This window comes from Qipengyuania atrilutea (assembly GCF_013370205.1).
Taxonomy (GTDB): Bacteria; Pseudomonadota; Alphaproteobacteria; order Sphingomonadales; family Sphingomonadaceae; genus Actirhodobacter; species Actirhodobacter atriluteus.
Genome location: NZ_JABWGV010000004.1, coordinates 110,037 through 163,673, shown reverse-complemented (window position 1 = coordinate 163,673; position 53,637 = coordinate 110,037). Strand labels below are relative to the sequence as shown.

Annotated in this window: 59 protein-coding genes (2 of these 59 running past the window's edge); 28 read left to right on the top strand and 31 right to left on the bottom strand. The window is 64.4% G+C overall.

Going from position 1 to position 53,637, the window contains the following annotated elements; all coding sequences use genetic code 11:
• From HUV48_RS11920 to fmt, 3 genes are all read right to left on the bottom strand, one after another.
• A protein-coding gene (locus HUV48_RS11920) for a zinc-binding dehydrogenase (RefSeq protein ID WP_176268011.1) crosses the window boundary here: on the bottom strand, window positions 1-223 show its 5' end (the start). 890 nt of this gene lie to the left of the window's left edge; 223 of the gene's 1,113 nt are visible here — the first part of the coding sequence; its start codon is at window positions 221-223; its stop codon lies beyond the left edge, outside the window.
• A gap of 110 nt (window positions 224-333) precedes the next feature.
• Window positions 334-1,077 (bottom strand): tRNA pseudouridine(38-40) synthase TruA, encoded by a 744-nt coding sequence (truA, locus tag HUV48_RS11915; protein ID WP_176268010.1) that lies wholly within the window; start codon window positions 1,075-1,077, stop codon window positions 334-336.
• Window positions 1,074-1,979, bottom strand: coding sequence for a methionyl-tRNA formyltransferase (fmt, locus tag HUV48_RS11910; protein WP_176268042.1), 906 nt, complete (start codon window positions 1,977-1,979; stop codon window positions 1,074-1,076). Before fmt ends, truA begins: the two co-directional genes overlap by 4 nt.
• Window positions 1,980-2,031: 52 nt before the next feature.
• On the opposite strand from fmt, the gene recR reads away from it, so the two are divergent.
• Together recR and def are read left to right on the top strand one after the other, a co-directional pair.
• A complete protein-coding gene (gene recR / locus HUV48_RS11905; protein ID WP_176268009.1) occupies window positions 2,032-2,628 on the top strand; it encodes a recombination mediator RecR in 597 nt (198 codons plus the stop codon).
• 45 nt (window positions 2,629-2,673) lie between these two features.
• Window positions 2,674-3,240: a peptide deformylase gene (def, locus tag HUV48_RS11900; protein WP_176268008.1), complete on the top strand. Its 567-nt coding sequence runs from the start codon at window positions 2,674-2,676 to the stop codon at window positions 3,238-3,240.
• A gap of 93 nt (window positions 3,241-3,333) precedes the next feature.
• Here def and HUV48_RS11895 read toward each other — a convergent pair whose 3' ends face one another.
• Window positions 3,334-3,732: a four-helix bundle copper-binding protein gene (locus HUV48_RS11895; protein ID WP_176268007.1), complete on the bottom strand. Its 399-nt coding sequence runs from the start codon at window positions 3,730-3,732 to the stop codon at window positions 3,334-3,336.
• A gap of 108 nt (window positions 3,733-3,840) precedes the next feature.
• Here HUV48_RS11895 and HUV48_RS11890 point away from each other — a divergent pair, with 108 nt between their 5' ends.
• Window positions 3,841-5,340, top strand: a complete 1,500-nt coding sequence (locus HUV48_RS11890) for a DNA recombination protein RmuC (RefSeq protein WP_176268006.1) — start codon at window positions 3,841-3,843, stop codon at window positions 5,338-5,340.
• Window positions 5,341-5,357: 17 nt separating this feature from the next.
• Here HUV48_RS11890 and HUV48_RS11885 read toward each other — a convergent pair whose 3' ends face one another.
• The 7 genes from HUV48_RS11885 to HUV48_RS11855 form a co-directional block, all read right to left on the bottom strand.
• The gene (locus HUV48_RS11885) at window positions 5,358-6,167 is read right to left on the bottom strand and encodes a TrmH family RNA methyltransferase (RefSeq protein ID WP_225871671.1); all 810 of its coding nucleotides are present in this window, start codon (window positions 6,165-6,167) and stop codon (window positions 5,358-5,360) included.
• On the bottom strand, window positions 6,164-6,457 hold the full coding sequence (locus HUV48_RS11880; protein WP_176268005.1) for an HPr family phosphocarrier protein: 294 nt from the start codon (window positions 6,455-6,457) through the stop codon (window positions 6,164-6,166). Before HUV48_RS11880 ends, HUV48_RS11885 begins: the two co-directional genes overlap by 4 nt.
• Window positions 6,454-6,885: a PTS sugar transporter subunit IIA gene (locus tag HUV48_RS11875; protein WP_176268004.1), complete on the bottom strand. Its 432-nt coding sequence runs from the start codon at window positions 6,883-6,885 to the stop codon at window positions 6,454-6,456. Before HUV48_RS11875 ends, HUV48_RS11880 begins: the two co-directional genes overlap by 4 nt.
• Window positions 6,886-7,002: 117 nt before the next feature.
• Window positions 7,003-7,938: an RNase adapter RapZ gene (rapZ, locus tag HUV48_RS11870; RefSeq protein ID WP_176268003.1), complete on the bottom strand. Its 936-nt coding sequence runs from the start codon at window positions 7,936-7,938 to the stop codon at window positions 7,003-7,005.
• A 65-nt stretch (window positions 7,939-8,003) separates the two neighbouring features.
• Window positions 8,004-8,447: an HPr kinase/phosphorylase gene (locus tag HUV48_RS11865; protein ID WP_318656097.1), complete on the bottom strand. Its 444-nt coding sequence runs from the start codon at window positions 8,445-8,447 to the stop codon at window positions 8,004-8,006.
• Window positions 8,440-10,023: a sensor histidine kinase gene (locus HUV48_RS11860; protein ID WP_225871670.1), complete on the bottom strand. Its 1,584-nt coding sequence runs from the start codon at window positions 10,021-10,023 to the stop codon at window positions 8,440-8,442. The genes HUV48_RS11865 and HUV48_RS11860 overlap by 8 nt, the downstream gene beginning before the upstream one ends.
• Window positions 10,024-10,025: 2 nt before the next feature.
• Window positions 10,026-10,823, bottom strand: a complete 798-nt coding sequence (locus HUV48_RS11855) for a response regulator transcription factor (RefSeq protein ID WP_176268002.1) — start codon at window positions 10,821-10,823, stop codon at window positions 10,026-10,028.
• Window positions 10,824-11,087: 264 nt separating this feature from the next.
• Here HUV48_RS11855 and HUV48_RS11850 point away from each other — a divergent pair, with 264 nt between their 5' ends.
• Window positions 11,088-12,677 (top strand): phosphoenolpyruvate carboxykinase, encoded by a 1,590-nt coding sequence (locus tag HUV48_RS11850; protein WP_176268001.1) that lies wholly within the window; start codon window positions 11,088-11,090, stop codon window positions 12,675-12,677.
• A gap of 64 nt (window positions 12,678-12,741) precedes the next feature.
• Here HUV48_RS11850 and HUV48_RS11845 read toward each other — a convergent pair whose 3' ends face one another.
• From HUV48_RS11845 to HUV48_RS11835, 3 genes are read right to left on the bottom strand one after another with little or no spacing between them, the layout of a single operon-like run.
• Complete coding sequence (locus tag HUV48_RS11845; protein ID WP_318656096.1) at window positions 12,742-14,052, bottom strand: cation:proton antiporter; 1,311 nt, start codon at window positions 14,050-14,052, stop codon at window positions 12,742-12,744.
• Window positions 14,045-15,892 (bottom strand): DUF885 domain-containing protein, encoded by a 1,848-nt coding sequence (locus HUV48_RS11840; RefSeq protein ID WP_176268000.1) that lies wholly within the window; start codon window positions 15,890-15,892, stop codon window positions 14,045-14,047. The genes HUV48_RS11845 and HUV48_RS11840 overlap by 8 nt, the downstream gene beginning before the upstream one ends.
• A 55-nt stretch (window positions 15,893-15,947) precedes the next feature.
• Entirely contained in the window at window positions 15,948-16,355 is a 408-nt protein-coding gene (locus tag HUV48_RS11835; protein ID WP_176267999.1) for a DUF3597 domain-containing protein, read from the bottom strand.
• Between the two features lie 110 nt (window positions 16,356-16,465).
• Here HUV48_RS11835 and HUV48_RS11830 point away from each other — a divergent pair, with 110 nt between their 5' ends.
• Window positions 16,466-16,672 (top strand): hypothetical protein, encoded by a 207-nt coding sequence (locus HUV48_RS11830; RefSeq protein WP_176267998.1) that lies wholly within the window; start codon window positions 16,466-16,468, stop codon window positions 16,670-16,672.
• An 18-nt stretch (window positions 16,673-16,690) separates the two neighbouring features.
• Here HUV48_RS11830 and HUV48_RS14550 read toward each other — a convergent pair whose 3' ends face one another.
• Complete coding sequence (locus HUV48_RS14550; RefSeq protein WP_176267997.1) at window positions 16,691-17,380, bottom strand: energy transducer TonB; 690 nt, start codon at window positions 17,378-17,380, stop codon at window positions 16,691-16,693.
• A gap of 146 nt (window positions 17,381-17,526) precedes the next feature.
• Entirely contained in the window at window positions 17,527-18,183 is a 657-nt protein-coding gene (locus tag HUV48_RS11820) for an alpha/beta hydrolase (protein WP_176267996.1), read from the bottom strand.
• Between the two features lie 108 nt (window positions 18,184-18,291).
• On the opposite strand from HUV48_RS11820, the gene HUV48_RS11815 reads away from it, so the two are divergent.
• Genes HUV48_RS11815 through HUV48_RS11805 form a run of 3 tightly spaced genes read left to right on the top strand, consistent with a single transcriptional unit; the run spans window position 18,292 to window position 20,764 of the window.
• Window positions 18,292-19,350, top strand: a complete 1,059-nt coding sequence (locus HUV48_RS11815; RefSeq protein ID WP_176268037.1) for a cysteine desulfurase family protein — start codon at window positions 18,292-18,294, stop codon at window positions 19,348-19,350.
• Entirely contained in the window at window positions 19,347-20,432 is a 1,086-nt protein-coding gene (locus HUV48_RS11810) for a cysteine desulfurase family protein (protein WP_176267995.1), read from the top strand. The genes HUV48_RS11815 and HUV48_RS11810 overlap by 4 nt, the downstream gene beginning before the upstream one ends.
• On the top strand, window positions 20,429-20,764 hold the full coding sequence (locus tag HUV48_RS11805; protein WP_176267994.1) for a 2Fe-2S iron-sulfur cluster-binding protein: 336 nt from the start codon (window positions 20,429-20,431) through the stop codon (window positions 20,762-20,764). Before HUV48_RS11810 ends, HUV48_RS11805 begins: the two co-directional genes overlap by 4 nt.
• Here the strand turns inward: HUV48_RS11805 and HUV48_RS11800 are convergent.
• Complete coding sequence (locus HUV48_RS11800; protein ID WP_318656095.1) at window positions 20,761-22,392, bottom strand: mechanosensitive ion channel family protein; 1,632 nt, start codon at window positions 22,390-22,392, stop codon at window positions 20,761-20,763. The two genes, HUV48_RS11805 and HUV48_RS11800, sit on opposite strands and share 4 nt — an antisense overlap.
• 264 nt (window positions 22,393-22,656) lie before the next feature.
• On the opposite strand from HUV48_RS11800, the gene HUV48_RS11795 reads away from it, so the two are divergent.
• Complete coding sequence (locus HUV48_RS11795; RefSeq protein ID WP_176267992.1) at window positions 22,657-23,280, top strand: outer membrane protein; 624 nt, start codon at window positions 22,657-22,659, stop codon at window positions 23,278-23,280.
• A 72-nt stretch (window positions 23,281-23,352) separates the two neighbouring features.
• Here HUV48_RS11795 and HUV48_RS11790 read toward each other — a convergent pair whose 3' ends face one another.
• Complete coding sequence (locus tag HUV48_RS11790) at window positions 23,353-23,901, bottom strand: type 1 glutamine amidotransferase domain-containing protein (protein ID WP_176267991.1); 549 nt, start codon at window positions 23,899-23,901, stop codon at window positions 23,353-23,355.
• Between the two features lie 102 nt (window positions 23,902-24,003).
• Here HUV48_RS11790 and parC point away from each other — a divergent pair, with 102 nt between their 5' ends.
• Together parC and HUV48_RS11780 are read left to right on the top strand one after the other, a co-directional pair.
• Window positions 24,004-26,301: a DNA topoisomerase IV subunit A gene (gene parC, locus HUV48_RS11785; protein WP_176267990.1), complete on the top strand. Its 2,298-nt coding sequence runs from the start codon at window positions 24,004-24,006 to the stop codon at window positions 26,299-26,301.
• Window positions 26,302-26,349: 48 nt separating this feature from the next.
• A complete protein-coding gene (locus HUV48_RS11780; protein WP_176267989.1) occupies window positions 26,350-27,144 on the top strand; it encodes a hypothetical protein in 795 nt (264 codons plus the stop codon).
• An 84-nt stretch (window positions 27,145-27,228) separates the two neighbouring features.
• Here the strand turns inward: HUV48_RS11780 and HUV48_RS11775 are convergent, their stop codons facing one another.
• The 6 genes from HUV48_RS11775 to HUV48_RS11750 form a co-directional block, all read right to left on the bottom strand.
• On the bottom strand, window positions 27,229-27,810 hold the full coding sequence (locus HUV48_RS11775; RefSeq protein ID WP_176267988.1) for a hypothetical protein: 582 nt from the start codon (window positions 27,808-27,810) through the stop codon (window positions 27,229-27,231).
• A gap of 221 nt (window positions 27,811-28,031) precedes the next feature.
• Window positions 28,032-29,222 carry a CCA tRNA nucleotidyltransferase gene (locus HUV48_RS11770; protein WP_176267987.1) on the bottom strand — a complete coding sequence of 397 codons (1,191 nt, stop codon included), beginning with the start codon at window positions 29,220-29,222 and terminating at the stop codon, window positions 28,032-28,034.
• Window positions 29,219-29,818, bottom strand: a complete 600-nt coding sequence (locus HUV48_RS11765; RefSeq protein ID WP_176267986.1) for a CoA pyrophosphatase — start codon at window positions 29,816-29,818, stop codon at window positions 29,219-29,221. Before HUV48_RS11765 ends, HUV48_RS11770 begins: the two co-directional genes overlap by 4 nt.
• Window positions 29,815-30,369: a DUF1285 domain-containing protein gene (locus HUV48_RS11760; RefSeq protein WP_176267985.1), complete on the bottom strand. Its 555-nt coding sequence runs from the start codon at window positions 30,367-30,369 to the stop codon at window positions 29,815-29,817. Before HUV48_RS11760 ends, HUV48_RS11765 begins: the two co-directional genes overlap by 4 nt.
• Window positions 30,370-30,419: 50 nt before the next feature.
• The gene (locus HUV48_RS11755; protein WP_176267984.1) at window positions 30,420-30,941 is read right to left on the bottom strand and encodes a GNAT family N-acetyltransferase; all 522 of its coding nucleotides are present in this window, start codon (window positions 30,939-30,941) and stop codon (window positions 30,420-30,422) included.
• A 64-nt stretch (window positions 30,942-31,005) separates the two neighbouring features.
• Entirely contained in the window at window positions 31,006-32,211 is a 1,206-nt protein-coding gene (locus HUV48_RS11750; protein WP_176267983.1) for a PQQ-dependent sugar dehydrogenase, read from the bottom strand.
• On the opposite strand from HUV48_RS11750, the gene rnhB reads away from it, so the two are divergent.
• The 3 genes from rnhB (at window position 32,210) to folP (ending at window position 35,477) form a co-directional block, all read left to right on the top strand.
• On the top strand, window positions 32,210-32,863 hold the full coding sequence (gene rnhB, locus HUV48_RS11745; protein WP_176267982.1) for a ribonuclease HII: 654 nt from the start codon (window positions 32,210-32,212) through the stop codon (window positions 32,861-32,863). The two genes, HUV48_RS11750 and rnhB, sit on opposite strands and share 2 nt — an antisense overlap.
• Before the next feature lie 247 nt (window positions 32,864-33,110).
• Complete coding sequence (locus HUV48_RS11740; RefSeq protein ID WP_318656099.1) at window positions 33,111-34,229, top strand: site-specific DNA-methyltransferase; 1,119 nt, start codon at window positions 33,111-33,113, stop codon at window positions 34,227-34,229.
• Between the two features lie 135 nt (window positions 34,230-34,364).
• Window positions 34,365-35,477: a dihydropteroate synthase gene (folP, locus tag HUV48_RS11735; RefSeq protein WP_176267980.1), complete on the top strand. Its 1,113-nt coding sequence runs from the start codon at window positions 34,365-34,367 to the stop codon at window positions 35,475-35,477.
• A 7-nt stretch (window positions 35,478-35,484) separates the two neighbouring features.
• Here folP and HUV48_RS11730 read toward each other — a convergent pair whose 3' ends face one another.
• Window positions 35,485-36,246: an SDR family NAD(P)-dependent oxidoreductase gene (locus HUV48_RS11730; RefSeq protein ID WP_176267979.1), complete on the bottom strand. Its 762-nt coding sequence runs from the start codon at window positions 36,244-36,246 to the stop codon at window positions 35,485-35,487.
• 128 nt (window positions 36,247-36,374) lie between these two features.
• Here HUV48_RS11730 and HUV48_RS11725 point away from each other — a divergent pair, with 128 nt between their 5' ends.
• Window positions 36,375-37,559 carry an alkaline phosphatase D family protein gene (locus HUV48_RS11725; protein WP_176267978.1) on the top strand — a complete coding sequence of 395 codons (1,185 nt, stop codon included), beginning with the start codon at window positions 36,375-36,377 and terminating at the stop codon, window positions 37,557-37,559.
• Here the strand turns inward: HUV48_RS11725 and HUV48_RS11720 are convergent.
• Window positions 37,556-38,974: a sigma-54-dependent transcriptional regulator gene (locus HUV48_RS11720; RefSeq protein WP_176267977.1), complete on the bottom strand. Its 1,419-nt coding sequence runs from the start codon at window positions 38,972-38,974 to the stop codon at window positions 37,556-37,558. The genes HUV48_RS11725 and HUV48_RS11720 overlap by 4 nt on opposite strands.
• Before the next feature lie 205 nt (window positions 38,975-39,179).
• Between HUV48_RS11720 and HUV48_RS14545 the strand changes: the two genes are divergently transcribed.
• The 4 genes from HUV48_RS14545 (at window position 39,180) to HUV48_RS11705 (ending at window position 42,378) form a co-directional block, all read left to right on the top strand.
• Window positions 39,180-39,305, top strand: a complete 126-nt coding sequence (locus HUV48_RS14545; protein ID WP_263970503.1) for a hypothetical protein — start codon at window positions 39,180-39,182, stop codon at window positions 39,303-39,305.
• A gap of 9 nt (window positions 39,306-39,314) precedes the next feature.
• Window positions 39,315-40,442: an NAD(P) transhydrogenase subunit alpha gene (locus HUV48_RS11715; protein WP_176267976.1), complete on the top strand. Its 1,128-nt coding sequence runs from the start codon at window positions 39,315-39,317 to the stop codon at window positions 40,440-40,442.
• A gap of 23 nt (window positions 40,443-40,465) precedes the next feature.
• Window positions 40,466-40,750 carry an NAD(P) transhydrogenase subunit alpha part 2 gene (locus HUV48_RS11710; protein ID WP_176267975.1) on the top strand — a complete coding sequence of 95 codons (285 nt, stop codon included), beginning with the start codon at window positions 40,466-40,468 and terminating at the stop codon, window positions 40,748-40,750.
• 89 nt (window positions 40,751-40,839) lie between these two features.
• On the top strand, window positions 40,840-42,378 hold the full coding sequence (locus HUV48_RS11705) for an NAD(P)(+) transhydrogenase (Re/Si-specific) subunit beta (RefSeq protein WP_176268036.1): 1,539 nt from the start codon (window positions 40,840-40,842) through the stop codon (window positions 42,376-42,378).
• 10 nt (window positions 42,379-42,388) lie between these two features.
• Here HUV48_RS11705 and HUV48_RS11700 read toward each other — a convergent pair whose 3' ends face one another.
• Window positions 42,389-42,826, bottom strand: coding sequence for a DUF2147 domain-containing protein (locus HUV48_RS11700; protein ID WP_176267974.1), 438 nt, complete (start codon window positions 42,824-42,826; stop codon window positions 42,389-42,391).
• Between the two features lie 208 nt (window positions 42,827-43,034).
• Here HUV48_RS11700 and HUV48_RS11695 point away from each other — a divergent pair, with 208 nt between their 5' ends.
• From HUV48_RS11695 to HUV48_RS11675, 5 genes are all read left to right on the top strand, one after another.
• Window positions 43,035-43,730 carry an aspartate/glutamate racemase family protein gene (locus tag HUV48_RS11695; protein WP_176267973.1) on the top strand — a complete coding sequence of 232 codons (696 nt, stop codon included), beginning with the start codon at window positions 43,035-43,037 and terminating at the stop codon, window positions 43,728-43,730.
• Between the two features lie 342 nt (window positions 43,731-44,072).
• Entirely contained in the window at window positions 44,073-45,233 is a 1,161-nt protein-coding gene (locus HUV48_RS11690; protein ID WP_176267972.1) for a deoxyguanosinetriphosphate triphosphohydrolase, read from the top strand.
• Window positions 45,226-45,951 carry an NAD(P)H-binding protein gene (locus tag HUV48_RS11685; RefSeq protein WP_176267971.1) on the top strand — a complete coding sequence of 242 codons (726 nt, stop codon included), beginning with the start codon at window positions 45,226-45,228 and terminating at the stop codon, window positions 45,949-45,951. Before HUV48_RS11690 ends, HUV48_RS11685 begins: the two co-directional genes overlap by 8 nt.
• Window positions 45,951-46,418: an ABA4-like family protein gene (locus tag HUV48_RS11680; RefSeq protein WP_176267970.1), complete on the top strand. Its 468-nt coding sequence runs from the start codon at window positions 45,951-45,953 to the stop codon at window positions 46,416-46,418. The genes HUV48_RS11685 and HUV48_RS11680 overlap by 1 nt, the downstream gene beginning before the upstream one ends.
• Window positions 46,415-47,008, top strand: a complete 594-nt coding sequence (locus tag HUV48_RS11675) for a DUF938 domain-containing protein (protein WP_176267969.1) — start codon at window positions 46,415-46,417, stop codon at window positions 47,006-47,008. Before HUV48_RS11680 ends, HUV48_RS11675 begins: the two co-directional genes overlap by 4 nt.
• Before the next feature lie 6 nt (window positions 47,009-47,014).
• On the opposite strand, the gene HUV48_RS14540 is transcribed toward HUV48_RS11675, so the two are convergent.
• Window positions 47,015-47,143, bottom strand: coding sequence for a hypothetical protein (locus tag HUV48_RS14540; RefSeq protein ID WP_263970502.1), 129 nt, complete (start codon window positions 47,141-47,143; stop codon window positions 47,015-47,017).
• Between the two features lie 115 nt (window positions 47,144-47,258).
• Entirely contained in the window at window positions 47,259-47,387 is a 129-nt protein-coding gene (locus tag HUV48_RS14535; RefSeq protein ID WP_263970501.1) for a hypothetical protein, read from the bottom strand.
• Between the two features lie 46 nt (window positions 47,388-47,433).
• Here HUV48_RS14535 and HUV48_RS11670 point away from each other — a divergent pair, with 46 nt between their 5' ends.
• Window positions 47,434-47,715, top strand: coding sequence for a hypothetical protein (locus tag HUV48_RS11670; RefSeq protein ID WP_225871668.1), 282 nt, complete (start codon window positions 47,434-47,436; stop codon window positions 47,713-47,715).
• A gap of 3 nt (window positions 47,716-47,718) precedes the next feature.
• On the opposite strand, the gene HUV48_RS11665 is transcribed toward HUV48_RS11670, so the two are convergent.
• The gene (locus HUV48_RS11665) at window positions 47,719-49,251 is read right to left on the bottom strand and encodes a TadA family conjugal transfer-associated ATPase (protein WP_176267968.1); all 1,533 of its coding nucleotides are present in this window, start codon (window positions 49,249-49,251) and stop codon (window positions 47,719-47,721) included.
• 131 nt (window positions 49,252-49,382) lie between these two features.
• Entirely contained in the window at window positions 49,383-50,360 is a 978-nt protein-coding gene (locus HUV48_RS11660; RefSeq protein ID WP_176267967.1) for a phosphatase PAP2 family protein, read from the bottom strand.
• A gap of 173 nt (window positions 50,361-50,533) precedes the next feature.
• On the opposite strand from HUV48_RS11660, the gene HUV48_RS11655 reads away from it, so the two are divergent.
• The 3 genes from HUV48_RS11655 to HUV48_RS11645 all read left to right on the top strand — a co-directional run.
• The gene (locus HUV48_RS11655; RefSeq protein WP_176267966.1) at window positions 50,534-51,430 is read left to right on the top strand and encodes a DMT family transporter; all 897 of its coding nucleotides are present in this window, start codon (window positions 50,534-50,536) and stop codon (window positions 51,428-51,430) included.
• Between the two features lie 135 nt (window positions 51,431-51,565).
• Window positions 51,566-53,389, top strand: a complete 1,824-nt coding sequence (gene glmS, locus HUV48_RS11650) for a glutamine--fructose-6-phosphate transaminase (isomerizing) (RefSeq protein WP_176267965.1) — start codon at window positions 51,566-51,568, stop codon at window positions 53,387-53,389.
• A gap of 161 nt (window positions 53,390-53,550) precedes the next feature.
• Window positions 53,551-53,637: the start of a putative bifunctional diguanylate cyclase/phosphodiesterase gene (locus HUV48_RS11645; protein WP_225871667.1), read on the top strand. It continues 2,232 nt past the right edge of the window; 87 of the gene's 2,319 nt are visible here — the first part of the coding sequence; it begins with the start codon at window positions 53,551-53,553; the stop codon falls past the right edge of the window.

Genomic DNA, 53,637 nt, shown 5'->3' with positions numbered 1-53,637 from the left:
GCTCGGGCATTTGCGCGACGACCTTGCCGTCCGAATATTCGGCGCTTTCGAGATCGGCTGGGCCGAACAGCAGCGCAAGGTCGCTGGGATTGATCGGCGCGGCCTCCATCTTGACAAGGACCTGATTGCCGGTCGGATCGCGAAACTCGCTTTCGGCAACCTCCACCGTCAGCGCGCCGTTTGGGTCGAGGGTCGTGAAAATCTGCTTTCCGGTGGTCGTCATCGTCATCTCCTGTTTGCGGCGTTTGCCTATGTGCTCGCCGGTTTGGTTACAAGCGTACCGAGAAGGGGTCTAAGCGTCCACAACTGCACCGAGCGGGAGCCGGCGGCGCTTCAATCGGGGTAAATCGCCTCTGCAAAGTACAGTCCGTGCGCCGGCGCGTTGAGACCGAGTTGCTGCCTATCGCGTGCAGCGAGGGCTTGCGCGATCCGCTCCTCTTCCCAGCGGCCCATCCCGACCAGCGCGAGGCAGCCGACCATGCTGCGGACCTGATGGTGAAGGAAGCTGCGCGCCGCGGCGTAGACCGTGACGAGTTCGCCGTCGCGCGCGACGTCCAGCCAGTCGATGGTCTTGACCGGGTCCTTCGCCTGACAATGAGCGGAGCGGAACGTGGTGAAGTCGTGCCGTCCCACCAGCGCCTGCGCCGCGCGGTGCATCGCCTCGGCATCGACTTCCTGCCCGATGCGCCACGCCCGCCCCTTGTCGAGCGTCAGCGGCGCGCGCCGGTTGACGATCCGGTAGATGTAGCGGCGACCGGTGCAGGAAAAGCGGGCGTGCCAGTCATCCGCGACCGGCTCGCACTGCGTGACCGCGACGGGGAGGGGGCGCATCTTGGCATTGAGCGCCTCCATCAGCCGGAACGGGGCAATGTCCTTCTCGATATCGCAGTGGCTGCGCATCGCGAGCGCGTGGACCCCGCTGTCGGTACGGCCCGCCGAATGGAGCGTGACCTGTTCGCCGGTGACCGCCTCGACCGCTTCCTCGAGGGTCTGCTGAACGCTCGGCCCGTGGCTCTGGCGCTGAAGCCCCTGGAAAGGGCCGCCGTCGAATTCGAGCGTGAGCGCGAAGCGGGTCAATGCACCCGCGTCCCCGCCGCAATCGGTTTGCCGCGCAGAAAATCGGCGACGTCCATCGCAGGTTTGCCGGCGCGCTGGATGCGTGTGGGGCGAATCGCGGCATAGCCGCAGGCGATAGTGAGCTCGTCGTCGAGCGTCGTCGCCGGCTTGCCCTCTCGCCCGATCACCTGCGCTTCGAGCACGCGCACCCGCTCTCCGTCCAGTTCGAACCAGGCGCCCGGCTTGGGCGCAAAAGCGCGCACCTGCCGCTCGATCGCGCGCGCGCCCGCGGTCCAGTCGATGCGGCTTTCCGCCTTGTCGATCTTGGGCGCGTGGGTCGCTTCCTTGTCGTCCTGCGCGATCGGGCGGTGAATCGCGAGATCGCGCAGCGTGCCGACCATCAGCTGCGCGCCCATTTCGGCCAGTTCCTCGGTCAGTTCGCCTGCCGTCTTGTCGTCGATTGGCGTGCGCGCCATGGCGAGGATCGGTCCGGTATCGAGCCCCTTTTCCATCTGCATGATGGTAATTCCGGTAACCGTGTCGCCTGCCAGGATGCTGCGCTGGATCGGCGCCGCACCGCGCCACGCGGGCAAAAGGCTGGCATGGACGTTGAGGCAGCCGTGCTTCGGAATATCGAGCACCTTTTGCGGCAAAATCAGACCGTAGGCCGCGACGACCGCGATATCGGGTTCAAGAGCGGCGAGCGCAGCCTGTACGTCCTCGGCGCGCAAAGTTTCGGGTGAGCGAACCTCCAGCCCCAGCGCCTCCGCTTCTTTCTGGACCGGCGAGGCCTGCAGCTTCTTGCCCCGGCCCGCCTTGCGCGGCGGCTGGGTGTAGACCGCCGCGATCTCGTGTGCCGCGCCGTGAAGCGCGCGCAGCGTCGGCACCGCGAAATTGGGCGTTCCCATGAAGACGATGCGCATAGCGGTTCCGTGACCCTTTCGTGTTCGTGCATCGCGCCCTATCTGTGAGGGCATGGCATCGCAAGAGATCGAAACGCTGGCCGCCGCGCTCGCCCGGATGCCCGGCCTCGGGCCCCGCAGCGCGCGCCGGGCGGTGCTGTGGCTGGTGAAGCGCCGCGACAACGCGCTGCCGCAGCTGGTCGAAGCGCTGGAAAAGGTCCGCGAAACGCTCGTCGAATGCAGCATCTGCGGCAATGTCGACACCAGCGATCCCTGCGGCATCTGCGCCGATCCGCGCCGCGATGCGCGCTCCATCTGCGTGGTCGAGGATGTGGCGGACCTGTGGGCGCTCGACCGTGCGCGGCTGTTCACCGGAACCTATCACGTGCTCGGCGGAAAGCTGTCTGCACTCGACGGCGTCCGGCCCGAGGACTTGCGTATCGCCGAACTGCTCGAACGGGTGCGCGAGGGGGGAACCGACGAGGTCGTGCTCGCCATGAACGCCACGCTGGAAGGCCAGACGACCGCGCATTACATCGCCGAGCGAATGGAGGACCTGCCGGTCCGCATCACGCAGCTTGCCCACGGACTGCCGGTGGGCGGCGAGCTCGATTACCTCGACGAGGGCACTTTGGCGCAGGCGCTTCGCGCGCGGAGGCCGTTGGGGTAGCTTCGCTAATTGAATAGTCAGCTTCTTAAGACTATCTAGCCAGCCATGACCATTCACACGATTATCGAAGCGCCCGATCCGCGCCTGAAGACCGTTTCCGAGCCGGTGACCGAGTTCGATGCGGACCTTAAGACGCTTGCCGAAGACATGTTCGAAACGATGTACGACGCGAACGGCATCGGCCTCGCCGCGATCCAGATCGGCGTTCCCAAGCGCATTCTCGTCATCGATTTGCAGGAGCCGGACGAGGACGCCGAGCCGGTCCCGTGCGACCACGACGGCCATGCGCATACGCATCAGCCGGTGAAGAACGATCCGCGCATCTTCGTGAACCCGGAAATTCTCGATCCTTCGGACGATCTGACGACCTATCAGGAAGGCTGCCTGTCGGTCCCCGAGATCTACGCCGACGTGGACCGCCCCTCGGCGTGCCGCGTGCGCTATCAGGACCTCGAGGGCAACACGCACGAGGAAGACCTGACCGGCATGATGGCCACGTGCATCCAGCACGAGATGGACCATCTCGAAGGCATTCTCTTCATCGACCATCTAAGCCGTCTGAAGCGGCAGATGGCGCTGAAGAAGCTCGATAAGCTGCGTAGAGCAGCCTAAACGTCACCCCGGACTTGATCCGGGGTCCAGCTTCTCAATCGCTAAATATGAGAGGCGGCGAGCTCGTTTGCCCGCCGCCTGACTTCGCAAGACTTACGCAGCCTGCCGCATTCCGTTGAGTGCCTTCAGGCAATCGTCGGCGGTTTCGCGGCACATGCGCGCGCAGCGCTTGCAATGCGCGTTGTCGTGCTTCTCGCACTCGTCGAGGCAGCGCTCGCACGCCGCGATGCAGGTCCGCAGCATCTGTTCGATGAGGCCGACATTGCCCGAGGTCCGGCGGCTCGCCATGCGGTAGGTTGCGGTGCAGATGTCCGAGGCATCCAGGCACGCGCGAATGCATGCGCGCATGTCGCTTTCCTCGGCGCTGCATGCATCGGCGCAGCTGTTCGTGATCGCCGCGCAGTACATCGCGTGCTTGATCGCTTCGCCAAGCTGTTCGTTGTAATCCGCGCCGACCTGCGGGTGTTCGGAAATCATTTCCTTGATGGACATAATGCAATTCTCCTTCTGCTAGGGGAGCGCGCAAAAGCCGTGGATTGTTCCGGGGCGGGACGCGATTGGCGGTAGCGGGGCGAGCGCGTTCCGGCTATGTTCCCGCGCATGGATACAGGCATCGCAATTCTCGCCATCGTCGCCCTGCTGATCGGCGGCCTCATCGGCTGGTTCGCCGGTTCACGCCCGGTGGCGGACTGGAAGAATCGTTTTGCCGAACGCGACGGCGAAGCGCGGGAGCTTGATGCGAAATTTCTGAAGACCTTCGCCGAACTCGAAGCCGCGAAGGAACGCGCCTTGCGCGCCGATAGCCTAGCGGCGGAACTGCGCGACACGCGCAGCGCGCATGAAACGACGGTCGAGCGCCTGCGCGGCGAACACGCGCGGGTCGCGAACGATCTTGCGGAACTCAAGTCCGGGGCGGAAGCGCGCGAGAAAGCGCTCGAAGATCGCTACGCAGAGCGGGAGAAGCATTTCGAACGCGAGCTGGCGCGCCTCGTCGAAGCCGAGGAAAAGCTGCAGGCGAAGTTCAACGAGATCGGCGAGAAGATGCTCGACGGGGCGCGCACGCGCTTCCTCGAAGGGGCGCAGTCGCATCTGACGACGCTCAACAGGGAAAGCCTTGCCGAGCTCGAAAAGAAGGTCGGGCCGGTCGGAGAAACGCTGGAGCGTTACCGCAAGCGGGTCGAGGAGCTGGAGAAGAACCGCGCAGGCGAATTCGAGCGGCTTTACGGCGTCATCGGGCAGGTGCGCGAGGGGCAGGAGCGCGTCATGGAAGGCGCGAACCGCATCACCACGACCCTGCGCGGCGCGACCAAGGCGCGGGGCGACTGGGGCGAACTCCAACTTGCCAATCTGCTCGAAAGTTGCGGGCTATACGATAAGGCCGACTTCAACTTTCAGGTCAGCGTGCGCGGCGACGACAGCAATATCCTGCGCCCCGATGCGGTAATCAACATTCCGGGCGGGCGCAGGCTCGTCGTCGACGTGAAGAACGTGTTCAACACCTATGCGCGGGCGAACGAGGCCGAAAGCGAGGAAGAGCGGCACGAATTGCTTCGCAGCCATGTGCGCGAACTGCGCACGCATATCGACGAGCTTTCCGCCAAGCGATACCAGGATTTCGTCGAGGGTTCCGCCGATTTCGTCGTGATGTTCGTGCCCGGCGAGCACGTGCTCTACGCCGCGCTGACGCAGGACGGCGGCCTGCTCGACTATGCGCTGAAGAAGCAGATCGTGTTGTCGAGCCCGCTCAACTTCATGTCGATCGCGCTCACTGTCAGCACGGTCTGGCGGCAAGCAGGCGTGCAGGCCGACGCACAGGAAATCGCGGCACTGGGCAAGGAGCTATACGACCGGCTCGCGGTGGTGGCCGGGCACATGGGGGCGCTGCGCAAGAGCCTCGCGTCGACCAACTCGCATTTCGACAAGCTGGTCGGCAGCTTCGATACGAACCTGCGCCGGACGGGAGAGCGGTTCGAGGAACTGAGCATCGACACTTCGGCCAAGGATCTGGCCGAAGCGCTCCCTATCGGCCACCAGCCCCGCCGGCTCGCGAACTTTGCCGAGGACGGCGACGGCGCGGAAGAACGCGAAGCGGCGGAGTAGTCCGCCGGCTCTTAATTCTACAGGCTCGCCAATACCTCGTAGCCGAGCACCGCGGCAGCAACTGCGGCATTGAGACTGTCGGCGCGGCCTTTCATCGGCATGGTGACGCGCAGGTCGCACGCAGCTTCGTAGGCTTCGGGCAGCCCTTGCGATTCGTTGCCGACGAGCACGAAGCACGGCGCCGCATAGGGCGCACCGCGATAGGGCACGGCATTGCGCAGCGAGGCGGCGACGAGCTGGCCGCTTCCGCCGCGCAGCCAGCTTACGAATTCGTCCCAGCGCGCCTGCACCAACCTCTGCGTGAAGATTGCGCCCATGCTGGCGCGAACCGCTTCGACGCTGAACGGGTCGGCGCAGTCGTCCACTAGGATGAGGCCGCCCGCTCCGATGGCATCGCCGGTCCGCAGCATCGTGCCGAGGTTGCCCGGATCGCGCAGCGCCTGCGCGACCAGCCAGATGGGCGCTGCGTCCCGCTCGATCGTTTCCAGCGAAGTATCGAACTCGGCGAAGACGCCCGCGATTGCCTGCGGATTGTCCTTGCCGGTGATCTTGGCGAGAATGTCGGGCGTCGTCTCGATCACTTCGCCGCGCGCGGCGAGCACCGCCTCTTCCAATGCAGTCAGCAGCGGGTGCGCATCGCGCGCGGTCGACAGGACGAGCGTTTCGGGGACGCGGCCGCTTTCGCGCGCGTCGGTCAACAGCCGAAGTCCTTCGGCAAGGAACTGGCGCGCCTGCTTCCGATGCTTCTTTTCGCGCAGCGAGCGCAGATATTTGACGGTGGGATTGGAAAAGCCGGTGATCTCGCGGCGCATGCCCGGCTGCATCATTCCTCGCCGAAACCGCCCGCGACGAGTGTGTAGAGTTCGTCCATTACGCGTTCCGCTTCGGGGCCGGCGACGTGCAGCGTCACTTCGTTGCCCTTTGCCGCGCCGAGCATCATCAACCCGAGGATCGAGCCGCCCGCGGCCCGGTTGCCGTCTTTCTCGACCTCGACCGTGTAGCCGTCGGGCAGAGCGGCGACCATGCCGACGAACTTGGCGCTCGCCCGCGCATGGAGGCCGCGTTGGTTGACGATCGTCACCTCGCGGCTGACCGTATCCTGGCCAGAGCCGCTCAAGACACCGCCTTGTTCTTGCCCGAGGGGATTTCCTGCCCAAGGAATTCCGAAGCGACCGTGATGTAGTTGCGGCCCGCATCGCGCGCTGCAAACAGGGCTTCGGTCAGCGGCATGGCCTTGCGCGAGGAAGCAAGGCGGATCAGCATCGGCAGGTTGATGCCCGCGATCACCTCCACCCGGCCTGCATCGAGTAACGAAATCGCCAGGTTGGACGGCGTACCGCCGAACAGGTCGGTCAGGATGATCGCGCCGCTGCCGGTATCGACCTTGCCGATCGCGCTCGCGATCTCGTCGCGCCGCTGTTCCATGTCGTCGTTCGGTTCGATGCAGATCGTGTGCATCTGTTCCTGCGGGCCGACCACGTGCTCCATCGCTTCCAGAAACGTCTCGGCCAGCTTGCCGTGCGTGACGAGGATGAGGCCGATCATGGAGCGGTGTCCATTCCGGCGCGGGCCGTATTCATTCGGGGGTTATGCAATGTTCGTTCAACCTGCGTTGCAGCGGTTTCGCAGCGTTTTCGCCGTCTGATGCCCGCGCTTGCTTCCTTATGATCCTTCGATCGCATCGGCGGGTTTCGTGCCGAGATTGCGGTGGATGACCGTGGGCGAAAATCCCGCGTCACGCAAGGCTTGCGCCATGGTCTCCGCGGTGAAAACGCTGCGATGTCTCCCTCCGGTACAGCCGAACGCGATGTTGAGATAGCCGCGGCCCTGCGCGCTGTAACGGGGGACGAGTTCCAGAACGAGGTCGCGGATGCGCGTGAAAGCGGGCTCAAACGCCTCGTCCGCGCGGATGTGCTCGCCAACCGGCGCGTCGAGCCCCGTCTGCTCGCGTAGGGAGGCGATCCAGTGCGGATTGTCGAGAAACCGCATGTCGAAGACGAGGTCGGATAGCGGCGGCATTCCTCGCGCAAACCCGAAGCTCGATACCGTGATGGTCATCGGCGCATCGCCGGTTTGGGCGAAGCGGTCGCGCACCACCTGCTGCAACTGGTTGGTGGAAAGGTCCGTCGTATCGACCACGAGGTCCGCACGGCCGCGCAGCGGTTCGAGCAGTTCGCGTTCCGACTTGATCCCTTCGAGGACCGGGCGCCCGCGCGCCATCGGATGCCGCCGCCGCGTTTCGTTATAGCGCCGCTCCAGTTCGCCGCTGGCGCAGTCGAGGAACATGGTGGTAAGGTCGATGTCCTCGCGCGCGCCGAGTTCGGCGGCAAGTTCGCCGACGTCGAAGGGCACGAAGCCGCGCGTCCGCGTATCGAAACCGATCGCGAGCGGGGCGTGGAATTCCGCCTCCGCGCCGATCAGCCCGTTGAGAAGCCTGACGGGGAAATTGTCGAGAATCTCCCAGCCCATGTCTTCCAGTTCCTGCAAAGCGGTGGTCTTGCCTGCGCCGGACAGGCCGGTGACAAAAAGAATGCGCTGCGTACCCGCGGCAGAGCTTAGCGCAGCTTCGTCGTTCTCATGTGTCGAATTGTCCGTCATCGATCTCCTGAATGCCGCAGGATCGCGCCGCGCGCAAAGTCTATCGTCCTCCGGTGTACGAGAAATCAAAGTTCGCGGATGCACGCCCGCGCGAATTTACGCAGCGCGTGTTCGGCGCGCAGCGCGGCGGCGGGGGCGTTGGGATCGAACGGCAGGCGCGGTACGGCGATGCCGGCCCAGCATTCCTCAGCCAAAGTGTCGGGAAGCCGCTCGGGCGTTTCGTCCAGCACCAGGACCAGCGCGGCAGGCGCTTCGGTCACGGTCAGCGTGACGAGACCGACTCCGCGTATTTCAAGCGCGCCGCGCTGCTGTGCGGGAGGCGCGGCAACCGGCGATCCGCCGCGCGATACTTCGGCCACGCCGTCGTCGCCGATAAGCGTCGCGCCCCTGTCGATCAACTGCAGCGCCAGTGTGCTCTTGCCGCTTCCGGGCTTGCCGGTTAGGATCAGCGCGCGCCCGTCGATCGCCACCGCCGATACGTTCAGGCGCAGGCGCTCGGTGTCAGCCACTTTGCGGAACCTTGGGCAGCGCAATCAGGAAACAGGCGCCGCTTTCTCCGTCGGCTCGCGCATGGGCGCTCAGTGCGCCGTCATGCGCTTCACAGATGGTGCGCGCGATAGCGAGGCCGAGGCCGGAGTGATTGCCGAAATCCTCGTCCTCGGGTCGGTCGGAGTGGAAACGGGTGAACACTTTCTCGCGCGCTTCCTCAGGAATACCCGGCCCGTTGTCGCAAACGGTCAATTCGACCATCCCGTCGGTATCGGTGAGGTCGAGGCTGACGAGGCCGCCCTCGGGAGAGAACGACACGGCGTTGTCGATCAGGTTCTCGATAACCCGCTCAAGCCGCGCCGGAACGCCGTTCACCACGTGGTTGCGGCCGCTCACTTCGAGCTCGACAGTGCAGCCGCGGTTCTCCCCGCGGGTCCGGCGGGCTGCGATGATATTTTCGGCCAGCTTGTGCATGTCCACCGGCTCGAAGGTCGCACGCGACAGTTCCGCATCGATCCGGCTTGCGTCGGAGATTTCGGTGACGAGGCGGCTGATGCGCCGCACGTCATGTTCCGCGATCTCGCTCAGCTGCTTGCGAAGCTGCGGGTCTTCCACCTTGGCGAGCGATTCCAGCGCGCTGCGCAAAGAGGCGAGGGGGTTCTTGATCTCGTGCGCCACATCGGCGGCAAAGCTCTCGACCGCGTCTATCCGCTGGCGAAGCGCACTCGACATGTCGGAGATGGCGCGGGCGAGCAGACCGATCTCGTCGCGCCGGTCGGGCAGGCGCGGCACTTCGACCAGACGCTCGCGGCCCTGGCGCACACGGATGGCGGCACGCACCAGCTCGCGCAGCGGAAGCACGATGGTCCGGGCGAGGAACAGCGACAGCAGGGTCGAGGTCGTCAGGACAAGAAACACGATGAAGGCGACGGTTTGGCGCGCCTCGCGGACCGCCTGCGTGATGTCGACCGGATTGCGCGTCGTCAGCAAAGTCTCGCCGTCGAGGCCGACCGGCGCGGCGGCGGTGATGACGTGGCTGCCGTCGGGCGCGTCGCGCAGCACGATCTGCGTCAGGTTCTCCTCGCGCGCACGCCGCAGTTCGGGCCAGTCCTGCGCATCGTCCAGCACCGGCTCGACGTAATCGGGCAGCGGTTCAGCATCCACCAGCCAGTCGAACGCCTTGTCGAGCGAGCGTTCGAAATGCTGCTTGCTCCCCCCGGCATCCGCCGTGCCGATCGTGAAGGAGGGCGACGCGAGCTGGAAGCTGTCGGCCTCCAGCTTGCCGTCGGCATCGTAGACCCGGAGGCGCAGCCGCTGTTCCTTGCCGATCTGGATCAGCAGCGCTTCCTGGCGTTCGGGCGTCGCGCCGGCCAGCGCCTCCGCAGTGATCTGCGCCTCGATCAGCGCGAGCTTGAACCGCTCGTCGAGCAGCTGCTTGCGGTAGCTGTCGAGGTAGATGAGGCCCCCGCCGAACACCAGCAGCGGCAGGATGTTGACGAACAGGATGCGGCTGGTGAGCGAGAGGCGGCGCGACCATCGCAGCTTGTCGAGCCGCGGGTCGCCGACCAGTACATCTCTGCGTTCGAAAGGCTTCAAATTCAGCCGTCCGTGTAGCTGTAGCCGGCGCCGTAGAGGGTCTCGATGGCGGAAAACTCGCGGTCGACGGCGCGAAACTTGCGGCGCATCCGCTTGATGTGGCTATCGACCGTGCGGTCGTCCACGAACATGTCGTCGGGGTAGGCCGCGTCCATCAGTTGGTTGCGCGACTTGATGACGCCGGGACGCGCGGCAAGGGCTTCGAGCAGCAGGAACTCGGTCACGGTGAGCGAAACGGGATTGCCGTCCCAGGTGACGTAATGCCGCTCGGGGTCCATGAACAGCCGCCCGCGCGCCAGCGGCTCCGCCTCGTCCTGCATGCCCGTCTGCTCGGTAGTCCCGCCGCTCCCGGGAAGCCGGGCTTCCGCGCGGCGAAGCACTGCCTTGATGCGTGCGGAGAGCAACCGCAGGCTGAAGGGTTTGGCGATGTAATCGTCCGCGCCCATTTCGAGGCCGGTTTCCTCGTCCTGCTCGTGATCCTTGCTGGTCAGGAATATGACGGGAAGGGCGGAGCGCTCGCGCAGCTGCCGCAGCAGTTCGAGCCCGTCCATGCGCGGCATCTTGATGTCGAACACGGCCAGATCGGGCGGGTTTTCGACCAGCGCCTTGAGAGCCGTCTCCCCGTCCGAATAGACGCGCGTCGAATAGCCTTCCGACTGCAGCGCGATCGACACCGTGGTGAGGATGTTGCGGTCATCGTCGACCAGCGCGATGACCGTCTTGTCCGCTGCCGGCGCATGGTCCGGCGCGGCATGCGGCTCGGTCCGCGAAATCGGGTCAGGCGTGTGCGGGTCGTTCATCGGCGTGGACCTAGCGCGATTCGCGGCGCGAAACAACGCGTGGGGCGGGCGGCGGGCGGGAACGGGCAGGTCTTAACAATTTTAAGCATAAACCGATCATATTCGGTACATTTTTGAAGGTATGGAGCCGCACAAACGCATTTGACGCGCGGCAGCGCCGGAGCTAGAGGCAGGGCATACCGCGCATTCGTATGCACTGCTACGGCAAGGCCGTAATTTGCGTAGCGAACCGGCCCCCGTTCACTGTCCGTAAGGAGCTTTTACGTGACCGCCGATCTTTCCGTTTCCCTGGCCGATCAGGGCATTGCGACCGACGCCAAAATCTTCGCCAACCTGTCTTCCGACAAGCTGACCGAGGCGGCGCTTGCGAACGGCGAAGGTCGCCGCGCCAAGGGCGGCCCGCTGGTCGTCGAAACGGGCAAGCACACGGGGCGTAGCGCGAAAGACAAGTTCATCGTCCGCGACGGCGAAACCGAAGACACGGTATGGTGGGACAACAATGCCTCGATGAGCCCGGAGCATTTCGCAGCGCTGAAGGAAGATTTCATGGCGGCCCTCGGGAAGCGCGAGAAGCTCTACGTGGCCGACCTGTTCGGCGGCTCGCAGCCGGAACACCGGGTAAAGGTGCGCGTCATCAACGAACTCGCCTGGCACAACCAGTTCATCCGCACGATGCTGGTGCGCCCGACGGCCGAGGAGTTGGACGGTTTCACGCCAGAATACACCATCGTCGATCTGCCGAGCTTCAAGGCCGATCCGGAGCGGCACGGAACGCGCAGCGAAACGGTGATCGCCGTGAACCTTTCGGAAAAGCTGATCCTCATCGGCGGCACCGAATATGCTGGCGAAATGAAGAAGAGCGTGTTCGGCGTCCTCAACTACCTGCTGCCGCCCAAGAGCGTGATGCCGATGCATTGCTCGGCCAATATCGGCCCCGACGGCAAGAGCGCGGTGTTCTTCGGCCTGTCGGGCACGGGCAAGACCACGCTCAGCGCCGATGCGAGCCGCACGCTGATCGGCGACGACGAGCACGGCTGGTCCGACACCGCGGTCTTCAACTTCGAAGGCGGCTGCTACGCCAAGATGATTCGCCTCGATCCCGAGGCAGAGCCGGAAATCTACGCCACCACGAAGATGGAGGGCACGGTCCTCGAAAACGTGGTGATGGACGAGAACGGCGAGATCGATCTCGATGACAACAGCCTCGCAGAGAATACCCGCGGCGCCTACCCGCTGTCGTCGATCCCCAACACCAGCGAAGAGAACATGGGCCCGCCGCCCTCGACGGTCATCATGCTGACCGCCGATGCGTTCGGCGTGCTGCCTCCGATCGCGCGGCTGACGCCCGACCAGGCGATGTATCACTTCCTGTCGGGCTACACGGCGAAGGTCGCTGGCACCGAAATCGGCGTGACCGAACCCGAGGCGACCTTCAGCACCTGCTTCGGCGCGCCCTTCATGCCGCGCCATCCGAGCGTCTACGGTAACCTTCTGAAGAAGCGCATCGCGGAAGGCGGCGCGCAGTGCTGGCTCGTCAACACCGGCTGGACCGGCGGCAAGTACGGCACTGGCAGCCGCATGCCGATCAAGGCGACTCGCGCTCTGCTCAACGCTGCGCTCGATGGTTCGCTGAACGAGGCCGAATACCGCAAGGACCCGAATTTCGGCTTCGACGTGCCGGTTTCGTGCCCCGGCGTCGACAGCGCGATCCTCGATCCGCGCTCGACCTGGGACGATGGCGAAGAATACGACCGCACCGCGGCCAAGCTGGTGCAACTCTTCATCGACAATTTCGCGCAGTTCGAAACGCATGTCGATGCCGGCGTAAGGGAGGCAGCGCCCAGCGCAGCCTGACCCGGCGCCTTACCGGTTGGAGAGGAGAGCCCCCGCACAGGATCACCTGGCGGGGGCTTTTGATTTAGCTCTTCTGCGGCGCAGCAGGGTCCGGCCGTGCTTCGGGATCCTGTGTCGCCTGTTCGACCGCGATACCCGCGGTCAGACCGTGTACGACCGTGGAAACGACGATCGTGAAGGCGACTGTCGCCCATAAAGTCTCTTCGTTCACCAGTTCGATGTGGTGGCTCGCATATGCGAGGTAATAGACCGAGCCGATGCCGCGCACCCCGTAGAATGCCGTGACGATGCGTTCGCGCTTCGACAGCCCGGTCTTGTGCAGCGAACCCCAGGCGAGCAGCGGCCGGATGAGGAAGATGAGCGCCAAGCCAATCAGCGCGTGACTCCAGTCGAGATACGGCCACAGCCCCGGAAGTGCGGCACCGAGCGCGACCAGCAGGATCGCGGTCAGCGTGTGCTCCAGCGATTCGGAGAAGTCGTGCAACTGCCGGTGGAAGCGGTCCTCCGTCTCTTCCCGTCGCAGCACGAGTCCGGCCACGAACACGGCGATGAAGCCGTATCCTTCCAGCACTTCGGTCAGACCGTAGGTCGCAAGTACGCTCGCGAAGGCGATCACGCCGCTACGCGTCTGCGAAAGCGGATTGTCGCCCGGCCAGTCGAACATGATCATGCCGGCAAGCCAGCCAATGCCAAAGCCACAGCCCGCTCCGACGGCGATGCGGTAGGCAACGTCGAGCCACAGCCAGTGCCCGATGAGCCCGGCGGAGATGCCGCCCGCCGCGGCCACGAGAATACCCAGATGCACGAAGGGGAAGGCAAGCCCGTCGTTGAGGCCGGCCTCGGTCGTAAGCGCGTAGCGGACGGGATGCTCCCCGCCTTCGAGCGGAGGCCCGACCTGCACGTCGCCCGCCAGAACCGGGTCGGTCGGCGACAGGATCGCGCCGAGTAGCAGTCCGCCTGCCAGCGTCATGCCCGCAGCGAACCAGCCGAACAGCGTCAGCGCGGCAATCGTCAGCGGCATCGCGATCAGCAACAGGCGCAGCGTGGGCCGCCACTGCTCGCGGTCGAGCACCCGGTCGATCCTGAGGCCCGTGCCGAACAGTCCGATGATGACGCACAGTTCGGCGAAGAATTCCCAGATGCGCGGGCTCGTTAGCGGGCTGAGCGCGGGCGGCAGACCGGGAACGAAGGCGAAGGTCGCCATACCGAGCAGCACGAGCAGGGCCGATGCAGCAGGCTCGCGGCCCGACAGGAAGCGCGGCAGCCAGTAGGCCGCGATGATCGCGACGCCGACGGCGGCAAGCAGGATGTGATACGGCTCGAACCCGAACATGGCTTTCGAACCAGCGGCCATGAAGGCAGCGATATCAGGCACCGGCGATGTAGCGATCGACGTTCTTCGCCATCACGTCGAGCGGCGCATTGCCGCCCAGCACCACAGCGTCGTTGAACCCCTTGAAGTCATAGGCAGCGCCCATCGCATCCTGAGCGCGCACTCTTTGACGCACGATCTCGCTGTGGCCGACCTTGTAGCCGCAGGCCTGGCCCGGCCAGCTGCAATAACGGTCGACTTCGCTCTCGACTTCCTCGCGCTTCGACCCGTTCTCGTTGACGAAGAAATCGACCGCCTGCTTGCGGCTCCAGCGCTTGTGGTGAAGCCCGGTGTCGACGACCATCCGGCAGGCGCGAAAGGCGAGGCTTTGCAGATAGCCGAGCTTCCCGACCTCGAAATCGTCGTAAGCGCCGAGTTCGTCCGCCAGTTGCTCACCGTAGAGCGCCCAGCCTTCGCTGAAGGCATTGAAGGCAAGGATCGAGCGGATCAGCGGCAGGCGGTTCGAATATTCGCCTTCCCAAACGTGGCCCGGGATCGTTTCGTGATAGGTGAGGTCGGCGAGGTCGTATTTGCGATGCAGATCGGTGGTGCGCAGGTTGATCCACATCCGCCCCGGGATCGTCCCGTCCTTGCTGCCCGCCCCGCCGTAAGCGCCCGGCGCCCCCGGCTCTTCGGCGAGCGGCAGGCGGCGCACTTCGAGGTTCGGATCGACCAGCGTGTTGAAAGCGCGCGGCATCTGCGCGGTGATCCAGCCGATGCGGTCCTTGATGAAGGCCATGATCTCGGCGCGGCCGGGATCGCCCTCGGCGAACTTGTAGCGCGGATCGGCAGAGAGTTGCTGCATCCGCTCGCCCACGCTGCCGCTGGTATAGCCAATGCCGCGCAGGATCGGCTCCATCCGTGTATGGAGCGCGGCCAGTTCCTCGCGGCCCTGCTCGTGAATCTCGTCGGGCGACAGGTCAGTCGTGGTGCTGGCGCGCAGGGCCCAGCGGTACCATTCGTCGCCGCGCGGGCGCGCCCACATGCCGGGATCGCCGGTCGCAACCTTTTGCTCTGCATAGAGTTCGCCGAGCTGCGCTTCGAGTGCCGGCGCAATGCGCCGCGTCACGATCTCGCGCGCGAGCGGCGCGGCAGCCTTCGCCGCGGCCAGCTCTGACCCTTCGAGCGGGGCAACCAGCGCGCCGCCCTCCATCGCATCGGTCAGCGTGGCGCGCATCTGCTCCACGGCCTTTGCAAGCAGGAAGTCGGGTGGCACCACGCCCAAGCGCCGCGCGGCCTGCATCCGGCCGAGTTCGCCTTCGAGCACGGCTGGAACCTGCTCCAGCCGCGCGATATAGGCGGCGGCGTCGGATGCGTCCTTCAGCGGATGGGTCGAATCCATGAAGCGCGGTAAGTCGAGATAGCTGCCGACGTTCTGGATGACGACGTAGGGCGCGTTGCGCCAACTGCCGACCGCGACATCGCCGTAGGGCAGGGCAAAACCGTCGAGCGCGGTGCTGTAGGCGCTTTCGACCACCTCGAAGCTTGTCCGCTCGTCAGCGGTCAGGTCGTCGCGTCCCAGCCATTGTCGCGCCACGCCGAGATCGCCGCGGAGCGTCTGTGCGTAGGCGTCCTGCCCGGTCTGCGACTGGTCTTCGAGGCCGGAGCGGAGCGCCGCGTGCCTGCCGGTATCGACGCCTAGCGCCGTGGCCCGTTCCTGCTCGTGCCGCAGCAGCGCGTAGGCGATGCCGTCGAGCTGGCCTTGCGCCGTGCCGTCGATGGTCCCGCCGGTTGCCGGCGCGGACATCTGCGCGCAGCCGCCGAGCGCCGTCAGCGAAACACCCGCCCCAAATCCGGCGAGGGTCTGGCGGCGGGTGAAACTGCGTGTCGTAATGTTCGTCATGCGGACCTGAGTGCGACCCGCGCTGCAGAGTGTCAAACCTTTATCGTTCGCGCGGTCAGTCGCGAAATTCGGCCGGAACCGTCCCGCCGTTCGCGGCGAGTTCCTGCATCGTGCGCTTGTGCAGCCAGATGTTGTCTTCCGCGCTGCCCGAATAGTCGGAGCGGCCGAGTTCGCCCGCCAGTTCCTTGCGGTTCTCGTAGCTCGGATCGACGCCGATCAGCTTCATCAGATCGACGATCGAGGTGCGCCAGTTCAGCCGGTCCGCGCCCGGCATGGAATCGAGCCGGTTTTCGACATCGACGCCCGATACCGCCTGCTTCTCGGTCACCGGAGCCTTGGCCCATGCGGTCGGTGACGGGGTGGGGGCGGGCGCGCGGGTCGTTCCGGTCTGCGTCGTCGTGGCCCGTGCGTCGTCCTTCTTCTTGCCGAGGATCGCATCCTTGATCGAACTGAAAATTCCCATCCTTACCTCACGATTTTCGGCGCGGCGCTAAGCTGCGGCGGCCTGCTCGCGAAGATAACCTTTCGCGGCTCGCAATCGTTCCTTATGGCAAGGGCGATCGGGAGACGAAAATGCTGGGAATGGTTCTGTCGATACTGGTACTTGCCACGCTCGCGCTGCTGGGCGGGGCGGTGCTGCTCTGGCGCAGAGGGGTGCGCAAACAGGCGGCGCTGATGGCACTATTGGCGCTGATCGCCGCGATCAATGTCGCAATCTGGACCGTGCCGACCGAAGACGGAAACGCCCCGCTCGATGCTGCCGAGCAGGGCGTTCTGTAAGCCGATCTCTCGCCCGGATTAGCGGGGCAGTTCCCAGCGTACCGCGCTCGAATACGACCCGGCGGTCGCCTTGCCGTCCGTGCCCTTCGCAGCATCGAAGCGGGCACGCTTCGTGACGAGTTCGCAGGTCGCCGCGTCGAGCGTGGCATGGCCGGTAGACGAGGTGATCGTGCAGTTATCAACCCGCCCGTTCGCTGCGATGTCGAGCCGGAAGCGTGCCGTGCCGACCATCTCGCGCCTGATCCATGCCGATTTGTAGTCGTTCGTCGTGACCCACGCGCCGGGGTTGTTGCTCGGCGCGGCAGCCTGCGGCGAAAACGCCGGCTTCGGTTCGGGCCGCGGCGTCGGGGACGGGGTCAGGACCGGGCCGGGGGTGGGCACCCGGATGATCGGTCCAGGCGTCGGCAGGACGTCGGTGCTGTCGATGATCGGCGCATTACGCGGTGGCAGCGGGCTCGGCACCGGCGGCACGTAGGTCGGCGGTGCTGCGCTCGGCGCAGGGTCGGAGCGCGGCTCCGGCATGGGTTCGGGCGGGGGCGGCGGAGGGACGTTGTTCACGTCGTAGGTCGTCATGGTCTTCTTCGCGATTTCCTCGAACACGCCGCCGGCAAGTCCGGTCACGAGGCCGTAACCGATGACCGCGTGGATCGCGACCACTGCCGCGATCGTGCCGGGGTTCTGCCTGGTTTTCTGATTGGTGTAGCTCATGTTGCAGCCATCCTTTCCTCGTACTTCCGCGTCATGCGCACGGTTAACACAGAATGTTACAACATTACTCCTGACCGGCAAGCACTATCGCGTTGCGAACTGCAACCCGTAAGTAGCGGTCATGCAACGAAAAGCGTGTGGCGCGCTTACTTGATCGGGCAGGCCGGATCGAGCCGGAAGTCGAGGTAGTTGTTCACCGAGCCCATCAAGTCGTCCATCTCGTTCTCGAAGAAATGGTTCGCCCGCGGGATTTCCTCGTGGTGGATGGTGATGTGCTTCTGCGTGCGCAGCTTGTCGACCAGCTTCTGCACCGCGCTTGGCTGCACGACCGTATCCGCCGCGCCCTGGATGAAGATGCCGCTGGCGGGGCACGGAGCGAGGAAGCTGAAATCGTACATGTTTGCCGGCGGCGCGACGGAGATGAAGCCGCGCACTTCCGGGCGGCGCATCAGGAGCTGCATCCCAATCAGCGCGCCGAAGCTTACGCCCGCCACCCAGGTGGTCTGCGCTTCGGGGTGGATCGACTGCACCCAGTCGAGGGCCGAAGCCGCATCGCTCAGTTCGCCTACGCCGTTGTCGAAGCTGCCCTGGCTGCGGCCCACGCCGCGAAAGTTGAAGCGCAGCGTCGCAAATCCGCGATCGACGAAGGTCTGGTAGAGCTTCTGCGTGATCCGGTCGTTCATCGTGCCGCCGCCCTGCGGGTGCGGGTGGAGGATCATGGCGACGGGCGCGCGCGGACGCGGCGCACCGCTGAAACGGCCTTCGAGGCGGCCTTCCGGGCCGGGAAAGATCACTGATGGCATGGGCGGGAAACCTGCTTGAAAATGTTGCGCCTCGCGCGGGTGGCGCATGCGAGGTCGCGGGCTATATAGGGTTCGGACGCAAAATCGCAATCATTTAGGGCCCGTCTCATTCCCGAACGCATCTACCTCGATCACGCCGCCACCAGCCCGTTGCGGCCGGAAGCGAAAGCAGCGATGGAAGAAGGGTTTGCGCTATGGGCCAACCCCTCCAGCCCGCACGCCGAAGGACGCAAGGCGAGGGCCGCGCTGGAAGATGCCCGCGAGTGGATCAAGACGGCGCTTGGGTGGAGCGGCGAGGTCATCTTCACGAGCGGAGCGAGCGAGGCTGCGGCTTTGGCTCTTCATCACGCCGATGCCGAGCCCCGACTGGTCAGTGCCGCCGAACATGACTGCATCTTGCAGGCCGCGCCGGACGCCGAACGACTGCCGGTCTTGGAAGATGGGCAGCTCGATCTTGCGGTTCTTCAAGAGGCCATCGAGCGGGAGCGCCCCCTCGTCGCCGTGCAGCAGGTCAATTCCGAAACCGGCAATGCGCAGGTCGTAGACTTAATCTACCAATTCGTTGCGAAGGCGGGCGGAATCCTCCTTTCCGACTGCGCCCAAGCCGCAGGAAAGAACACGATCCTTCCGTGCGACCTAGCGATCGTTTCCGCCCACAAATTCGGTGGACCCATCGGCATTGGGGCGCTGCTCGTAAAGGACTACGCAATGCTGAAGCCTTCGGGCGGGCAGGAGCGCGGCTACCGGCGTGGGACCGAGAACCTGCCCGGCGTGCTCGGCATGGCGGCGGCGCTGGAGCCGTCGAGCGGTCCCTACGTGAGTGCCGATGTTCTCGAGCCTCTCGACCAGCTCGCGCAGGAATGCCGCGACATCGGCGGAACCTGGCTGTCCGACCGCTTGTCCGATCCGACGCCCTACATCCGCGCCATCGCCATGCCGAACATGAGCGCCACCGCGCAGGTCATGCGTTTCGACATGGCGGGCATTTCGGTTTCGCAGGGCAGCGCCTGCTCCAGCGGAACGATGAAAACCAGCCGCGTCCTCGAAGCGATGCAGGTCGAGCCGGAGGTCGCCGCGAACACCATCCGCGTGTCGGTCGGCTGGAATACGACGAAGGCCGAGGTGGAACGCTTCGCCGAAGTGTGGTTAGACCTGGCCCGGAAATGATCTACCTCGATTATCAGGCGACCACCCCGCTTGCGCCCGAAGCGCGCGATGCGATGCTGCAATGGCTCGACGGGCCGGGCGGCAGCGGCTTCGGCAATCCGCATTCGCCGCACCGGATGGGCCGGCAGGCGGCCGCCGCAGTCGAACTCGCGCGCGACCGGGTGGCGGCGCTGTTTCCCGCAGGCGGCAGGGTCATCTTCACCGGCGGCGCGACCGAGGCGATCAATCTCGCCATCCGCGGCAGCGGCACGGGCGGCAGCGTGTCCTATTCCGCCATCGAGCACGCGGCGGTGATCGACACGGCGGAGGATGCGGGCAAGGCGCACGTCCTCAACGTCGCGAAGAACGGCCAGTGCAATACCAAGCAGGACTTGCCCGCCGACACGCGGCTCGTCTGCCTGATGCAAGTGAACAACGAGATAGGCACGATCCAGCCGACGGTCGAATGGCACCGCAAGGCGAAGGAAAGCAACGCGCTTTACCTGTGCGATGCGGTGCAGGCTTACGGCAAGATGGAAGTGACCGGCGCGGACATGATCGCGGTGAGCGCGCACAAGCTGCATGGTCCGAAGGGCATCGGCGCGCTGTGGGTGCGCAGCGGCCTCGACATTGGCGAAGTGCAGACCGGCGGCGGACAGGAGGACGGTCTGCGCTCCGGCACCTTGAGCCCGGCGCTGTGCGCAGGGTTCGGTGCGGCGGCGCTGGAAGCGAAGGAGCGGATGGAGCGCGACGCCGAGCATGTGGCGAACCTCTGGAACCGCGCGGTGCAGCTGTTCGACGGCTGGCAATTGAACGGCAGCGCGGAGGCGCGCTATCACGGCAATCTCAACATCCGCCGCAAGCGGCTCGACGTGAACCGGTTGATGAGTGAATGCCGCGACGTGATGTTCTCCGCCGGGTCGGCCTGCGCCAGCGGATCGGGGCGGACCAGCCATGTGCTCGATGCGATCGGCCTGTCGAAGAAGCAGGCGAAAAGCTCGATCCGGTTGGGTTGGGGCCGCTACACCACTATGGAAGAACTCGAGAAAGCGGCCGAGCAGATCAACGCCGCCGCCAAGGCGCAGGGGGTGCTGGAGCAATGAGCCTTACCATACGCTTCGAGACGCCGAAGGGCGACATCGTCGAGGCGGAGGCCGAGCCGGGCGACGAACTCCTGAGGGTTGCGCAGGCGGCGGGCATGCCGCTGGAAGGAACCTGCGAGGGCCAGATGGCCTGCTCCACCTGCCACGTGATCGTCGCGGCGGAATGGTTCGCGAAATTGCCGCGCGCGAGCGAGGACGAGGAAGACATGCTCGACCTCGCGGCCGGGGCGTGCCGGACCAGCCGGCTGTCCTGCCAGATCGTTCTCGATGAAGCGCTCGACGGGCTGACGGTGCGTATCCCGCCCGACAGCCACGACATGCGCCGCTTCTAGTCTTCGGCATCCATCCGTACTTCGCGCTCGCGCGGAATGAAGGCGGGCGCAGGTTCGCGGTCCGACGAGGCATCGAGGCGCGAGGCGGCGGCGAGCATATGTTCGCGCAGGCGGCAATGCATCGCCCAGCCGGTCTTGGGGTCGGGGGCTCGCGCCATGAAGCGCACGACCATCGCCCGTGCGGACTGGCCGACGACCTGGCATTTCGCTTCGTCCGGATGGACCACGTCCTCGTCGCTCTCGACGAATTCGCGGAACGGCTTACGCAAGGCCTCGACATCGGCGCGGTTGTCGAGTTCGAGCTCGACGTGCATCATCAGGGTCGGGTCCTGCTTCGTCCAGTTCTCGAAACTGTCGCTGGTGAAATCGCCCAGCGGCGCGATGATTCGCCGTTCGTCCCAGCTTCGCAGCCGCAGGTGGGTGAAGCCGATCTTCTCGACGTAGCACCAACGCCCGCAGTAGTAGATCGCATCGCCGATGCGCGCGGTTTGTGCAAAGGCGATCTGCACGCTCGCCATGATGTCACCCAGCACCTTGCGCGCGGCGAATACGAGGATCAGGCCGACGAGGCCGGCGGAGGCGAGGATGGAGAAGCCGAGCGTGTTCGAGATGTCGCTGGCGACCAGCAGGAAGCCGATGCCGGCGACCAGCAGCAGGGCGGTGACGATCCGGCGGATCGCGCTCATCTTGGTATAGAAGTTGCGGTCCGCGTTGTTCTCCGGCGCTTCGAGCTCGTCGGTCCGGCGCGAGGTCGCGAAATCGAAGAGGTAGTCGATGACTGCGAGCGCGATCCCGATGACGGCGGCGAGGACGAGGACCAGCTGAAGCGGATCGAGCAGGTCCTTAACCGGACCCGACAGGCGGAAGAACGTCGCTCGCACCGCTGCGAAAGTCCCGGCGAAAGCGAGCAGGGTCGCAGGCAGATGCACCGCCTGCAGGATGCCATAGAGCTTCGTGTCCTGGTCGAGCCGGTGCCGCCAGCGGTTGATCGCGAAATAGGTGAGCGCCGCGGCGAAAGCGGCGATGAGCAGGATGATGGGCAGGGCGATGACTTCCCACCACGCCAGCGTCCAGAACGCCTGCTCGCGTAGCGGTGCGGGCAGCGCCTGCTCGAACTTCGTGGGACCGTAGATGGCGTAGAGCGCGGGAACGTTGGCGACGCTCTGGCGGCTGAATACCCATAGCGGTTCGCCGCCGGGCTCCTGCACGCGGGCAATACGGATGGGCACGGTCCGCCCGTCCCATTCGAGTTCGCCCACGATGATCGACCGCCGTGCGGTACCGGCCATGGGGTCTTTGCTGCTCGTCTCGGTATCGACGGCGTCGGGCCGGTCGGGAAGCGAGGCCCAGTCGAGCGAGACGCTGCGGTTCAGCAGATCGTACAAACGCGCGGCATAGGCGCGGGCGGCCTCAGGATTTTCCCCGCCGTCCACGTTGGTCATGTCGAGCGCGGCGGACGCACGGTCCCAGTCGCCGCGTTTCCCGGCGGCCATGAAGGTTTCCATCATCCCCATGGGCGTATCGAGCTCGAGCGGGCTGGCGGGGGCGCTGCCGTTCGAAAGCGTTTCGACCTCGTACACATAGGGTTCGGACCCGTGCGCGACCTGACGTCCGGACTGCGCCAACACAGGAATGCTGAGCAGCAACGCTGCGAGAGCCAGCAGGTTCTTCCAGATAGCCAGTATTCTTCTCCCTTGCCGAAGTAATGACCGGGATGAGGCATGTTTCCGAAAAAGGCAGGCGCAACAAAAATCAGCCGTTTGTCGCCTCTTGAAGTCGTTGGTCGACGGTTTCGGTATGCGTGCATTGCTGTTCATTTTCGCGACAGTCTGCCGAGCGCCCTCGTGAAATGGGCCTGCATCAAGCGGGCACGCCAAGGGGAGTTTATTATCATGAAGACAATCGTATTCGCCGCCGGTCTCGGCTGCGCACTGATTGCCGGCCCCGCTTTCGCGCAAGATGCCGGAAGTGACTACACCGGGCTGTATGCAGGTCCGGTCGCGGGCTACGACAGGCTGACGGTCGACGACGAGATCGACGGCTCGGACAGCAGCGACGGCGTAGTGTATGGCGCTGTCGTCGGTTATGACTTCGCAGTCGGTAGCGCGGTGTTGGGTGTCGAGGCGGAACTGACCGACAGTTCCATTTCCCAGACCGAATTCGATTTTTTCGAAGAGGGTGACGAGTTCGCGGTCGGCGCGGGGCTCGACCTCTACGTCGGCGCGCGGGCCGGCATTCGGGTCGGCCGGGCGGGTCTGCTCTACGTCAAGGGCGGCTACAGCGAACTCGATGTCGATTACGACTACGACGGTCCGACGGTCAGCCTGTCCGGTACCGAAGCGATCGGCGGCTACCGCTTGGGAGCGGGCGGGGAGTTCGCACTATCGCGGCGCCTCGGTGCGCGGGTGGAGTATCGCTACTCCAATTACGGTAGCGGCGACGAACTGGGCGAGGACGTTTCGCTCGGAGTTCTCGAACGCCACCAAGTGATGGCGGCGCTTCTCTACCGCTTCTGAAACCAAAAACCCCGCCTGCGAGGGCGGGGTTTCCGTTTCCCATCCGAGCGGATGAGTAATCTGGTATTGGAGTTAGGCGTTTTCGCTGACCTTCGCATTCTCGACTGCTCTAATCAGTGCCTTCGAAAATGCGGGAATGTCATCCGGGTTGCGGCTGGTAATGATATTGCCGTCGGTTGCGACTTCCTGGTCGACTACGTTCGCGCCTGCGTTCTTCAGATCGGTCCGGATCGACTTGTAGCAGGTCGCCGTCTTGCCTTCGATGATGCCTGCTTCGATCAGCAGCCACGGTGCATGGCAGATTGCCGCGATTGGCTTGCCTGCCATGTTGAAGTCCTTGACTATGGCGACGGCCCGTTCGTTGACGCGCAGCAGGTCCGGGTTGATCTGGCCGCCCGGCAGCAGCAGCGCATCGTAGCCTTCGCAGTTGTCGATCTCGTCTACCGTCTTATCGACTGCGACGCTTTCGCCCCAGTCGTCTTCGTCCCAGCCCTTGATCTTGCCGCTTTCGAGGCTGACGACGGTCGTTTCGATGCCGGCGTCTTCGAGATTGGCCTTGGGCTTCATAAGCTCCGATTGTTCGAAGCCGTTGGTTGCGAGAATCATCACGCGTTTTGCCATATTAGGGTATCCTTTCGTATGTGCGTTTGATCTTGCAACGGGCGGGGAAAGCGCTTCGTTCCGCGCTTTCCGGCGAGGCGTGGCGGTGATAGGGCGAGGCGTATGAGCGATACCGACACCGACACGCTGGAACCCGATCCGTTCGACGCGATCGTCGATGCCCCGTTCGATTCTGCCCTGTCCGAACGATACCTCGTCTATGCGCTCTCGACGATCACCGCGCGCTCACTGCCCGACCTTCGCGACGGGCTGAAGCCGGTTCACCGGCGCCTGCTGTGGACCATGCGGCAATTAAAGCTCGATCCTGCGAGCGGGTTCAAGAAATCGGCGCGCGTCGTGGGCGAGGTGATCGGCAAGTATCACCCGCACGGCGACACCGCCGCGTACGACGCGATGGTCCGCCTCGCGCAGGATTTCGCGCTGCGCTATCCGCTGGTCGAGGGGCAGGGGAACTTCGGCAATATCGACGGCGATAACGCTGCGGCTTACCGTTACACCGAAGCGCGCCTGACCAAGACCGCGATGCGGCTGATGGAGGGGCTCGACGCGGGCACGGTCGACTTCATCCCGACCTACAACAACGAGGAAGAAGAGCCGGAGATCATGCCCGGCCTCTTTCCGAACCTGCTCGCCAACGGCGCGAGCGGTATCGCGGTGGGCATGGCGACTAACATCCCCTCGCACAATGTCGCCGAAGTGGTCGACGCGACGCTGGAGCTGATCGACAATCCGCATGTCGAACACGCGCGGCTGATGGAACTGTTCAAGGGGCCGGATTTCGCCACCGGCGGCATCGTGGCGGAAAGCGCGGAAACGATCGCGGCGGCTTACGAGACCGGGCGCGGCAGTTTTCGCGTCCGCGGCCGCTTCCACGCTGCCGAAGCGGACAAGTCCGACGACCGCGAGGCGGGTATCGAACGCCTGGGCGGCGGCCAGTGGCAGCTCGTCATCAGCGAAATTCCTTACCAGGTCACCAAGGGCAAGCTGATCGAGCAGATCGCAGCCGCCATCGCCGACAAGAAGCTGCCGATCCTCGACGACGTGCGCGACGAAAGCGACGAGAAGATCCGTATTGTGCTCGTCCCGCGCAGCCGCAATATCGACCCGGAACTGCTGAAGGAATCGCTCTACAAGCTGACCGATCTCGAAGTGCGCTTCGGTCTCAACCTCAACGTGCTCGACGCGACGCGCACGCCGATGGTCATGGGCCTGAAGGAACTGCTCGAAAACTGGACCGCGAGCCAGATCGACATATTGCAGCGCCGCAGCCGCCACCGGCTCGACAAGATCGCCGCGCGCCTCGAACTGGTCGAAGGCTACATCATCGCCTTCCTCAACCTCGACCGGGTGATCGAGATCATCCGCACCGAGGACGAGCCCAAGCCGGTGATGATGGAGGAATTCGGCCTCACCGACCGGCAGGCCGAAGCGATCCTCAACATGCGGCTGCGCAGCCTGCGCAAGCTCGAAGAAATGCAGCTGCGGCAGGAGAAGGACGATCTTCTGAAGGAACAGGACGAACTCGAGAAGCTGCTCGGCTCGCCCGCCCGCCAGCGCACGCGGCTGAAGCGCGATCTGACGGCGCTGCGCAAGGAATATGGCCCTAAGACCGAGCTCGGCCGCCGCCGGACGGACATTGCCGAGGCGGTCGCTACGGTCGAGTTCAATATGGACGCGATGATCGAGAAGGAGCCGATCACGGTGATCCTTTCGCAGAAGGGCTGGATCAAGGGCGCGAAGGGTCATGTCGATCTCGATAGCGAGTTCAAGTTCAAGGAGGGCGATGGCCCGGCCTTTGCGCTTCACGCACAGACGACCGACAAGCTGCTGATCGCGCTGGACAACGGGCGCTTCTTCACGCTCGGCTGCGACAAGCTGCCGGGCGCGCGAGGCTTTGGCGAGCCGGTGCGCACGATGCTCGACATGGATGCCGACGCCGGAATTGCCGCCGCGCTCGTCCACCGGCAGAACGGACGCCTGCTGCTTGCCGCGACGACGGGCAAGGGCTTCGCGGCGAAGGAGACGGACCTGATGGCGGAGACGCGCAAGGGGCGGCAGGTCGTGAACCTGAAAGGCGACGCGCGCCTCACTGTCGTCCGCCGGATCGAGGATGCGCATGATCACGTCGCGGTCGTCGGCGAAAACCGCAAGCTGGTGGTCTTCAACATCGAGGAACTGCCCGAACTCGCGCGCGGGCAGGGCGTGAAGCTGCAGAACTACCGCGACGGCGGACTGTCCGATGCGATCGCCTTCAAGCTGGAGGACGGCCTGAGCTGGCAGATGGGCGGCAAGGAAGGCCGCACGCGGACCGAAACGGATATGTGGCAATGGAAAGTCGCTCGTGGCGGCGCAGGGCGGATGCCGCCGCAAGGTTTCCCGCGCGACAACCGCTTCGACTAACGTATTAGGAGGCGGCGCCGCTTCGTGATACTATCACATATGCGGTTGATGCTCTCCCCACTGCTCGTTCTCGGTCTCTCGTCCATCGCCTATGCGCAGGACGGACCGACCGCTTCGCTCGAAGAACTGCGCGCCGGCGATGCGATGGCACTTGCAGATCGGCTCCTTCCTGCAGACGCTCGCGGCGATGTCGTAAGTGGCACCTTGCGGCGCGAGCATCACCTTCCCGGACAAGCCTTCGATGCGATCTACACCGGCAGCGTCCGGCCCGGCGATGGGCAGACCTGCGTCAGGTCCGAATACCGTGCCGAATTGCATGACGAAACGGCCGATCCGAACGCCGAACGCGCCGATCCTGAGGCTCGCCTTCCCGTGACGAGGACGTCGCGGCACGAGAAAATCGCGCTGGCCGAACCGGAAACCGGCAGCACATGCGCTCCCGCCACGGGCTTCATCCACGCGAGCGGGCATTATCCCGACCGGCAACTCTACGCGATGCGCACGTTCGCCGAAATGATCGGCGTCGCGGGTGCGGGCGGGATCGCGCCCGCGCAGGTCGATTGCACTGCGGACGGAGAATTGTGCGACGGGGTCGCTACACTGGCAGCACTCGACATCGGGCAGCTTGCAGCAGTGCGCGTTTCGAGCGGGCGCAAACGCTGCGATCCGGCACAAGGTAGCGTGCGGACCTGCTACGCCGAGCCTGTGCAAGAGGGTGAGCCGTTCGAGATCGAAGCGACCCTGTCCGCAGGCTCAGGCCAGATGTGGAAAGCAAGCTGGACGGCGGCGAACGGGAAGCCGCTCGCGCTGACTTTGCGCAAATCGCTCATCCCTCCGTTCTAACATGCAAAAGGGGCCGGAAGCGTGGTTGCTTCCGGCCCCCTTGTTCCCGTCCAGGGCAAAGCCTGAACCGTCAGGTGAGCAAGATTACTCGGACATAGGCGCGGTGTCGGTTTCCGCTGCTGCCGGAGTAGCCGAGCTGCCAGTCGCTTCGGCGATCTGGGCTGCGGTGAACAGCGCGATCAGGCCGCCCTGCTGACCGACGGCCATCTGCTCGCGCGTCAGCGTGATCGGGCCGGCGGCGCGGTCGATGACCACGTTGTCGCCTTCGATCGTCTTGACCGAGCCGAGTTCCTGTCCATCGGCCGTCATCACGTTCGCGCCGACGTTAAGTGCCGCATCGCGTGCTGCTACCATCTTGGCCATCTGCTCGGCGACCATGCCGTCAAGCTGGACCTTGGTCACGGTGATCGTCGGGCCCATTTCGCCCTGGCCGAACGCATTAAGCGGAAGCGGTGCCTTGTGCGCGCCGGTGTTCACGACGGCCACGCCGTTGCCGATCTGCTCGATCGTGCCGACGGTACCGCCCTGCGGGCCGTAGACGGTCGCGCCGACGGCGACCTGCGCGTTCGCGGCGGGGGCGGGGGTGGTTGCCGGTGCGGCTTCCTGCGCCAGGGCAGGTGCAGCGGTGAGCGCAAGTGCGGAGGCGGCAAGTTTCGCAAAGTTCATAAGTTACTCCAAGTCAATGTGTCGCCGCACGAACATGACCGGTTAAGACCACGCCCATACGAACGGTGTAAAATCGGGCGGCAATGCCATCGCAAGACGGTCAGCCGCAATGCCCTTTCCATGCAGGCGGAAAGAACGTGCTGCCTAATTTCAGTTATCCGAATGAATGGCAACCGAACCGTTTGTAGGACAAGCTCGATTAAGCTGGCCTGAAGTGCGCTCTACCGCTTTGCGAGTGTTTTGCGGGCAAGATCGCGTGCGCCTTCTTCGCCCGGAAAACCGGCGGCGACCCAGGCATCCTGTATTTCGCGCAAGATCCGCGCCACGTCCGGGCCGGGCGCAATCCCGCTGGCGATGATGTCCCGGCCCTTGAGCGGGAATTCCGGAATGTCCCAGCCTTCGAGCGCGGCGGCCGAAGCATTTTGGAGCATCAGCCGGTCGCGCGCAGCTTCCATTCCCTCGCGAAAGGCGAGTGCCCGCGGCTGCTCGATGTCCGCCGGTGAACGCTCGGCCAGCGTCACCAGATGCTGCCGCTGCGCTTTCGACAGGCGCAGGCGGGAGGCGACGCTTGCCGCGATCGCGGGCAGCGGCGGGATCAGCGCGGCGAGACGCCGCAGCGGAGCGGCTTCCGCATTCTCGGCGTCTTCCGCTTCGAGTAGTAGGTCGAGCCGCGAAAGCTCGGACTTTCGCGCTTCGGGCAGGATGACCGGCAAGACGCCGAGCTCGTGCATTTTGCGCACTGTTGCGCTTGGGTCGGGCAGCGCGAGGATCTGAAGCAGCTCCATCGCCACGCGCTCACGCGACAGGCCTTTCAGCGTTTCCCCCATTTTGCGGCAGGCGCTTTCGGTGTCTTCGTCCTCTTCGTCCCAGCCGCCGAAGCGGGCGCGGAAACGGAAATAGCGCAGGATGCGCAAGTGATCTTCGGCGATCCGCTGCCGCGCGTCGCCGATGAAGCGCACGCGGTTCGCCTCCAGATCGGCCAGCCCTCCGAAATAATCGAAGATTTCGAGGCTTTCGGGATCGACATAGAGCGCGTTGATTGTGAAGTCGCGCCGCGCGGCATCCTCGCGCCAGTCGTCTGAGAATGCGATGGTAGCACGCCGCCCGTCGGTGGATACGTCGCGGCGCAGCGTCGTGATCTCGACCGGGCCGTCCGGCAGGATCGCAGTGACCGTGCCGTGATCGATGCCGGTCGGAACGGTGCGGATGCCCGCTTCCTTGCAGCGCGCGACGACGGTTTCGGGGACGAGCGGCGTGGCGGCATCGACGTCCTTCACCGGTCGTCCGACCAGCGTATCGCGAACCGCGCCGCCGACCCAGCGCATATTCTCGTTTCCCAGCGCCGCAACGAGCTGCGCCAGGTCGGCGCGCTGCGTCCATGCGGCAGCCGGAAGGATACGCGCTTCCCTCATGCGTTCTCGACCCACGCGAGGCGGCGCGAGAGGTTCGCGATGATGGCGGCGGTCACGCCCCAGATGCGGTGGCCCTCCCAGTCGATCTCGAGATAGTCGCGATCCTTGCCGTTATAGACAGCGGAACGCGGCTGATGATTGGCGGGGTCGAGCAGGAAGGCGAGCGGCGCTTCGAACCAGCTGTCCACTTCCGCCGGGTTCGGGGTCATCGGCAAGTCGGGCGGCAGCGTGCCGAGCACCGGCATGATGTCGAAGCCTGTCCCGGTCCGGTAGCGGTCGGTCGTGCCGATGACGCGCACCTCGGCGGGGTCGATCGCCAGTTCCTCGTTCGCTTCGCGCAGTGCCGTCGTGACCGCATCCTCGCCAGCATCGCGCTTGCCGCCGGGAAAGGCAACCTGGCCCGCGTGCTTGCGCATCGTGTCGGGCCGGTGGGTGAGGATAACGCCCGGCTCCTCGCGCTCGGTAACCGCGATCAGCACCGCCGCATCGCGCATCGGGAGGCCGCCGGCGAAATCGACATCATCCCACAGGCCTGTCAGCGGCTCGCGGTGGCCGTGCTCGAACAGCGTCTTGAGACGATCGAACAGGTTACTCATCGCGGCGGCAGCAGGGAGTAGGTCTCGCCTCCGCTGGTGACGTTCCAGTCCTCGGTCCCTTCGCCCAGCGCGAGTTCGGCGAGCTGCGCGTAGGTGCTTCGGTTCAGGCGCGCGCGGCATCCGCGCCGCGCGTGGACGTAGATAGCGGGCTGGTCGCGGTCCCCTTCGGCGGTAAGCGGATGGTCCGGCCCGATGATGACGAGATCGTCCGTGTTGAGCCGCAGCGCCAGCGCATCGCTGCGCCGCTGGATGTCGGTTCCGACGAAAGCCGCGTCCTCGACCTCGATCGACAGCTTCTGATGCGGGGTGACGAGCCAGTGCTGGCCTTCCTCGTCGCGCATCAGCAGGCTCGCGAAGGCGCGGACCATCGCCTGCCGTTTGATCTCGCCGTCAGCATGATACCAGCGCCCACCCGCCGCGATGCGCATTTCGCTGTCGCCGCTATGCTCTGGCGACCATTGCTCGACGGGGGGAAGTTTGCGCTGCTCCACCGCCTCGGCGATTTCGGCGAGCGACATGGAGGCGAGTTCGGGCGGGGGATCGTAGGGCATAGCGCACGAAGCGTTGGCAGAAGCGGCGGCGCGCGGCAATATGGTGCGTGCTATCCGCCCCAGGGGCCAAGCATTCCCTGTTCGGGCAGGATGGCGGGATTAGCGCAGCGGACCAGCAGCCGCTCCGGCTCGAACGGGCCGGGACAGCGCCAGCCGCCAGTATGCTGCGCACTGAAACCCCAGCGCCCGTAATAGCTTTCGTCGCCGATCAGCATCTGCGGCAGCGGTGCGCCGCCTTCGCCCGAAACCCCGTCCGCCGCACCAAGACAGGCGGCGAGCATCGCTTGCCCGAAGCCTTCGCCCTGCCGTCCGGGCATGACCGCTACGGGCCCGACCATCACGAGTGGATGCGCCCGGCCTTCGGGGTCGGTCAGCGCAACCGGCCATGCCTGAATGCTTCCGACAAGATACTCTTCCTCGTCGAGTGCGGCGAAGCACAGCGCTTCCAGCGGCGCCATGCCGGTGCGGATGCGGTAGGCGGTGCGCGCCTGCCGACCATCGCCGAAGCTTGCATCGAGAAGGCCTTCGATGAGCGCGTGATCGACCGCGGCAAGGGGGATAAGCGTAGCCATGAAACGGCGCGGCGGTTAGGTTCCGCCCGCCGCCGTGTCCAGTCTGCTTCGCCTTTGCCGCTGCTTAGCTGCCCTTGGGCGTCAGGCGCAGCAACCGCCCGTTCTCGCCGTCCTCCAGCACCCACAGCGCCCCGTCCGGTCCTTCGATGACCGAGCGGATGCGATTGTCCATGTCGTAGCGGGCGACCTCGCGGGCATTGTTCCCCTCGATCCTTACACGCACGAGGTTCTCGGGCTTGAGGCCGGAGATCATCACGTCGCCTTCCCAGTCTTCGAACATCTGTCCTTCGAGGAACACCATGTTGCCGGGCGCGATAACGGGCGTCCAGCTGATGGCAGGCTTCGCGAAGCCGTCGTCGGCGCTATGGTCGGGAATGTTCGAGCCGTCGTAGTTCACACCGTTAGAGCGGACCGGCCAGCCGTAGTTCGCGCCGCGCTCTACGAGGTTGAGCTCGTCGCCGCCCTGCGGGCCGTGCTCGATTTCCCACAGCCGTCCTTCGCTGTCGAAGTCGAGGCCGAGGATGTTGCGATGCCCATAGGACCAGATCTGGTCAGAAACGCCGCCGCGGTCCGCAAAGGGATTGCCTTGCGCGGGCGTGCCGTCGAGGTTGAGGCGAACGATCGTGCCGAGTGTATTGGAAAGGTCCTGCGCGGGTTCCTTCTTCTGCCGCTCGCCCGAAGCGACGAACATGTACCGCTCGTCGGGAGAGAACGCGATCCGGTGAGAGAAATGCCCGCGTCCCGTCACTTTCGGTTCCTGCCGCCAGATGACGTCGAGGCCGTTGACCGAGCAGGAGTTCGCCTGCGAACAGGTCAGCGTTCCGCGCCCGACGACTGCACCGCGAGTGTCGCCGCTGCCCGCTTCGACCCAGCTCAGGTAGATCGTGCGGCCGTTCACCGTGTCGCTGGCTTCGGAGGGGAGGAATGCTACGTCGCCAAGGCCGCCCTGGCCGCCGTAATCGACTTCGGGCAATCCGGTCACATTGATCGGCGTGCGCGTGTTCGCGCCCGTGTTGACGACTTTCGCCGTGCCGACCTTTTCCGTTATGAACAGCATGTCGGTTCCGGGAATGAAGGCGCTGGCCCACGGCTCTTCGAAAGTGCCGCGTTCCTGGATCGCGAAGCCGGTGAAGCCGCTTTCGGACGGCTGCGAGGCAGTCGGCGTCGGCGAGGGGCTATCCACACCCGGATTGATGCTGCAACTTGCAAGGGCAAGGGTTATGGGGGCAACGGACAGCGCGATATGCGCAAGGCTGACGGGCGAAAACATGTTAAGCGGCACTCCTGATAGGTCTCTGGGCACCGAGTGCCGGATCGTCGGGGTAGACGAGGCCGGACGCGGACCTTTGGCCGGACCGGTCGTGGCCGCGGCGGTGATACTGTGCGAACCCATACCCGAAGGGCTGGATGATTCCAAAAAGCTTACAGCGCGCCGTCGTTCCGAAGTCGAGCCGGTAATCCGCAGCACCTGCGCATGGGCGCTTGGGGTGGTGGATGCGGCGATCATAGACCGGGTCAATATCTTCGGCGCCACCATGCTCGCCATGACGCAAGCGGTGGACCGGCTCGAACTGCTGATGGCGGAGCGGGGACTGGGCATTCCGGCAGAGGTACTGGTCGACGGAAACCTCACCCCGGCCGGGCGGGTGCGCGAGTGGCGCTGGCCCGCGCGGGCGATCGTCGGCGGGGACGCGCTGGAGAAGGCGATCTCGGCTGCGTCTATCCTGGCGAAGGAATACCGCGACCGGCTGATGGTCGCCGCGGCGCGCGAATATCCCGCATACCGCTGGGAAACGAACAAGGGCTACGGCACGAAAGAGCATCTGGATGCGCTCCGCGTGGAAGGGCCGTGCCCGCTCCACCGGCGCAGCTTCGCCCCGATCGCACAGCAAGAGATGAGCCTTCCGCCGCAGGCTTGCTGACCAATATTTCGCGGATCGAATTTCTTTCGAGTCTTTCGCGCAACACCCCGACATATCGAGTCGGCTCCTCGCGGTAAGGGCCACATCTTGTGCCGGACTCGCTTCGTTCCGCTTGCCCCTTCGCGCCTGTCCCGGACCCTCCAGCCGAATGACCGCTTGACGCGGAGACTCGATGGACTCACCCTGTGGATAAGTTTGAATCGCGCTTTGGGGGTGAATTGAGATGGGAGCGGTCGAAACGACCAAGATGCGGCAGCGCCGCGAGACGGCTGTTGCGGCTGAAAAAGTGCGCGCGTCGCTGCCGCTCGGCCAGATCCTGGCGGGCGACTGCGTCGAAGCAATGCGCACGCTGCCCGATGGCAGCGTCGATCTCGTCTTCGCCGATCCGCCCTACAATCTGCAGCTCGGCGGCGACCTGAACCGTCCCGACGGTAGCCATGTCGATGCGGTCACCGATCATTGGGACCAGTTCGACAGCTTCGCGCTCTACGACCGGTTCACGAAGGACTGGCTGACCGAAGCGCGGCGCGTGCTGAAGCCCGACGGCGCGCTGTGGGTCATCGGCAGCTACCACAACATCTTCCGTGTCGGCGCGATCCTGCAGGATCTGGGCTTCTGGATTTTGAACGACGTCGTGTGGCGCAAGTCGAACCCGATGCCGAACTTCAAAGGCACGCGTTTCACCAATGCACACGAAACGCTGATCTGGGCGAGCCAGGGGGAGAAGGCGCGCTACCAGTTCAATTACACTGCGATGAAGACGCTTAACGACGAGCTCCAGATGCGCAGCGACTGGCTGCTGCCGATCTGCGGCGGGCAGGAGCGGCTCAAGCACGACGGGCACAAGGCGCATCCGACACAGAAGCCCGAAAGCCTGCTCTACCGCCTGCTCCTCGCGACGACCGAGAAGGGCGACGTGGTGCTCGATCCGTTCTTCGGCACGGGCACGACCGGCGCGGTCGCGAAGCGGCTGGGGCGGGAATGGATCGGCTGCGAGCGGGAGGATTTCTACCGCGACATCGCGCTGGAGCGGATCGGCAAGGAACTCGAACTCGACGAAAGCGTACTTGCAACGATGCAGTCGAAAAAGGCCGCGCCGCGCGTCGCGTTCGGCGCGCTGGTAGAGAACGGCATGATCCCGGCTGGCAGCACGGTCTTCGACAAGAAGCGCCGCTGGCAGGCCACGGTCCGCGCCGACGGGTCGCTCGTGTACGGCAAGCAGACCGGCAGCATCCACGGGCTCGGCAAGGATTTGCAGGGCGCCCCGAGCTGCAACGGCTGGGCCTTCTGGCATTACGAGGATGGCGGCGAGGTCAAGCCGATCGATGCCGCGCGGCAGCTCTACCTGCTCGCGAGCGAAGACTGACGCGGCTTTCCTAACGGTGAGCCTTTGCGGTAAGCGCGTGGCCATGAAAACCCTTGCGAACCGCTACTTTTCCGCCCCCGGATTCGAGTCCCTGGACCGTGTTCCATGTGTTCCATCCTGTAGGACTATCCGGGCATGAGGGACCGCATCTACATCCAGCCGATCGGCTTCGCGCCGGGCCCGCAGCACGAGGATGGCGACGCGGTGCGCCTCGCCGGGGGAATGGTCTATGCGCACCGCTTCGCAGTCCTGCTGCGGCGCGACGGCGCTAACATCCAGCGCTGGCTGACCTCGCCCGAAGGCATCGCGAATGTGTTGGGGCAGCTTCCGGATGAGGTCGGCGCGGAGGCCGAGGCGCAGTGGTCGAACCTGCGCATGGCGCACCCGCCGCTCGCGCTGGGAGAGCGGACCATCCGGCTCGACCAGCCGCAGATCATGGGCATCCTCAACGTGACGCCCGACAGCTTCTCCGACGGCGGGCGCTATCACGGTGACGAGCAGGTGGCGCGCAGCCATGCCGCCGCGATGCTCGAAGCGGGCGCGGCGCTGCTCGACATCGGCGGGGAGAGCACGCGGCCGGGCGCAAAGCCGGTCTGGGAAGGCGAGGAGATCGAGCGCGTCCTGCCTGCGGTCGCCCACGCGGTGCAGATGGGCGGGGCGGTCAGCATCGACACGCGGCGGGCAGGCGTCATGGCGGCAGCGCTGGACGCGGGCGCGGCGATCGTGAACGACGTGTCCGCGCTGCGAAGCGATCCGCAGTCGCTCGAGCTGGTGGCGCAACGCGAGTGTCCCGTTGTGCTGATGCACGCGCCGGGCAAGGGCGACGACCTCCACGCCGACGCGCGCTACGACGACGTGCTGCTCGACGTGTTCGACTGGCTGAAGGAGCGGCGCGACGCTGCCATCAAGGGAGGGGTTGCGCGCGAGCGGATCATCCTCGACCCCGGTATCGGCTTCGGCAAGTCGCTGGCCGAGAACCTCGCGCTACTGAACGCGCTGCCGCTGTTCCACGCGCTCGGCCAGCCGCTGGTGCTGGGTGCGAGCCGCAAGCGAATGATCGGAGCGCTGTCGAACGAGGCTCCGGCGGACGACCGCCTCGGCGGCTCGCTGACGCTGGCGCTTGCCGGGATGAACGCTGGCGTGCAGCTGCTGCGCGTCCACGACGTGCGCGAAACGGTGCAGGCGCGGAACGTGTGGCGGGGACTGCGCGACGCGGCGCTGACCGACTTCGCGCATCTGCCGGACTGACGCGGTGCTAGAGCGTGTACCCGCCGTCGCTGGTCAGAACCGTGCCGGTGATGTTGGAAGCCATGTCGGACAAAAGGAACCCCACGGTATCGGCGATCTCTTCGGGCGTGGCGAACTCACCGCGGGGCGTATCCTTCGCCATCGCGCGGATCGCGGCCTGCCGGCCATGCTCGGCTGCCGCTTTACGGAACTGGGCGCCGCTGTCCCAGATTGCGGTATCGACGCCGCCGGGCGCGACCGCGTTGACGCGAATGCCGTGAGCTGCGTTCTCCGCCGCAGCGATGCGCGCCATGTGTGCGACCGCCGCTTTGGATATGCCATACCCCCCGACGCCGGGTACCGCCTTCAGACCTGTTACGGACGCGGTCACGACGATCGAGCCGCCCTTCGCCGCCAGCATCTTGCGCAGCGCCGCACGCAGCGTCAGGAACGCGCCATCGAGATTGACGTCCATGACCTTGCGCCATTCGGACAGGTCGAGTTCCGCGAGCATTCCGCCCGTTCCGATGCCCGCATTGACTACCGCGTGGTCGAGCGTCTCCATCTCGGCTTCGAGCGATCCCCACAGCGCCGGGTCCGCGACGCTGCCCACCCGCCGCTCGATTTCGCAATCAAGGTCGAGGGCATCGAGGCCGTTGCTGTCGCGGTCGACCAGCCAGAGCCGCTCGATGCCGTGCTCGGCAAGCCAGATGGCGCAGGCCTTGCCGATACCGCTGGCTGCGCCGGTGACGAGCGCGCTGCGCCCGGAGAAGTTCAGATGATCGCTCATGGAGGCGGGCTACTGGCTGCGGAGCCGCGCGGCAACCTCCTTTCCCGCTGTCGCACGATTGACACTTTCCCGGTGCATCGGCCATCGCCTAAAGGCCGTCCGTTCCGGGTCAACAAGGGTTTCCTGCCATGATTTCGCGCGCATCTTTCGCATCCCTCCTCGCCCTCTCGCTGGCCGCCTGTTCGGCGACTCAGACACCCGGAGGAATTTCCTCCGCTTCCGCAGCCAGCGGACAAGTGGAAGCGGACGAGGCGCTGGTTCCCTATTATGATGGACTGCGCGAGCGGGTAACGCTGCCGGTCGCGCCCGCGGGGGCGGCTCTTCCTGGGGAAGGGACAACCCTCACGCGCATCGCTTTCGGCAGCTGTAACCACCAGTCGCGCTCGCAGCACATGTGGGCCGAGATAATGAAGAAGAACCCGCAGATGTTCATGCTGATCGGGGACAACATCTATGGCGATTCGCTGTGGGAAGGCGATGCCGACCTCGATAGCCTGCGCGATGCCTATGCCGAACAGGCGCAGCATCCGGAATTTGCCGCCTTCCGGCGAACCGTGCCGATGATGACGACATGGGACGATCACGACTTCGGCTTCAACGACGGCGGAGCGGATTTCGCGTTCCGCCGCTGGTCGGAAGACATCTACGAGACCTTCTGGAATTCGCCGCAGGCGGTGCGCGACCGGCCCGGCGTTTACGAGAGCCGCATGTTCGGTCCGGAAGGCCAGCGCGTGCAGGTGCTGATCCTCGACACGCGGTACTTCCGCTCTTCGTTCGAGCGGTATCCCTTCACCGAGGAACGTCCGCCGTTGGGACCTTACGTGCCCGCACGCGACGCGTCGAAGACCATGTTGGGCAACGCGCAATGGCAATGGCTATCGCAGGAGCTGGCCAAGCCCGCCGATCTCCGGCTGGTCGTCAGCTCGATCCAGGTCATCACCAATGCGCATGATTACGAAAGCTGGGAGCAGCTGCCCGCAGAGCGCGAGCGGTTGATGCAGGCGCTGGACGGAGCCAACGGCGGGGGCATGCTGCTTCTGACCGGAGACCGCCATGCGGGCGGGATCTACCGCACGATGCTGGGCGGTGACGAACTGTGGGAACTGACCAGTTCCTCGCTCAACCTCGCCTTCAACAATACCGCGGCGAACACGGCGCGCGAGCCCGATCCGACGCGGGTGACGGACCTGATTTCCGAAGAGAACTTCGGAACCATCGACATCGACTGGGCTGGCAAGGCCTTCACCATGCGCCTGTTCGGCAACCAGGGCGAAACGCGCGCCGAGCGCACGGTTCGCTGGAGCGCGCGCTAGGCGGCGCTGTCGATGCCGAGCGTGCTCAGTTTGCGGTAGAGGGTCGAGCGCCCGATACCGAGACGGCGCGCGACTTCGGTCATGCGGCCCGAATAGTGCCCGATGGCGAGGCGGATGACATCGGCTTCGATCTCTTCGAGCGGGCGCAGATTGCCGTCAGCGGTATAGAGCAGCACGCCGGCGCCTTCCTGGCGGTAGTTGGACTGGTCTTCGACGTTGCCGAGGATCTCGGATAGCTGCGGGAAGCTGTTGGAGGTCAGCGCTTCCTCGTCGCAGAAGACCGCGGCGCGGAACAGCGCAGCCTGCAATTGCCGCACGTTGCCGGGCCAGTCGTAGCTGGCGAGGAGCTTGAGCGCGCTGTCGGTGATCGAATGATGGGCAAGGCCGGGCTGTTCGCCGATCCGGGCGAGGAAATGGCGTGTCAGGGCGGGAATGTCGCTCGCTCGCTCGCGCAGAGGCGGAAGGGCGATGCGCGTCGCTCCGATCTGGTCAAGCAGCGGCCGAGAGAATTGGCCACCCTGCGCGATCTCGGTCAGATTGAAGTTGCTTGCGCACAGTACGCGGACATCGACGCGGAACCCGTGCGTCGCGCCGATCGGGCGAACGATCTTGTTCGCAAGGGTCTCGGCAAGCTTCTCTTGCGTGGAGATGGCGAGCCGGTCCACGTCGTCGAGGATAACGGTTCCGCCATCGCAGTTCTGGAGCACGCCGACCTGCCGTTCGAACGCCCCCGGAAACGCGTTTCGTTCATGGCCGAACAACAGGGATTCGATCGAATTGATGGGTACGCCGCCGACGTTGATGGTCCGCAGCGGCGCCTTGGCGCGCGGGGACGAGGCATGCATGGCCCGCAGGATCATTTCCTTGCCGACACCGCTTTCGCCTTCGACGAGGACATGCCCCTGTCCGCGAGCAGCCTTGGCTGCCTGGGCCAGCGCACCGCGGAATTTCGGCGCGTTGCCGATCATCGCGTCGAAATCGAGCGCGGCGGACATCTTCTCGCTGAGCGGCTGGAGCTCATCGCGCGGGGTTTCGCGTTCGGTCGCGCTGCGCAGCGCCTGAAGGAAGCGATCGGGCGCGATCGGCTTGATCAGGTAATCGGTCGCGCCGGCCCGCATCGCCTCCACCGCCAGCAGCGGCGAGGCGCTGGCCGTCAGCATGAGGATGGGCAGGGCAGGGCGCAGGGACTTGAGATCGCGAATGAGATCGCACGCCGCATCGCCCGGAACCCACTGGTCGAGCAGGATGGCCGACACGTTCACCCCGTCGCGCGAATTAAGCGTCGCGAGGGCGGTATCGGCATCGCCGACCACCAGCGTTCGCCAACCTTCACGCGCCGCGAGTGCACTGATGAGACGGCTCTGCGCCGGCTCATCATCGATCAGCATCAGGACTTTAGATTCGCTCTCAGCCATTCCCGTTCTCTTACACGTCCCATAACGACACATGGTTCCCCTAAGGCCAAGGAGTAAAAGAGCGCTTAAGCAAAACGCGCCGACTTGTCGCTGAGCGACACGACGATCAGGCCGAAGGGCGGAAAAGGCGGCCTGCGGGGCTTGAGCAAGCGGGGGCGGGGGGTTAGAGATTACCGGAAGAAAAAATCACTGAGGAAAGTCACCCATGGATTCGGCTAACGATTTGAAAGCGGCCCGCAAGACATACAGCGGGTTCATCGGCAGTCTCAAATGGGCGGTCCCGCTGATCGCCATCATTTCCTTCATCGTCGTTCTGCTCATCGCCAGCTAAGCGGCCCTGGTGCGGATCGCTGTCCTGAAGGAACGTGCCGCCGGGGAAACCCGCGTTGCGCTGACGCCCGAAACCGCAAAGAAATTCGCCGCGCTCGGTGCCGAGGTTGCGGTCGAGGAGGGCGCGGGCAGCGAAGCATCGATACCCGATAGCGCTTACGAGGAAGCGGGCGCAGCAGTTGTCCCAGCCGAGGCAGCGGTCAAGGACGCGGACATCGTCATGGGTGTCCAGGCACCGGACCCAGCGCTTTTGACCGGTACGAAACCCGGCGCCTGGGTCGCAGCGACCTTCGATCCGTTCGGCAACCGCGAGCGGGTCGAAGCCTATGCCAACGCAGGCCTCGAAGCGCTGTCGATGGAGTTCATGCCGCGCATCACCCGCGCGCAGAGCATGGACGTGCTCTCGAGCCAGTCGAACCTCGCCGGCTACAAGGCAGTGATTGCCGCGGCGGACACCTACGGACGCGCATTCCCGATGATGATGACTGCAGCCGGCACGGTGCAGGCGGCGAAGGTCTTCATCATGGGCGTGGGTGTCGCGGGATTGCAGGCGATCGCGACGGCAAAGCGGCTTGGCGCGCAAGTTTCGGCAACCGATGTGCGCTCGGCGACGAAGGAGCAGATCCAGTCGCTCGGCGCGAAGCCGATCTTCGTCGAGAGCGTGGAGGGGATCGAGGGCGAAGGATCGGGGGGCTACGCCACCGAAATGAGCGAGGATTACCGCAGGGCGCAGGCCGAGCTCGTCTCCGGGCACATTGCCAAGCAGGACATCGTCATCACGACCGCGCTCATTCCGGGCAAAGCTGCGCCGCGGCTCATTTCGGACCCGCAGATCGCGAGCATGAAACCGGGCAGCGTGATCTACGATCTCGCCGTGGCTCAGGGCGGCAATGTCGAGGGTTCGCGCCCCGACGAAACTGTCGAGCGCCACGGCGTCAAGATCATCGGCTTCTCGAATACGGCTGGCCGCCTCGCCGCCGACGCATCGGCATTGTTCGCGCGCAATCTCTACAACTTCCTCTCGGCCTTTTGGGACAAGGAGATGGGCAAGCCGGTTCTGGACGAGGAAATCGGTAACGCCGTGCGGCTGACGCATAACGGCAAGGTCGTGAACGAAAGGCTGATGCCGCAGCAATAACTGGACCCGGGGAGGGGCCGCACATGGACTTCATTTCGATCCTGTCGATTTTCGTGCTGGCGTGTTTCGTCGGTTATTACGTGGTCTGGTCGGTTACGCCCGCGCTGCACACGCCGCTGATGGCGGTGACGAATGCGATCTCTTCGGTGATTATCGTCGGCGCGCTGATTGCGGCGGCAGAGGCGGGCAGTCCTGCGGCGAAATGGCTTGGTTTGCTTGGTGTCGTGCTGGCGAGCGTGAACATCTTCGGCGGTTTCGCGGTGACTGAGCGGATGCTGGCGATGTACAAGAAGAAGGAGAAGAAGTGATGGGTTCGCTCTTCTCCAACCACAGCACCCAGGCACTAGCCGGGGTCCAGCTACGACAGTTGCGCTTCTGGATACCGGCATTCGCCGGAATGACGGTCCTAACGGCAACTCCCGCACACGCGGCGACCGGCGAGGCAGTGAACCCATGGGTCGCGCTCGCCTATCTCGTGGCGGGCGTGTTCTTCATCCTTGCGCTGCGCGGCCTGTCATCGCCTGCGACGAGCCGCACAGGGAACCGCTATGGCATGATCGGCATGGCCATCGCGGTCGTGACGACGCTGGCGACGCATTTTCCGGGCAGCAACCCGTGTGACGAGCTGGTCGCCAGCGGGGGCACCGGACTTTGCACTGACGTGTTCATGCCCGACTGGGCCTCTTTCGCTGAAATCGTGGTCGCCATCGCGATCGGCGCGGTCATCGGGCTGACGATCGCCCGCCGTATCGCGATGACTTCGATGCCGGAACTCGTCGCGGCCTTCCACAGCCTCGTCGGTCTTGCCGCCGTTCTGGTCGCCGCCGCCGCTTTCCTCAATCCGGGCGCATTCGGGATTCTCGATGCCGCCGGCAGCATCGCTCCGGTCAGCCGGGTCGAAATGATCCTGGGAGCGGCGATCGGCGCGATTACCTTCAGCGGGTCGGTCATCGCATTCGCGAAGCTTTCCGGTCGGATGAGCGGCTCGCCGATCCTGCTGCCAGCGCGGCACATCATCAATCTGGGCACGCTTGCCGCGATCATCGTTTTGACGGCGATTTACGCGATGCAGCCGATTGCCGGTCCCGCCGAGGGCATGCTGTTCTGGATCGTGCTCGCGCTCGCCTTCGTCATCGGGTTCCTCCTGATCATCCCGATCGGCGGAGCGGACATGCCGGTCGTCGTATCGATGCTGAACAGCTATTCGGGCTGGGCCGCGGCAGCAATGGGCTTCACGCTCGGCAACAGCGCGATGATCATCACCGGCGCGCTGGTAGGCTCGTCCGGTGCGATCCTCAGTTACATCATGTGCCGGGCGATGAACCGCAGTTTCATTTCGGTCATCGCGGGCGGCTTCGGTGCGGACGACAGTGCAGCCAGCGGTGCTGCGGATGGCGGCGAACAGCGCCCGTACAAGCAAGGCAGCGCGGACGATGCCGCCTTCATGCTCGAACAGGCGGAAAAGGTGATCATCATCCCCGGCTACGGCATGGCGGTCGCACAGGCGCAGCACGCGCTGCGCGAAATGGGAGATATCCTCAAGGAAAAGGGTGTGGAGGTGAAATACGCCATCCACCCCGTCGCGGGCCGAATGCCGGGGCACATGAACGTGCTGCTGGCCGAAGCGAACGTGCCTTACGACGAGGTGTTCGAGCTTGAAGACATCAACAGCGAGTTCGCGCAGGCCGATGTCGCCTTCATCATCGGCGCGAACGACGTGGTGAACCCCGCGGCCAAGACCGACAAGTCATCGCCGATCTACGGCATGCCGGTGTTCGATGTCGATAAGGCCAAACAGGTCTTCTTCATCAAGCGCAGCATGGGCGGTGTCGGCTATTCGGGGGTCGACAACGACGTGTTCTACATGGACCAGACCATGATGCTGCTCAGCGACGCGAAGAAGATGGTCGAGGAAATCGTGAAAGCGCTCGACTGAGGACCTTCATCTACGCCCGTGTCCAGGTGAGGGTGCGGCAGAATATCGCGACGCAGCCTTTCACTTCGAGCTTGTTTCCGGCGCGTTTGAGGTCGGCGTTGAAGTAGCGGCCATCCTTGGGCGTATACCCTTCGCCTTCCCAGCTGTCGCCATCCGCGGTCAGGTTCCAGAAGATCCGCAAGCCCTTCAATTTGCGGTCCCGCTTCGCCTCGTCCGGGTTCTTCCGATCACGCGCGCCGCCTTTCGGCTCGGCAACGAGAAACTCCTCGATCCTCCCGCAAATTGCTGCCCCGCATTTGTAGAAGGTCACGATCGAAGTTCCGTCGTCGACCTTCCATCGGCCTTCGATCGAGGCCGGGGCGGCCGAGACCGGCGACATGCCGACTGCCGCAGCGCCGATGACGCTGAGAAAGAGGGCACGGCGGGCGAAGATACGGGATAGTCTCATGGTGCTCGCGCTCCTTGGCAAGGCGATCGGGTCGGCCGCCGATGTACGAACCGACATTAAGCCTGTCAGAACAGGGCAGGCAAGCGCCGCTTAGTCTTTGTGAGGGTTCGCTTGCTGGACGCAGTCGCAGCGTCTGTTTATACCTTGATGCGCAGGCAGGCGTTTCGCGGGCGCCTGCACCGGAACTGAGCAGGCAGGGGTTTATAACGTGCGGAAACTGGGGCTGATCGGCGGCATGAGCTGGGTTTCCACGCTCGCCTATTACGAGCGTATCAACCGGCTCGTGCAGCGACAATCGGAGCCGCTCGCCAGCGCGCCGCTGGTAATCGAAAGCCTTGATTTCAGAACGTTGCACGGGCTGCGCGAAGCGGATGATTGGGAACGCGCCGCGCAAGTGCTGTCAGCCAGCGCACGTCAGCTCGAAAGCGCGGGCGCCACCGCCATCGTGATCGGCGCCAACTCGATGCACAAGGTTTATGACCAGGTGGCGGATTCGGTCGGGGTGCCGATAATCCATATCGCGGAATGCGTCGGGCGGCAGATGGCCGCGAAAGGTTGCAAGAACGCCGCTCTGATCGGTACGCGCAATGTGATGACGGAGACCTTCTACCGCCAGCGGCTCATGCAACACGGGGTGGAACTGGCGCCGCCGGACATGGACAATGTCGAGGAGATCGACCGCATCATCTACGAAGAACTCATGGTCGGCAAAGTGACGCGCGATGCGGAGCGCAAGCTGCGGACGATCTTCACCCGCAAACAGCAGGAGGGCGTCGAAGCCATCGTCCTCGCCTGTACGGAGATGGAAGCGATCGTCGATACGGACGCAAATGTTCTGCCGATCTACGATTCCACCGACATCCATTGTCAGGCTGCGGCGGACTGGATTTTGGAAACAGCGTAACCGGTTACATTCGCACACTCGCAGTAACGCGGACCTCGAACGATCTGTCGATATTTTAGTGCTTTTGCTTTGATTTTCGCGCCGGCGATGCGAACTGCGTTCGGGTCGCTTCGATAAAGAGGCGCCGAGACGTTCCTCTTGCAACCGCAAGAGATCTATCCAGAGATTACCGTTACGCTCTCCGGTCCTTCGGGTCGCACCAACCGGAAGAGTGGGCCGCACATCCTTTTTCAAGGGTGTGCGGCTTTTGCCTATCGCGTCGCTCTTGCCGGTCATCTGCGACCTGCCTACAGCGTTAGCGCCTCCTGCCCCGCCCCGCGGGGTGCCGAACCAGAGACGAGTTTGACCAGAGCGAACTACGCTGCCGATCCTGCCCAGTCGCGCGGACGTCTTTATGAGGAGAACCGCGAGGGTTCGCGCGGACCGCGCAGCGAGTTTCAGCGGGACCGCGACCGGATCATCCACTCGATCGCGTTTCGCAGGCTCAAGAACAAGACGCAGGTGTTCATCGCGCCGGACGGCGACCATTACCGCACGCGGCTGACGCATAGCCTCGAAGTCGCGCAGATCGGCCGGGTCATCGCGCGTGAACTGGGCCTCGACGAAGACCTGACCGAAGCGCTGTGCCTTGCGCACGACATCGGTCATCCGCCGTTCGGGCATGCGGGCGAGGCGGCTTTATCCGCGGCGATGAACCACGCCGGCGGGTTCGACCATAACGCGCATACGCTGCGGGTTCTGACGCGGCTTGAAAGCCCCTATTGCGACCATCCGGGTCTGAACCTGACTTGGGAAACGCTCGAGGGTCTGGCGAAGCATAACGGACCCATAACGGCACCTAATTGGGCCTTGGCGGGGGTCGACGCGGACTTTCCGCTTGCGCTCGGCGACTTTCCTTCGCTCGAAGCGCAAGTCGCGGCAGTGGCGGACGACATCGCCTATGACAATCACGACATCGACGACGGGCTGCGTGCCGGCTTCCTCGACGTGGACGAGTTGCTGTCGCTCGACTTCGTCGCGGATTTGTTTCGCCGGATCGAGGCGCGCTTCCCCGATGCGCCGCGCGAAACGCAGCTGCGCGAACTGACCCGGAGCCAGATCGGGCTGATGGTGAACGACGTGCTGGAGCAGACGCGGAGCAGGCTTCGTCCAGGCATGACGATCGCGGACGTGCGCGGTTCTGCCCATGCGCTCGTGACCTTCTCGCCGGACATGGCCAACCGCGAACGCCGGCTGAAGCGGTTCATGTACGAGAAGCTCTACTACCATGCGGAGCAGATCGAAACGGCGGAACGCGCGCGCGAAGTGGTGGCGAAGCTGTTCGCTGCCTATGCGCAGGACAACCAGTTGCTGCCTAATCCGTGGCAAGAGGCGCTTCCGCCGAGCGAGCCGCATCGCACGCGCCACATCGCGGATTTCGTGGCCGGCATGACAGATTTCTACGCCATGCAGCAGTGCCGCAAGATTTTCGGACATGTTCCTTCCGGCCTAAGCAATGTCTGAACGGAAGAGTGGGCGAAGCGGTACGCCGCTACGGGTGGCTCTGGTTGGTGCGACCGGCCTCGTTGGCAGAAGCATTATCGAAGCGGCGATCGGGCGCGAGGACATCCGCATCACCGGCGTCGCGCGGCGCGAGATGCCGCTTCCCCCCGGCGCGAGAATGGAGATGTTCGTCGCCGAGCCTGACAAATGGGGCGACATATTCGAAGCGGTACGCCCGCAGGTGCTCGTCAATGCGCTCGGCACAACGTGGCGCAAGTCGGGGCAAGACGAAGCGGCGTTTCGCAGCGTCGACCAGGAACTGGTGCTCGAAACCGCGAAGGCCGCCAAGGCGCACGGGACGCAGCGCATGATCTCCGTAAGCTCGGTCGGCGCGGCGCAGGGGTCCAAGAACTTCTACCTGCGGGTCAAGGGCGAGGTCGAACGCGACCTTGCCAAACTCGGCTTCGCGCGGCTCGACATCCTGCGACCAGGCCTATTGCGCGGACGTCGCGGAGATGATCGCAGGCGCAAGGAACGGCTTGCCATCGCCGCCAGTCCGGTCACCGATCTGCTGCTGCACGGCCAGTATCGCCGCTTCCGCTCGATCCCGGCTCGGACTGTCGCCGAGGCCGCGCTTGCGCTGGCGATGAAGGAGACGCGGGGCCGCTATACGTACGATAACGACGCGCTGCGGCGTCTCGCGAAGGGATTGCCAAAACTGGCGGAGGAGCGTGCGTAATGAGCTGGAATGCACTGTTCGGCTTAGCCAATATCGCGGCGATGATCGCTTGGGCTGCGCTGATCTTCGCGCCGCGCTGGTCGGCGCTGCTTTCGGCGGTCTTGTATCTGGGCGTCGGGCTGCTGTGCCTGACCTACACGCTGTGCCTTGCCGGCATCGTATCGGGCGTTCTCGATCCCGGAGCGGGCGGGGGCGGAGCGGCGAGCTTCACGACGATCGAGGGCGTGCGCGCGATCTTCGCAACCGATGGCGGGGTTACGACCGGCTGGGTGCATTACCTCGCGCTCGATCTGTTCGCCGGGCTGTGGATTGCGCGCGATGCCGATGCGAAAGGCTTTTCGCGATTTGTTCAGGCGCCGGTGCTTCTGCTCACCTTCGTTGCCGGACCCGCGGGCCTGCTCATCTGGCTGATCGTGCGCGAGAAGCGGGCGCGAAAGACTGGCGGCAAATCGGAGCCCGGCAGGTGAAGCGGCACGCGCCTGCTGCCGCGCGCAACAGCGCGCCGATTGCCGAAGTGCTGGAGCGCGAACTGCCCGCGCAGGGGCTGGTGCTCGAAATCGCGAGCGGTTCGGGCGAGCACGCGCTGTTCCTCGCACGGCGCTTTCCGAAACTGCGCTGGCAGCCGAGCGACCGCGACGGCGAGGCGCTCGCCTCGATTGCGGCATGGCGGGAGGAAGAAGGGCCGGACAATCTACTGCCGCCGGTCGAACTCGATGCTGCGGCCAATGACTGGCCCGTTGCGGATGCCGACGCGATTCTGTGCGTCAACATGATCCATATCGCGCCGTGGCGGGCGGCGGAGGGGTTGTTCGCCGGTGCTGCGCGGCTGCTGATCGAGGGCGCGCCGCTAGTGCTCTACGGCCCGTTTCTGGAAGATGATGTCGAAACCGCGCCGTCGAATATGGCGTTCGACCGGAGCCTGAGCGAGCGCGATCCGCAATGGGGGTTGCGCAAGATCGAGGATGTGGATGAACTAGCGGCGAAGTCCGGCTTCGGACGCAGTGCGCGCTACGAAATGCCGGCGAACAACCTCGTGCTGATCTACCGGCGAAGCTAGTCGCGCTTACGTTTCCTCGTCGACCGCATCGGCGACGGAGGTGATGTCCTGCCCGAACCCGCGCACGGTGTTGCATGCAGATAGCGACAGCGACACCGCCGCCAGACTGAATGCGACTACGAACTTGCGGTACATGGAGCTGGTCCCTCGATAGCGAATGCTACCGAACATAAGGGGTGAGACAGCTTAATATCAAATGAAAACGCCCGCCGGTGGGGGCGGGCGTTCTCGGGAATAATAGTGAAGCCGATCAGATTTCTTCGTCGACTGCGTCCGCAGCGGATTCGAGATCTTCGCCGGCGCCGCGAACGGTGTTGCAGGCAGCGGCAGTCAACGCGAGCGATGCAACGCTTGCGGCGATAAGTACTTTACGAACCATAACCCAAGTCCTCCTTCGGCAAAAATACCGGTGGTCAGACAACGGCATGGCCGGCAAGGGGTTCCCGAAGGAAGACGGCGTATCTATCTGCGCTGCCATGGAAATCCACCGCCTCTGGACCTTTGCCAGCGATGCCGAGATCGCCGCCGTATGGGCGTGCGGCTTTCTGCTGGTGGCAGGCATAGCCGGATACGTCGAGCGGCGGCGCGGGAAACGGCGCGACATCGACCGGGTCGGCTACGTCCCGTGGATGGCGATCTTCTTCGCCAGCGCCTTCATTGGTGCCGGGCTGCTCGTCATGGCGATCAAGGGCATGGCCGCCGGCTGACGCTTACAGGCAGGCTTCCAGATAGGCCTGGTCGAAGCCGAACTGCCGCGCTTTTTCGAGCGTGTAGGGGCGCAAGCCTGACGAGCGGAATTCGCCGAGGATCTTGCCGTCTTCGCTCTCGTCCAGATATTCGAACTTGAACAGTTCCTGCGTCACGATGACGTCGCCTTCCATCCCGATGACTTCGGTGACGTTGGTCGTCCGGCGCGAACCGTCGCGCAGACGCTTCACCTGCACGATCAGGTCAACCGATTCGGCGATCTGGCGCGAGATCGCTTCCTTCGGGATCTTGATGTCGCCCATCAGGATCATGTTTTCCATACGGCCAAGGCACTCGCGCGGGCTGTTGGCGTGAAGCGTACACATCGAGCCGTCGTGGCCCGTGTTCATGGCGGCGAGGAGGTCGAAACATTCCGCGCCGCGAATTTCGCCGAGGATGATGCGGTCGGGGCGCATACGCAGCGCGTTCTTCACGAGGTCGCCGATGGTGATCGCGCCTTGTCCTTCGAGGTTCGGCGGACGGGTTTCGAGCGGTAGCCAGTGTGGCTGCTGCAGGCGAAGTTCGGCCGCGTCCTCGATCGTCAGCACGCGCTCGCCAGGGTCGATCATCTTAGACAAGGCGTTGAGCATCGTCGTTTTGCCCGAACCCGTACCGCCGGAGATGACGATGTTCATCCGGCACGCCCCGGCGATCTTCAGCGCGGTCGCCATCTTCTCGCTCATCGAGCCGAAGCCCTTGAGCATGTCGATGGTGATCGGCTTTTCGGAGAATTTACGAATGGAGATCGCTGTGCCGCGCAGCGAGAGCGGCGGCACGATGACGTTCACGCGGCTGCCGTCCTTGAGGCGGGCGTCGGCGAGCGGCGTGGTCTGGTCGACGCGGCGACCGACCTGGTTCACGATGCGCTGGGCGATCTGGAACAGGTGTTGCTCGTCGCGGAACTGGATCGGCGCGATCACGAGCTTGCCGCCTTTTTCGATGTAGGTCTGCTGCGGACCGTTCACCATGATGTCCGACACGTCCGGATCGCCGAGCAACTCCTCCAGCGGACCGAAACCGAGCAGTTCGTCGATCAGCACCTTTTCGAGCGCGAACTGTTCGCGGCGGTTCAGCGTGACCTTCAGTTCGGCCAGCACTTCCATGATGATCGGACGAAACTCTTCCGATAGTTCGTCCTTCGTGAGCGTGGCGGCGGCTTCGGGATCGACGCGCTCGAGCAGGCGCGGAAGCACCTGTTCCTTGATCTTGTGAACGCTTGCTTCGAAACCGGTGGCTTCCTTCGGTTCTTCCATGACCGCATTGGCGCGCTCCGTGAGCTTCGCCATCGGATCGTCGGAGCCGGCATTCTGCGCCGAGGGGGCCTTGGGTGCGCGTTCTTTCGCTTCGTCGTCGGGTAGCGGGGGGAACTGCTTTTCCGCGCCCCGGCCGCCCGGATGCGGAGCATCGCTGCCGTTCATGGCTTTCGCGACACCGAAGCTGGGCCGTGCTCCCGGCTTCATGCCGCTCGCTCCGTTTTTTCGCCCGAATGCGCTCATGTCGTGATCCTCGAATTGACGTTCATGAAAGGCCGGGTCCGCTGCTGAAGCGCTGCCCGATCTGCTTTGATATTGTGGTGAATAATTTGGAAACCTTGATTATTCCCTAAGGCCTGCGCGCCCGCCAAGAGCTACGCTTGCTGCGGTACGGGTAGCATATCAGCGGGTTCGTTTGTCGCCAGTTCGGCCGACCGCTGTGGAGCCAGCCTGCGGGCGAGGTACAAAGCAAGCGCGGCGCATCCCATGCCGACTGGTAGGTCGAGGAAATAGTGCCAGCGATTAGCTACCGCATCTACGGCGATAAAACAGAAGAGTGGCAGCAGTATAGCAGTCATCGCAGCGGATTTGCGCGCACAAAACAGGAGGAAAAGGAACGATGCTCCCGTGTGTAGTGAAGGCATGGCCGCCAGTCCGACGGTTAACTGCTGTCCGCCCTGGTCTGCAAGCCATGCAGCTCCGCCTTCGGCATTCGCGCGGTAGGAGGCTAGCATGCCTTCCTGTGCAGCAGCCGCAAACGGTTCTACGCCAGTCTCGTATAGGAACGGGCCGAGCGCGGGCATCGTGAGATATCCGATAGACCCAAGGATGTGAAGAATGATGATAGAAAGCATTAGCCGCCGGAATTCCTGCGGATGTTTCAACCAAACGTAGAAAAACACCAGGTAAAACATTGCGATGAAGCCGAGCATGTAGAAATTGTTCTCGAGCGAAACGAGCGGGTCGAGCGCAACACGGACGTACGTAAACAGATCGACTGTCGGGCGAAGTACCTGATCGCTAGCCCAAAGCGCGTCGTCCCACAGCACCGGATTAAGATGCTGCGTCCATAGTTTCAGGTTGAAGTGGCAAACGAGCACTACAGCGTAGCTCGGTAAGGCAGCCAGAAAGACGCCGCTGAGGTGCTCGCGCCGGGCGAAAAATACGTACACCGCCCATATTGCGATCGCGGCAAGCGGATAGAGATAATGCACGCCCACGAAGGACGCGTGCTGCGAATTTGGGAAGTTGAAGGGCAATCCAAAAACAAGTCCGATGCACAGCGTGACGAATAGAAAGCTCGCGGCGATCACGATCTCGACTGGGAAGGTTGTTTTCAGACGCTCGTACAAGGGTGATCCTTTCGGCACATGCTTCGCGCGGCAGCGCTGTTTCCTCAAAGCGCGCCCACCGCACGCCGACATGGTGAATATTTTGCAAATCTTGACTTTGTCCTAATGCGCCGCGCCGCTTGTGCCGGAAGTTGTGCGCACCTAAGGCGCGGCGAAAGGAACAAGGTACTTTCATGCAACAAGATGAACGCGGCGGGATCGCAATCGCGCTGGCGGGTTTCGCTCTGCTCTCCGTCGGCGATGCGGTCATCAAGACCATGGCCGGCGAGTGGTCGCCGCTCGCCGTTGCTGCGCTGCGCTTCTTCATTGGAGCGGTCGGCCTGTCCTCGCTGCTTCTCGTCCGCGAAGGAGCCGAAGCCTTTCGCCCGCTAAAACCTTGGCTTCAAGCGGCGCGCGGGTTTTGCCTTGCCGGAGCGACGCTGGCGTTCTTTTCCGCGATCTTCGTCATGCCGCTCGCCGAAGCGATGGCGCTGGCGTTCGTGGCGCCGGTGTTCACGGCCCTGTTCAGCGGACCGCTGCTGAAGGAGAAGGTTCGTCCTGCAGTATGGATCGCTTCACCCGTCGCGCTCGCCGGGGTGCTCATCATTTTGCGGCCGAACCTGGCCGAGCTTGGCTGGGTCGCTGTATTGCCGCTCATCGCAGCCTTTTTCATGAGCCTGGTCGTCATCACAAACCGGGCGTCCGCGGGGCAGGGTAGCGCGCTCTCGATGCAGGTCTATATGGCAGTGGGCGCCTTTCCGGTGTTGCTGATAGCCGCGCTCGTAGGTGCCGCCAGCGGGGTCGAGGCGCTTGCCATCTCCGCTCCGGACTGGACGATCGCCGCGCGCTGCGCGTTCGTCGCTCTGACCGCGAGTACCGCGCATTTCCTGACTTATGTCGGTACAGAGCGAGCGGGCGCAGCAGTCATCGCGCCATGCACCTATATCCAGATCCTCGTCGCGAGCTTCTTCGGCTGGTGGTGGTTCGGCGATCTGCCGGACCTCGTCACGGTGCTGGGCGCTGCGATCATCATCGCCGCCGGCATCTTCCTGTGGCGTTCTTCGCCCGCGCGGCAGCCGATGCCGCGTTGACGTGGGAGCAAGCACATCGGCCGAAATCGGTACAGGCCGCGGAAATACGATTGCGGCTAGGCGCTTGGCCTTTGATGTTAAGCTTTTAGCGGTTACATCGCGAACGACTTCAAATTTATATTCGGGAATTTCTTCATGTGCGGAATTATCGGCATTGTCGGCCGTAGCAGTGTGTCCGGTCGGCTGGTCGAGGGGCTGCGGCGGATGGAATACCGCGGCTACGACAGCGCAGGGATCTGCACGATCGACGAGGGGAAGCTGATCCGCCGGCGCGCGGAGGGCAAGCTGTCGAACCTCGAAGCTGTGCTGCAAAACGAGCCTGCGCCCGGTGATGTGGGTATCGCGCACACCCGGTGGGCGACGCACGGCGCGCCGACGGCCCGCAACGCGCATCCGCACGCGACCGAGCATCTTGCGCTCGTTCACAACGGGATTATCGAGAATTACAAGGAACTGCGCGCGGAACTGACGGGCGAAGGCCGCACTCTCGAAAGCGAGACGGACAGCGAAGTCGTAGCGCACCTGCTTTCCCGCGAAGTCGAACGGGGCGCCTCGCCCGAGGACGCGATCCAGACCGTCCTCCCACGCCTCCGCGGTGCTTTCGCGCTGGCGATCGCCTTTCGCGAGCATCCCGACATGCTGATCGGAGCACGGCTCGGCTCGCCGCTGGTGGTGGGTTACGGGGAGGGAGAGACCTACCTTGGCTCCGACGCCTTGGCGCTCGCTCCGCTCACACAGGAAATCACCTACCTCGAAGAAGGCGACTGGGTCGTCGTGACCCGCGACGGTGCGCAGATCTACGACGAAACGGGTGCTCAGGTAACCCGCGACAAGACCCATTCGGGTGCGTCGGCCGCCGCGATCGAAAAGGGCAACTACCGTCACTTCATGCAGAAGGAAATCTTCGAGCAACCGACCGTGGTCGCGCAAACGCTCGGCTCCTACCTTCGGCAGGCGGACAATTCGGTTGCCCTGCCGCAGTTCGACTTCGACCTTTCCAGCATCAAGCGGGTCACGATCGTGGCCTGCGGCACGTCCTATTATGCAGCAATGGTCGCGAAATACTGGTTCGAGCAATTCGCGCGCGTTCCCGTCGATCTCGATGTGGCGAGCGAGTTCCGCTACCGCGAACCGGTACTTGAGGAGGGCGGCCTTGCGCTGTTCATCTCGCAAAGCGGTGAGACCGCCGACACGCTGGCTGCGTTGCGTCACTGCAAGGCGAACGGGCAGACCATCGGCGTCGTCGTCAATGTGCCGACCAGCAGCATGGCGCGCGAAGCCGATCTGCTGCTCCCGACCCACGCCGGTCCGGAAATCGGCGTCGCATCGACCAAGGCCTTCACCTGCCAGCTCGCGGTGCTGGCCGCGCTCGCCGCACATATGGCAGTGAAGCGCGGTCTGATGAGCCGCAAGGAAGAGCAGGAGGTGGTGCGCCATCTTCTCGAGGCGCCTGCCTGCCTCAATGCCGCTCTCGACCACGACGAAGACATTGCGGCAATGGCGCATCTGATCGCGCCGGCCCGCGACGTGCTCTATTTGGGACGCGGCCCGGACTATCCGCTGGCCATGGAAGGCGCGCTGAAGCTGAAGGAAATCAGTTACATCCATGCGGAAGGCTATGCCAGCGGCGAGATGAAGCATGGCCCGATCGCCTTGATCGACGAGCATGTTCCGGTCATCGTTCTCGCGCCCTCGGGCCCGCTGTTCGAAAAGACCGTATCGAATATGGAAGAAGTGCGCGCGCGCGGCGGCCAGATCGTTCTCATTTCCGATGCGAAGGGTCTGGAGGCCGCGGGCGAGGGCTGCATGGCGACCATCGAAATGCCGCAGGTCCATCCGCTTATCGCGCCGCTAGTATACGCGATACCGGTTCAGCTGCTCGCGTATCATACCGCCTGCGTCAAAGGCACCGATGTCGATCAGCCGCGCAATCTAGCGAAATCGGTTACCGTGGAGTAACGCGCAAACTGGTGAACCTTCCTTAACTGTTCTTTTTTAACGCAAATTAAGATCGATAAAGGACGATTACGAAAGTCCGTTTTACTGGGTGGAAACCTTTGCGCCTTATTCGCAAGGGAGTGAAACGAGCCAGCTCTGATAACTCCGAAGAACCCGGGCAATTGTCCGCGCTCGACGTGTTGGGCCTCGCGGGCATCGGCACGGAAAAATGGGCTTCCCTTCGAAGCATTCAGTATTCGCGGTTGAGT

What these genes read in the sequence shown, in the direction of transcription:
- HUV48_RS11720 (WP_176267977.1), bottom strand. Translation starts at nt 38,974, where the DNA reads ATGGCTGAGAGCGAATCTAAAGTCCTGATGCTGATCGATGATGAGCCG.
- HUV48_RS14540 (WP_263970502.1), bottom strand. Translation starts at nt 47,143, where the DNA reads ATGTACCGCAAGTTCGTAGTCGCATTCAGTCTGGCGGCGGTGTCGCTG.
- HUV48_RS11730 (WP_176267979.1), bottom strand. Translation starts at nt 36,246, where the DNA reads ATGAGCGATCATCTGAACTTCTCCGGGCGCAGCGCGCTCGTCACCGGC.
- HUV48_RS11855 (WP_176268002.1), bottom strand. Translation starts at nt 10,823, where the DNA reads ATGAACGACCCGCACACGCCTGACCCGATTTCGCGGACCGAGCCGCAT.
- HUV48_RS11820 (WP_176267996.1), bottom strand. Translation starts at nt 18,183, where the DNA reads ATGCCATCAGTGATCTTTCCCGGCCCGGAAGGCCGCCTCGAAGGCCGT.
- recR (WP_176268009.1), top strand. Translation starts at nt 2,032, where the DNA reads ATGGCATCGCAAGAGATCGAAACGCTGGCCGCCGCGCTCGCCCGGATG.
- HUV48_RS14545 (WP_263970503.1), top strand. Translation starts at nt 39,180, where the DNA reads ATGGATTCGGCTAACGATTTGAAAGCGGCCCGCAAGACATACAGCGGG.
- HUV48_RS11810 (WP_176267995.1), top strand. Translation starts at nt 19,347, where the DNA reads ATGATCTACCTCGATTATCAGGCGACCACCCCGCTTGCGCCCGAAGCG.
- fmt (WP_176268042.1), bottom strand. Translation starts at nt 1,979, where the DNA reads ATGCGCATCGTCTTCATGGGAACGCCCAATTTCGCGGTGCCGACGCTG.
- HUV48_RS11760 (WP_176267985.1), bottom strand. Translation starts at nt 30,369, where the DNA reads ATGCCCTACGATCCCCCGCCCGAACTCGCCTCCATGTCGCTCGCCGAA.
- HUV48_RS14535 (WP_263970501.1), bottom strand. Translation starts at nt 47,387, where the DNA reads ATGGTTCGTAAAGTACTTATCGCCGCAAGCGTTGCATCGCTCGCGTTG.
- HUV48_RS11725 (WP_176267978.1), top strand. Translation starts at nt 36,375, where the DNA reads ATGATTTCGCGCGCATCTTTCGCATCCCTCCTCGCCCTCTCGCTGGCC.
- HUV48_RS11790 (WP_176267991.1), bottom strand. Translation starts at nt 23,901, where the DNA reads ATGGCAAAACGCGTGATGATTCTCGCAACCAACGGCTTCGAACAATCG.
- HUV48_RS11770 (WP_176267987.1), bottom strand. Translation starts at nt 29,222, where the DNA reads ATGAGGGAAGCGCGTATCCTTCCGGCTGCCGCATGGACGCAGCGCGCC.
- glmS (WP_176267965.1), top strand. Translation starts at nt 51,566, where the DNA reads ATGTGCGGAATTATCGGCATTGTCGGCCGTAGCAGTGTGTCCGGTCGG.
- parC (WP_176267990.1), top strand. Translation starts at nt 24,004, where the DNA reads ATGAGCGATACCGACACCGACACGCTGGAACCCGATCCGTTCGACGCG.
- HUV48_RS11780 (WP_176267989.1), top strand. Translation starts at nt 26,350, where the DNA reads ATGCTCTCCCCACTGCTCGTTCTCGGTCTCTCGTCCATCGCCTATGCG.
- HUV48_RS11740 (WP_318656099.1), top strand. Translation starts at nt 33,111, where the DNA reads ATGCGGCAGCGCCGCGAGACGGCTGTTGCGGCTGAAAAAGTGCGCGCG.
- HUV48_RS11835 (WP_176267999.1), bottom strand. Translation starts at nt 16,355, where the DNA reads ATGGGAATTTTCAGTTCGATCAAGGATGCGATCCTCGGCAAGAAGAAG.
- HUV48_RS11665 (WP_176267968.1), bottom strand. Translation starts at nt 49,251, where the DNA reads ATGAGCGCATTCGGGCGAAAAAACGGAGCGAGCGGCATGAAGCCGGGA.
- HUV48_RS11710 (WP_176267975.1), top strand. Translation starts at nt 40,466, where the DNA reads ATGGACTTCATTTCGATCCTGTCGATTTTCGTGCTGGCGTGTTTCGTC.
- folP (WP_176267980.1), top strand. Translation starts at nt 34,365, where the DNA reads ATGAGGGACCGCATCTACATCCAGCCGATCGGCTTCGCGCCGGGCCCG.
- rnhB (WP_176267982.1), top strand. Translation starts at nt 32,210, where the DNA reads ATGTTAAGCGGCACTCCTGATAGGTCTCTGGGCACCGAGTGCCGGATC.
- HUV48_RS11670 (WP_225871668.1), top strand. Translation starts at nt 47,434, where the DNA reads ATGGCCGGCAAGGGGTTCCCGAAGGAAGACGGCGTATCTATCTGCGCT.
- HUV48_RS11705 (WP_176268036.1), top strand. Translation starts at nt 40,840, where the DNA reads ATGACGGTCCTAACGGCAACTCCCGCACACGCGGCGACCGGCGAGGCA.
- HUV48_RS11775 (WP_176267988.1), bottom strand. Translation starts at nt 27,810, where the DNA reads ATGAACTTTGCGAAACTTGCCGCCTCCGCACTTGCGCTCACCGCTGCA.
- HUV48_RS11875 (WP_176268004.1), bottom strand. Translation starts at nt 6,885, where the DNA reads ATGATCGGCCTCATCCTCGTCACGCACGGCAAGCTGGCCGAGACGTTT.
- HUV48_RS11685 (WP_176267971.1), top strand. Translation starts at nt 45,226, where the DNA reads ATGTCTGAACGGAAGAGTGGGCGAAGCGGTACGCCGCTACGGGTGGCT.
- HUV48_RS11765 (WP_176267986.1), bottom strand. Translation starts at nt 29,818, where the DNA reads ATGAGTAACCTGTTCGATCGTCTCAAGACGCTGTTCGAGCACGGCCAC.
- HUV48_RS11755 (WP_176267984.1), bottom strand. Translation starts at nt 30,941, where the DNA reads ATGGCTACGCTTATCCCCCTTGCCGCGGTCGATCACGCGCTCATCGAA.
- HUV48_RS11795 (WP_176267992.1), top strand. Translation starts at nt 22,657, where the DNA reads ATGAAGACAATCGTATTCGCCGCCGGTCTCGGCTGCGCACTGATTGCC.
- def (WP_176268008.1), top strand. Translation starts at nt 2,674, where the DNA reads ATGACCATTCACACGATTATCGAAGCGCCCGATCCGCGCCTGAAGACC.
- HUV48_RS11700 (WP_176267974.1), bottom strand. Translation starts at nt 42,826, where the DNA reads ATGAGACTATCCCGTATCTTCGCCCGCCGTGCCCTCTTTCTCAGCGTC.
- HUV48_RS11750 (WP_176267983.1), bottom strand. Translation starts at nt 32,211, where the DNA reads ATGTTTTCGCCCGTCAGCCTTGCGCATATCGCGCTGTCCGTTGCCCCC.
- HUV48_RS11895 (WP_176268007.1), bottom strand. Translation starts at nt 3,732, where the DNA reads ATGTCCATCAAGGAAATGATTTCCGAACACCCGCAGGTCGGCGCGGAT.
- HUV48_RS11655 (WP_176267966.1), top strand. Translation starts at nt 50,534, where the DNA reads ATGCAACAAGATGAACGCGGCGGGATCGCAATCGCGCTGGCGGGTTTC.
- HUV48_RS11885 (WP_225871671.1), bottom strand. Translation starts at nt 6,167, where the DNA reads ATGATGCAGCCGGGCATGCGCCGCGAGATCACCGGCTTTTCCAATCCC.
- HUV48_RS11890 (WP_176268006.1), top strand. Translation starts at nt 3,841, where the DNA reads ATGGATACAGGCATCGCAATTCTCGCCATCGTCGCCCTGCTGATCGGC.
- HUV48_RS11840 (WP_176268000.1), bottom strand. Translation starts at nt 15,892, where the DNA reads ATGACGAACATTACGACACGCAGTTTCACCCGCCGCCAGACCCTCGCC.
- rapZ (WP_176268003.1), bottom strand. Translation starts at nt 7,938, where the DNA reads ATGACGGACAATTCGACACATGAGAACGACGAAGCTGCGCTAAGCTCT.
- HUV48_RS11830 (WP_176267998.1), top strand. Translation starts at nt 16,466, where the DNA reads ATGCTGGGAATGGTTCTGTCGATACTGGTACTTGCCACGCTCGCGCTG.
- HUV48_RS11805 (WP_176267994.1), top strand. Translation starts at nt 20,429, where the DNA reads ATGAGCCTTACCATACGCTTCGAGACGCCGAAGGGCGACATCGTCGAG.
- HUV48_RS11680 (WP_176267970.1), top strand. Translation starts at nt 45,951, where the DNA reads ATGAGCTGGAATGCACTGTTCGGCTTAGCCAATATCGCGGCGATGATC.
- HUV48_RS14550 (WP_176267997.1), bottom strand. Translation starts at nt 17,380, where the DNA reads ATGAGCTACACCAATCAGAAAACCAGGCAGAACCCCGGCACGATCGCG.